The sequence below is a fragment of the Microcoleus sp. Pol7_A1 genome (genome assembly GCF_036701085.1).
In the GTDB taxonomy this organism is placed as follows: Bacteria; Cyanobacteriota; Cyanobacteriia; order Cyanobacteriales; family Microcoleaceae; genus Microcoleus; species Microcoleus asticus.
Genome location: NZ_JAUBQD010000006.1, coordinates 1 through 57,671, shown reverse-complemented (window position 1 = coordinate 57,671; position 57,671 = coordinate 1). Strand labels below are relative to the sequence as shown.

49 protein-coding genes (1 of these 49 running past the window's edge) are annotated in these 57,671 nt (G+C 46.3%); 17 read left to right on the top strand and 32 right to left on the bottom strand.

Annotation, left to right across the window (positions count from 1 at the left end):
* From QUA20_RS05995 to QUA20_RS05980, 4 genes are all read left to right on the top strand, one after another.
* On the top strand, nucleotides 1-1,411 hold the 3' portion of the coding sequence (locus QUA20_RS05995) for a GAF domain-containing protein (RefSeq protein ID WP_333186445.1). Its footprint begins 1,805 nt before the window's first position; 1,411 of the gene's 3,216 nt are visible here — the last part of the coding sequence; the start codon falls outside the window, past its left edge; it ends in the stop codon at nucleotides 1,409-1,411.
* A 457-nt stretch (nucleotides 1,412-1,868) separates the two neighbouring features.
* On the top strand, nucleotides 1,869-2,417 hold the full coding sequence (locus tag QUA20_RS05990) for an inorganic pyrophosphatase (protein ID WP_333186442.1): 549 nt from the start codon (nucleotides 1,869-1,871) through the stop codon (nucleotides 2,415-2,417).
* Between the two features lie 159 nt (nucleotides 2,418-2,576).
* Nucleotides 2,577-3,878, top strand: a complete 1,302-nt coding sequence (locus QUA20_RS05985) for a serine/threonine-protein kinase (RefSeq protein WP_333186441.1) — start codon at nucleotides 2,577-2,579, stop codon at nucleotides 3,876-3,878.
* A 104-nt stretch (nucleotides 3,879-3,982) separates the two neighbouring features.
* On the top strand, nucleotides 3,983-5,407 hold the full coding sequence (locus QUA20_RS05980; RefSeq protein ID WP_333186438.1) for a serine/threonine-protein kinase: 1,425 nt from the start codon (nucleotides 3,983-3,985) through the stop codon (nucleotides 5,405-5,407).
* A gap of 35 nt (nucleotides 5,408-5,442) precedes the next feature.
* On the opposite strand, the gene QUA20_RS05975 is transcribed toward QUA20_RS05980, so the two are convergent.
* The gene (locus tag QUA20_RS05975) at nucleotides 5,443-5,616 is read right to left on the bottom strand and encodes a hypothetical protein (RefSeq protein ID WP_333186435.1); all 174 of its coding nucleotides are present in this window, start codon (nucleotides 5,614-5,616) and stop codon (nucleotides 5,443-5,445) included.
* A gap of 42 nt (nucleotides 5,617-5,658) precedes the next feature.
* On the opposite strand from QUA20_RS05975, the gene QUA20_RS05970 reads away from it, so the two are divergent.
* From QUA20_RS05970 to QUA20_RS05960, 3 genes are all read left to right on the top strand, one after another.
* Nucleotides 5,659-6,171: an inorganic diphosphatase gene (locus tag QUA20_RS05970; protein WP_333186432.1), complete on the top strand. Its 513-nt coding sequence runs from the start codon at nucleotides 5,659-5,661 to the stop codon at nucleotides 6,169-6,171.
* Nucleotides 6,172-6,682: 511 nt separating this feature from the next.
* Nucleotides 6,683-7,591 carry an MBL fold metallo-hydrolase gene (locus QUA20_RS05965; protein WP_333186429.1) on the top strand — a complete coding sequence of 303 codons (909 nt, stop codon included), beginning with the start codon at nucleotides 6,683-6,685 and terminating at the stop codon, nucleotides 7,589-7,591.
* 73 nt (nucleotides 7,592-7,664) lie between these two features.
* Complete coding sequence (locus tag QUA20_RS05960; RefSeq protein ID WP_333186426.1) at nucleotides 7,665-8,234, top strand: diheme cytochrome C; 570 nt, start codon at nucleotides 7,665-7,667, stop codon at nucleotides 8,232-8,234.
* On the opposite strand, the gene QUA20_RS05955 is transcribed toward QUA20_RS05960, so the two are convergent.
* Nucleotides 8,206-8,367, bottom strand: a complete 162-nt coding sequence (locus QUA20_RS05955) for a hypothetical protein (RefSeq protein ID WP_333186423.1) — start codon at nucleotides 8,365-8,367, stop codon at nucleotides 8,206-8,208. The genes QUA20_RS05960 and QUA20_RS05955 overlap by 29 nt on opposite strands.
* Nucleotides 8,368-8,630: 263 nt before the next feature.
* Between QUA20_RS05955 and QUA20_RS05950 the strand changes: the two genes are divergently transcribed.
* Nucleotides 8,631-9,188, top strand: coding sequence for an HPP family protein (locus QUA20_RS05950; RefSeq protein WP_333186422.1), 558 nt, complete (start codon nucleotides 8,631-8,633; stop codon nucleotides 9,186-9,188).
* Between the two features lie 144 nt (nucleotides 9,189-9,332).
* Here the strand turns inward: QUA20_RS05950 and QUA20_RS05945 are convergent, their stop codons facing one another.
* The 3 genes from QUA20_RS05945 to QUA20_RS05935 all read right to left on the bottom strand — a co-directional run bounded on the left by QUA20_RS05945 (nucleotide 9,333) and on the right by QUA20_RS05935 (nucleotide 14,353).
* Nucleotides 9,333-10,469, bottom strand: a complete 1,137-nt coding sequence (locus QUA20_RS05945; RefSeq protein ID WP_333186420.1) for a phosphodiester glycosidase family protein — start codon at nucleotides 10,467-10,469, stop codon at nucleotides 9,333-9,335.
* A 134-nt stretch (nucleotides 10,470-10,603) separates the two neighbouring features.
* Complete coding sequence (ppc, locus tag QUA20_RS05940) at nucleotides 10,604-13,729, bottom strand: phosphoenolpyruvate carboxylase (RefSeq protein WP_333186418.1); 3,126 nt, start codon at nucleotides 13,727-13,729, stop codon at nucleotides 10,604-10,606.
* Between the two features lie 399 nt (nucleotides 13,730-14,128).
* On the bottom strand, nucleotides 14,129-14,353 hold the full coding sequence (locus tag QUA20_RS05935; protein ID WP_333053485.1) for a hypothetical protein: 225 nt from the start codon (nucleotides 14,351-14,353) through the stop codon (nucleotides 14,129-14,131).
* Nucleotides 14,354-14,913: 560 nt separating this feature from the next.
* Here QUA20_RS05935 and QUA20_RS05930 point away from each other — a divergent pair.
* On the top strand, nucleotides 14,914-18,429 hold the full coding sequence (locus tag QUA20_RS05930; RefSeq protein WP_333186415.1) for a hypothetical protein: 3,516 nt from the start codon (nucleotides 14,914-14,916) through the stop codon (nucleotides 18,427-18,429).
* 101 nt (nucleotides 18,430-18,530) lie between these two features.
* Nucleotides 18,531-21,404, top strand: a complete 2,874-nt coding sequence (locus QUA20_RS05925) for a zinc-dependent metalloprotease (RefSeq protein ID WP_333186412.1) — start codon at nucleotides 18,531-18,533, stop codon at nucleotides 21,402-21,404.
* A 57-nt stretch (nucleotides 21,405-21,461) separates the two neighbouring features.
* On the opposite strand, the gene QUA20_RS05920 is transcribed toward QUA20_RS05925, so the two are convergent.
* The 8 genes from QUA20_RS05920 to QUA20_RS05885 all read right to left on the bottom strand — a co-directional run bounded on the left by QUA20_RS05920 (nucleotide 21,462) and on the right by QUA20_RS05885 (nucleotide 28,434).
* On the bottom strand, nucleotides 21,462-21,812 hold the full coding sequence (locus QUA20_RS05920; protein WP_333186410.1) for a DUF5615 family PIN-like protein: 351 nt from the start codon (nucleotides 21,810-21,812) through the stop codon (nucleotides 21,462-21,464).
* Entirely contained in the window at nucleotides 21,809-22,138 is a 330-nt protein-coding gene (locus QUA20_RS05915; protein WP_333186407.1) for a DUF433 domain-containing protein, read from the bottom strand. Before QUA20_RS05915 ends, QUA20_RS05920 begins: the two co-directional genes overlap by 4 nt.
* Nucleotides 22,139-22,300: 162 nt before the next feature.
* A complete protein-coding gene (locus tag QUA20_RS05910; RefSeq protein ID WP_333186404.1) occupies nucleotides 22,301-24,160 on the bottom strand; it encodes a hypothetical protein in 1,860 nt (619 codons plus the stop codon).
* A complete protein-coding gene (locus QUA20_RS05905) occupies nucleotides 24,157-24,675 on the bottom strand; it encodes a hypothetical protein (protein WP_333186401.1) in 519 nt (172 codons plus the stop codon). Before QUA20_RS05905 ends, QUA20_RS05910 begins: the two co-directional genes overlap by 4 nt.
* Nucleotides 24,668-25,819 (bottom strand): dsDNA nuclease domain-containing protein, encoded by a 1,152-nt coding sequence (locus tag QUA20_RS05900; protein WP_333186398.1) that lies wholly within the window; start codon nucleotides 25,817-25,819, stop codon nucleotides 24,668-24,670. The genes QUA20_RS05905 and QUA20_RS05900 overlap by 8 nt, the downstream gene beginning before the upstream one ends.
* A gap of 187 nt (nucleotides 25,820-26,006) precedes the next feature.
* A complete protein-coding gene (locus QUA20_RS05895; protein WP_333186395.1) occupies nucleotides 26,007-26,246 on the bottom strand; it encodes a DUF4926 domain-containing protein in 240 nt (79 codons plus the stop codon).
* A 162-nt stretch (nucleotides 26,247-26,408) separates the two neighbouring features.
* Nucleotides 26,409-27,386 (bottom strand): heme o synthase, encoded by a 978-nt coding sequence (locus QUA20_RS05890; RefSeq protein ID WP_333186663.1) that lies wholly within the window; start codon nucleotides 27,384-27,386, stop codon nucleotides 26,409-26,411.
* 133 nt (nucleotides 27,387-27,519) lie between these two features.
* Nucleotides 27,520-28,434: a heme A synthase gene (locus QUA20_RS05885; RefSeq protein WP_333186393.1), complete on the bottom strand. Its 915-nt coding sequence runs from the start codon at nucleotides 28,432-28,434 to the stop codon at nucleotides 27,520-27,522.
* Nucleotides 28,435-28,979: 545 nt separating this feature from the next.
* Between QUA20_RS05885 and QUA20_RS05880 the strand changes: the two genes are divergently transcribed.
* From QUA20_RS05880 to QUA20_RS05870, 3 genes are all read left to right on the top strand, one after another.
* Nucleotides 28,980-30,413, top strand: a complete 1,434-nt coding sequence (locus QUA20_RS05880; protein WP_333186391.1) for an ABC transporter substrate-binding protein — start codon at nucleotides 28,980-28,982, stop codon at nucleotides 30,411-30,413.
* Nucleotides 30,414-30,522: 109 nt separating this feature from the next.
* Complete coding sequence (locus QUA20_RS05875) at nucleotides 30,523-30,933, top strand: XisH family protein (RefSeq protein WP_333186388.1); 411 nt, start codon at nucleotides 30,523-30,525, stop codon at nucleotides 30,931-30,933.
* Nucleotides 30,924-31,289, top strand: a complete 366-nt coding sequence (locus tag QUA20_RS05870; RefSeq protein ID WP_333186385.1) for a XisI protein — start codon at nucleotides 30,924-30,926, stop codon at nucleotides 31,287-31,289. The genes QUA20_RS05875 and QUA20_RS05870 overlap by 10 nt, the downstream gene beginning before the upstream one ends.
* A gap of 435 nt (nucleotides 31,290-31,724) precedes the next feature.
* On the opposite strand, the gene QUA20_RS05865 is transcribed toward QUA20_RS05870, so the two are convergent.
* From QUA20_RS05865 to hflX, 14 genes are all read right to left on the bottom strand, one after another.
* Nucleotides 31,725-37,070: an AAA family ATPase gene (locus QUA20_RS05865; RefSeq protein WP_333186382.1), complete on the bottom strand. Its 5,346-nt coding sequence runs from the start codon at nucleotides 37,068-37,070 to the stop codon at nucleotides 31,725-31,727.
* 86 nt (nucleotides 37,071-37,156) lie between these two features.
* The gene (locus tag QUA20_RS05860) at nucleotides 37,157-37,462 is read right to left on the bottom strand and encodes a hypothetical protein (protein ID WP_333186379.1); all 306 of its coding nucleotides are present in this window, start codon (nucleotides 37,460-37,462) and stop codon (nucleotides 37,157-37,159) included.
* Between the two features lie 97 nt (nucleotides 37,463-37,559).
* Entirely contained in the window at nucleotides 37,560-38,957 is a 1,398-nt protein-coding gene (locus tag QUA20_RS05855; RefSeq protein ID WP_333186376.1) for a hypothetical protein, read from the bottom strand.
* A 59-nt stretch (nucleotides 38,958-39,016) separates the two neighbouring features.
* Complete coding sequence (locus tag QUA20_RS05850; protein ID WP_333186661.1) at nucleotides 39,017-39,874, bottom strand: tetratricopeptide repeat protein; 858 nt, start codon at nucleotides 39,872-39,874, stop codon at nucleotides 39,017-39,019.
* 87 nt (nucleotides 39,875-39,961) lie between these two features.
* Nucleotides 39,962-40,750, bottom strand: a complete 789-nt coding sequence (locus QUA20_RS05845) for an SAM-dependent methyltransferase (protein WP_333186372.1) — start codon at nucleotides 40,748-40,750, stop codon at nucleotides 39,962-39,964.
* 140 nt (nucleotides 40,751-40,890) lie between these two features.
* Nucleotides 40,891-41,163 (bottom strand): AAA-like domain-containing protein, encoded by a 273-nt coding sequence (locus QUA20_RS31935; protein WP_445304646.1) that lies wholly within the window; start codon nucleotides 41,161-41,163, stop codon nucleotides 40,891-40,893.
* Between the two features lie 46 nt (nucleotides 41,164-41,209).
* Entirely contained in the window at nucleotides 41,210-43,714 is a 2,505-nt protein-coding gene (locus tag QUA20_RS05840) for a glycosyltransferase family 2 protein (RefSeq protein ID WP_333186369.1), read from the bottom strand.
* Between the two features lie 593 nt (nucleotides 43,715-44,307).
* On the bottom strand, nucleotides 44,308-44,889 hold the full coding sequence (locus tag QUA20_RS05835; RefSeq protein ID WP_333186366.1) for a hypothetical protein: 582 nt from the start codon (nucleotides 44,887-44,889) through the stop codon (nucleotides 44,308-44,310).
* 167 nt (nucleotides 44,890-45,056) lie between these two features.
* On the bottom strand, nucleotides 45,057-46,892 hold the full coding sequence (locus QUA20_RS05830) for a CHAT domain-containing protein (RefSeq protein WP_333186364.1): 1,836 nt from the start codon (nucleotides 46,890-46,892) through the stop codon (nucleotides 45,057-45,059).
* A gap of 108 nt (nucleotides 46,893-47,000) precedes the next feature.
* Nucleotides 47,001-48,140 carry a Gfo/Idh/MocA family oxidoreductase gene (locus QUA20_RS05825; RefSeq protein WP_333186361.1) on the bottom strand — a complete coding sequence of 380 codons (1,140 nt, stop codon included), beginning with the start codon at nucleotides 48,138-48,140 and terminating at the stop codon, nucleotides 47,001-47,003.
* A 166-nt stretch (nucleotides 48,141-48,306) separates the two neighbouring features.
* Entirely contained in the window at nucleotides 48,307-49,293 is a 987-nt protein-coding gene (gene gshB, locus QUA20_RS05820; RefSeq protein WP_333186358.1) for a glutathione synthase, read from the bottom strand.
* 67 nt (nucleotides 49,294-49,360) lie between these two features.
* Nucleotides 49,361-49,624, bottom strand: a complete 264-nt coding sequence (grxC, locus tag QUA20_RS05815; RefSeq protein WP_333186355.1) for a glutaredoxin 3 — start codon at nucleotides 49,622-49,624, stop codon at nucleotides 49,361-49,363.
* Nucleotides 49,625-49,818: 194 nt separating this feature from the next.
* Nucleotides 49,819-50,415 carry a hypothetical protein gene (locus QUA20_RS05810; RefSeq protein ID WP_333186351.1) on the bottom strand — a complete coding sequence of 199 codons (597 nt, stop codon included), beginning with the start codon at nucleotides 50,413-50,415 and terminating at the stop codon, nucleotides 49,819-49,821.
* A 481-nt stretch (nucleotides 50,416-50,896) separates the two neighbouring features.
* Entirely contained in the window at nucleotides 50,897-52,492 is a 1,596-nt protein-coding gene (hflX, locus tag QUA20_RS05805; RefSeq protein ID WP_333186348.1) for a GTPase HflX, read from the bottom strand.
* 49 nt (nucleotides 52,493-52,541) lie between these two features.
* Here hflX and QUA20_RS05800 point away from each other — a divergent pair, with 49 nt between their 5' ends.
* The 4 genes from QUA20_RS05800 to QUA20_RS05785 all read left to right on the top strand — a co-directional run bounded on the left by QUA20_RS05800 (nucleotide 52,542) and on the right by QUA20_RS05785 (nucleotide 54,413).
* A complete protein-coding gene (locus QUA20_RS05800) occupies nucleotides 52,542-52,667 on the top strand; it encodes a hypothetical protein (RefSeq protein WP_263053573.1) in 126 nt (41 codons plus the stop codon).
* A gap of 404 nt (nucleotides 52,668-53,071) precedes the next feature.
* Nucleotides 53,072-53,284 carry a chlorophyll a/b-binding protein gene (locus QUA20_RS05795; protein ID WP_006634547.1) on the top strand — a complete coding sequence of 71 codons (213 nt, stop codon included), beginning with the start codon at nucleotides 53,072-53,074 and terminating at the stop codon, nucleotides 53,282-53,284.
* A gap of 298 nt (nucleotides 53,285-53,582) precedes the next feature.
* Complete coding sequence (locus QUA20_RS05790) at nucleotides 53,583-53,861, top strand: photosystem I reaction center subunit PsaK (RefSeq protein ID WP_172184248.1); 279 nt, start codon at nucleotides 53,583-53,585, stop codon at nucleotides 53,859-53,861.
* A 429-nt stretch (nucleotides 53,862-54,290) separates the two neighbouring features.
* Nucleotides 54,291-54,413: a hypothetical protein gene (locus tag QUA20_RS05785; protein ID WP_281363504.1), complete on the top strand. Its 123-nt coding sequence runs from the start codon at nucleotides 54,291-54,293 to the stop codon at nucleotides 54,411-54,413.
* 32 nt (nucleotides 54,414-54,445) lie between these two features.
* Here QUA20_RS05785 and QUA20_RS05780 read toward each other — a convergent pair whose 3' ends face one another.
* From QUA20_RS05780 to QUA20_RS05760, 5 genes are all read right to left on the bottom strand, one after another.
* Nucleotides 54,446-55,027 (bottom strand): antibiotic biosynthesis monooxygenase, encoded by a 582-nt coding sequence (locus QUA20_RS05780; RefSeq protein WP_333186341.1) that lies wholly within the window; start codon nucleotides 55,025-55,027, stop codon nucleotides 54,446-54,448.
* A 522-nt stretch (nucleotides 55,028-55,549) separates the two neighbouring features.
* Nucleotides 55,550-56,191, bottom strand: a complete 642-nt coding sequence (gene ycaC, locus QUA20_RS05775) for an isochorismate family cysteine hydrolase YcaC (RefSeq protein WP_333186339.1) — start codon at nucleotides 56,189-56,191, stop codon at nucleotides 55,550-55,552.
* A gap of 249 nt (nucleotides 56,192-56,440) precedes the next feature.
* Nucleotides 56,441-56,578: a hypothetical protein gene (locus tag QUA20_RS05770; protein WP_333186337.1), complete on the bottom strand. Its 138-nt coding sequence runs from the start codon at nucleotides 56,576-56,578 to the stop codon at nucleotides 56,441-56,443.
* Nucleotides 56,579-56,599: 21 nt separating this feature from the next.
* Nucleotides 56,600-57,199 carry a class I SAM-dependent methyltransferase gene (locus QUA20_RS05765; RefSeq protein ID WP_333186333.1) on the bottom strand — a complete coding sequence of 200 codons (600 nt, stop codon included), beginning with the start codon at nucleotides 57,197-57,199 and terminating at the stop codon, nucleotides 56,600-56,602.
* Between the two features lie 170 nt (nucleotides 57,200-57,369).
* On the bottom strand, nucleotides 57,370-57,671 hold a 302-nt coding region (locus QUA20_RS05760), incomplete at its 5' end, for a hypothetical protein (RefSeq protein ID WP_333186330.1).

Below are 57,671 nucleotides of genomic sequence, written 5' to 3'. Positions count from 1 at the left end.
CGAAGCTTTGTTAGCTTCAGGGGATACTGGATTGGGCGGCAAGCGCAAAAACGTTTCCGTGCTGTTCTCAGACATTCGCAGCTATACCACACTTACGGAAAAATTGCAAGCCGAAGAAGTCATAGTGATGCTCAATAAATATTTTGAAGTGATGGTAGATGTCGTATTCGAGTACGGAGGGACTCTCGACAAATACATCGGCGACGCTCTGATGGCAGTTTTTGGCTCTCCAGCACCCCTAGAGGATCATGCTTGGTGCGCTATGCAAACAGCAGTGAAAATGCGGGCAAAACTGGCAGAGTTCAATCAAGATCGCGTGGCAAATGGCGAACTGCCGATCGGCATCGGTATGGGCGTAAATTCCGATGAAGTTGTCAGCGGCAACATCGGCAGTAGCAAACGCATGGAATTGACTTCGATCGGAGACGGCGTAAACCTTGCCTCTCGCTTAGAAGGCGCCAGCAAACAGTACGGCACCGACTTGATCATCAGCGACAATACTTACAGAGATTATGCCGATCGGCTCTACGTGCGAGAACTCGACTTTATTACTGTCAAGGGCAAAAGCGAACCCGTAATCGTTTACGAACTCGTCGGCATCCGCGAGGGATACTCGCCAGTGGGCAAGTCACTAACCGAAAAACAGCAAAAAATTATAGAACATTACACCAAGGGGCGCGAACATTACAAAACTCCAGTCACCCAAAGACTCTCAGAAAGTGAGGTGAAAAACATCTTAAATGAGGTCGCCTCCATGCCAGAGGCAGAGATTAAGAAACTGCCCAACAATTTTGTAGAGCAACAGTTGGAACACGAGCTCAAGAACCTGTTAAATCAACTGAAAAAGCTGTCAGAGTACGACCCCAAAAACCTGTCCGAAGCAGACAAACTCATCGTACTGTTGCAGACAGAAATCCAACTGCTGAAATTTGAAGGCATCAAAAACCTCTCGGAAGAGGAAGCCAAAATGCTGCTGCAAGCAAAAATCAACTCGCTATCAGCAGAGGAGATTAAAAACTTGCAAGAAGGCGAAGTCAAAAAGCTGTTGGAAGCAGACATCTTAGAACCATCAAATCCCAAAATCAAGAGGCTGAAAGCCGCAGAGATCAGGCGGCTATTGCAGGCTAAAATTAAAAGTCGGGCCTCGGAGACAGTTGCAGAAATGTTAGATGAGGAATTTGAAAATCTCGGACTCGATCAAGTTAAAAAAGTGCTGAGCGAGTTTAAGAAAGCCTTAGAACCAAAAGCCCAGCAAGCTTTTACAGACGCCGAACGCGAATTTAACGCCGTTCTGGATGTTGACCCGAAAAACAAGGCAGCTAAATTGCACGTCGATCGCTGTATGTTATTTAAGCATCGTTTTTCAGACGTACTCAACTGGGATGGGGTCTGGAATCTCACAGAAAAATAACAGTGGCCCACAGCAAATGCTGGCGGTGGCGCCAGGGTTCCGGGGGGGCGGGGGCAATCGCGATCGGGGTGCGCCTCCCATCCGACCACCCATTAACCTCAATATCCTATTGAGATTAATTATAAAGAAGCTCCAACAGGTATTATGGTTAGATAACCGGATTTGAACTCGCAAGCCAGATGCCTGTGTTTCGCCCTACCTGTTTCGTTCGCACTACCTACCGCAACAAACTTAGCACTTCTAGTATTTGAAGCGCTTAAAAATAGTTAAGACTTGCGGCAGCGTTAGCCGGTTTCTGAGAAAAATCTTGGAGAAAGGCGACGAAACATCCGATCGAAAACCGGGTTTCTCACCCGGTCCGCGTAAGTCTTAATAGCGTTAGCGGCTCCTAAAAAGAGCTTCCTTCGCAGATAGTCAATGTTCGAGTCTTAGATATAGAAAATCACTAGCGTCAGTTATGAATAATTGGAATTCGCAATCAGGAGATGTTGAGTGGGTAGATCATGTTTACCAACTATTGCTGGAGATTGCTCGGAGCTCCCTGTCAGATATCCCCAGAATCCCGGAAAATATCACTGTTAAGGCCATCCCTCTGATCCAGAAGGTACAAAGCATTCAACAAAGACCTGACGGGCAAGTGTTCAAATCAGGTTCCTTTTCAGTAAACGATCGCGAATGGGTCGATCGAGTCTGCCAACTATTGGTAGAACTAACCAGCGCGTCTTTGTCCGCACAGCCTAAAATGCCGGAAAACCTTGCAGGCAGAGCTTTAGCCCTCGCCGATCGAGCACAAAAAATTAAAGAAGACATCGAAGAAAATGCAGCCGAAACCCCAGCAGATGAAGATGAAAATTCCTTACAGTCTCCAGACGCGCTGCTTTCCCTATTGCACCACAGTTTGAAAACTCAGCGCGCCAAAAGCTACAACCCCGATGCCCCCGAATGGCAGCAAGTCTTGAGCCTGCTCGACGTAGTGCAGTCAATTTACAAGCAAATCGAAAATTAAATTCAAGCTTAAATCAGGCGCGTCTTTATTGTGCGAGATCGCTGGCTATTAAAGGCGGTTGCCCTTTGACATAAAAATTTTTTGCCGCAGCCCGAACATTTCCGATTATTGCACTTTTGTCAACTACACTAGGTTTAATCGGTTCTAGGGCAAGAGAACATGAGCGGACAAAACATCGGCGATTTGTCAAAAGAAATATTAGCCGATCGCTATCAGTGCGATCGGCGGCTCGGCAAGCAAGCAGGAAGGCAAACCTTACTCGCCCGCGACTTAAAAACGCAACAGCAAGTAGTCGTCAAACTCCTCTCATTCAGCAGCGACTTTAACTGGGAAGACTTAAAACTGTTCGAGCGAGAAGTCGAAACCTTAAAATCCCTATCCCATGTTGCAATTCCCCGATATTTAGACTCCTTTGAAATCGACACTCCCAACCGCAAAGGATTCGCCCTAGTTCAGAGTTACATCGAAGCCAAATCCCTACAAGAATATCTTTCAGACGGCCGCACCTTCAGCGAAAGCGAAGTCAAACAATTAGCAACAGCATTATTAGACATCCTCGCCTACCTGCACCAGCGACAGCCCCCGGTGATTCACCGCGACATTAAACCCAGCAATATCTTACTCAAGAATCGATCGGGCAACAGCGTCGGCGAAGTCTACCTAGTCGATTTTGGTGCAGTTCAAACTCTAGCAACCCAACAAGGGAAAACAGTCACCGTTGTCGGAACCTACGGCTATATGCCGCCAGAACAATTTGGCGGGAGGGCGGTTCCCGCTTCCGACTTGTACGGCTTGGGAGCAACATTAATCGCCTTAATTACCAAGCAGCATCCAGCCGATTTACCGCAGCAAGATTTGCAGATCGAATTCGAGCAATTCACCCAACTAAGTCCCGCTTTTACCAATTGGCTGAAGTGGATGACACATCCCAGTTTAGATCGCCGTCCCGCCTCAGTCCAGATCGCAAAAGAAGTTCTCGAAAAACCACAGCAAATACATAAATATTCCCTGCCATTGAGACAGGGAAAAACGGTAGATACCTCTAGTTTGTTCAATAATGCGATCGGGCGTAGCACTGCGGCAGGAACTATAGCTGTAGGAATTTGTACAGCAATTTACAGAGTCTTTCTGTATCGAGATGTGGAGACAATTATCGAAGGATTTTGTCTCGGTTTTAGTCTGGGTTTGGGGAATGGAATAATGATAGGAGTTGTGACGCGCTTGTGGTTTTTACCCTTAACTAATCCCAAACTTTACCGACAGGTTTTAACTGCAATTAGTATTGTACTCTGTACTTCAACAAGCATTTTTTTCTTTTTCTTTGACATGACACCGAAGATGAGGGCATATTATGGTTTCAATATTATGTTTGTGCTGGCGCCGTCACTAATTACAGGATTTTCAATGGGATCAATTACTGATTCTATTACCCGATGGTATCAAAAAGCAAGCAGACAGTAATCTCACATAGGTAATAATATCTAGACCCAGATATTCGGCTGCTTGGTAAAGTTGGGAATAAAAAAAAGAATGTTTAATGTCAAGCTAAAATTAAGGTCAAAAACATGACTGGCAAAATATTAGCAGAACGCTACGAAGTGCAGCGACAACTGGGAAAACAAACAGGTCGCCAAACGCTGCTAGCTCGTGATTTGCAAACTCAAGAATTAGTTGTCATCAAACAGCTATTCCTCGGTGGCGATTTTGAATGGCAAGACCTCAAACTATTTGAACGGGAAGCGGAAACTTTAAAATCGCTTTCTTACCCATCAATTCCCCGCTACCTCGACTACTTGGAAATTGACGAACCAGACAGTAAAGGATTTGCTTTAGTACAGACATATGTAGAGGGAAAAACTTTAGAAGAGCATTTGCGATCGGGGCGTACTTTTAGCGAAAGCGAGGTGAAACAATTAGCTAAATCGCTGTTAGAAATTTTGATTTATTTGCACGAGGAGCAAGAGCAGCCTGTTATTCACCGCGATATTAAACCCAGCAATATTTTACTGCATAGCAGATCTGCCCACACTGTCGGACAAGTTTATTTAGTTGATTTCGGATCGGTGCAGAACCAAGCTGCAAAATTTGGCGGTACAATTACAGTAGTAGGAACCTATGGATATATGGCACCTGAACAATTTGGCGGGCGATCCGTCCCGGCTTCTGATCTCTACGGTTTAGGTGCAACTTTAATTTATTTGGTAACGGGTTTGCATCCCACCGAACTGTCACAGCAGGATTTGAAAATTCAATTTGCCGATCGGGTTTCGCACCTCAATCCTAGTTTAATTGATTGGCTGGGGTGGATGACCGAACCGAGTTTGGAAAAACGGTTATCTTCGGCTGGAGAAGCATGGCTATCGCTCAAAAATCCCCGCCCTATCCACAAAAGTCCTATGGTGGTGCAGCAGCCACCAGGCAGCGATATTAAACTAACAAAAAATTCGGAGTTTATAGAAATTGTAATTCCGCCACAAGGAATCGGTTTTGGTTTAATTGCCCTGCTTTCTGCAGCAGTACCTGCGAGTATTTTCTTATTGCCTGGTGTTTTTTCCGCATATATTTCCACATATAATTCAGAGATAAATCACCAATTTATGCTAATATCAGGAAGTTTTTTTTTAGGTGCGGTAGGAGTCATCTTTCTGTTTGCAATATTCCGGAAATTGCGTCTCAGAATCGATCGCCAGCAAATCTCCTATAGCAGCCATCTGCTCGGATTGAGATGGAATAATTCCAAGGCAGCCCCCAGACCGGACATTTGCCAGTTGGAAATTGAAGAAATTAAATCTCTTATGCCCGATAAGCGACCAGAATTATACAAAGTTTCTCAGATGATTATTCAAACCGGCCACCAAAAATATCGATTAGGAGTGAAGCAGGGACTAAGTGAATCAGAAATCGAGTGGTTAGCGACAGAACTAAGCCAGTGGTTGGGATTGAAAATTCAAAGAACTTTGACAGACGGTAAAAAAAATAAATGGTTCTGAAAATATCTCCCTCGCCCAAACAAAGCATTCCCCTCTCAAACTGTGGGATGGGCGTCCCGCCCCTCCGGTGTATTTGCCACGCAGGCGGGACACCCCACAAGCCTCATCCTCAAATTGTCTAACCCCGATCGCACTCCCCCGCTTTCTCTCAATCTCATGCAACCGTCGGCCCCGATCGCCCGTAAAATGCTATCAAAGGGATTTGGCAAGTAGCACTCATCCCAATCATCTGTTAACTTGGAGATATTGTTGTGGACTTATCGCTAATTCCGGCACAGCCGAAACCAGGACTGCTCAACGTCCTCATCGAAATTACCGCCGGTAGCAAAAACAAGTACGAATTTGATAAAGACTTGCAAGCCTTTGCTCTCGATCGGGTGCTTTATTCCTCAGTCCAATATCCGTGCGACTACGGCTTCATACCCAATACCTTAGCCGATGATGGCGACCCCCTCGACGGCATGGTAATGATGGATGAGCCCACATTTCCAGGGTGCATCATCGCAGCCCGTCCGATCGGGATGCTGGAAATGATCGACGGAGGCGACAGGGACGAAAAACTGCTTTGCGTTCCCGACAAGGACCCCCGCTACGCTCACTATAAGTCCCTCAAAGACGTAGCCCCCCACCGCTTGGACGAAATAGCCGAATTTTTTAGAACCTATAAAAATTTGGAGAAAAAAGTCACAGAAATTCTGGGTTGGCAAGATGTAGATCAAGTAATGCCGTTAGTGGAAAAGTGCATCGCAGCCGATCGCAAATAAGCCCCTAGCCCGCACTCCTCGACTGCAACCCGACTAAAAACTCAGGGGGCCGAACTTAAGGCGATCGCTGCACGTCTAGGGATGCAGTCGAGGAACGGGTGGCTAGAATGTCAAATCAGTCGTGAATGCCGAGTCACCGGAACGGCATTCCTCAAAACCGCGGCCCGACTTCAATCTTGAAAAAAATACTACTCCTAGAGTAAGATCGAGCGAAAATTCTACCCATAGAGAATGCGTTCTACATTTGAGGAAATTTTACCCGAACAATCTTGTTCGGCGCTATCTTAATCTCAGAACACAGAACACGCCGGGCAGCCCGCACGGTGGAAAAAATAATCTCTCAAGCGTGACATCTCCTACACCAACCGGTACGGTTTAGGTTTTTAACAGCCCAAGTGTTCGGCACCCGGATGGTTTCCCCATAAAGCGCTTTATAGTACAGATTGCTAAAAACTAAACACTAAAAACTAAGATTTTAACTCCCAAGTTCCTGCCCCCAAAGCTAAAAAAGATGCCAGATTCCCCACCCTCTCTACCCAACCCACAGCCTTCAGATGGCAAAGCCACTATGGAAAATAGTCCTTTGACTGAGTTTGTCGTTCAGTTTTGGGGCGTGCGGGGCAGCATCGCCACCCCCGGCACCAAAACAATTCGCTACGGAGGCAACACCTCTTGCGTAGAAATGCGCTTGGGCAAAAAACGCCTGATTTTTGACGGCGGCACAGGTCTGCGAGTTCTAGGCCTCAACCTGCTGCGGCAAATGCCGGTGGAAGCCCATATGTTTTTCAGCCACACTCACTGGGATCACATTCAAGGGTTTCCCTTCTTTACTCCCGCCTTTATCCCGGGGAACTGCTTTCACATTTACGGTGCGATCGCCCCCAACGGCACTACAATCAAACACCGTCTTGCCGACCAAATGCTGCACCCCAATTTTCCCGTCCCCATCCAAGTAATGCAGTCAGACCTCAAATTCAACGATTTGACCCCTGGGGATATTCTCGAACTCGACGATGTGAAAATAGAAACGGCACTGCTGAACCATCCCAACACCGCGATCGGATATCGAGTCACCTGGGAGGGACACACAGCGGTCTACTGCACCGATACAGAACATTTTCCCGATCGGCTCGACGACAATGTGGTACACCTAGCTCGCGACGCCGACGTGCTGATTTACGACGCTAACTACACCAACGAAGAGTATTACGACTTCAATACCCCAAAAGTCGGCTGGGGACACTCGACTTGGCAAGCAGGAGTAGAAATAGCGAAAGCTGCTGGAGTCAAAAAAATCGTGATGTTTCACCACGATCCGGGTCACGACGACAATTTTCTCGATCGCGTCGAAGCAGACGTGCAGGCCGCGTTCGCCAATGGCTGCTTGGCCCGCGAAGGCATGAGCATACCAGTGATTTAGGCAACAAATCAATGCAGGCTCACAAAAACCGCCGACCGAAGGCAAAAATTAGCAGCGAGAAGGCAGAAACACCATGAACCACAAAACCCCCCCCAAGAAGCGTCGCTCTCGTGGCTTGCGGGGGCTTTACTCAACTTTGCTGGTGTTGATAATTGTCTGCTGTACCGGAGGCGGATGGGTAGCAGCCCAGACAGCCGGCTCCAACACTCCGGCGCGACTTGCTCAAGTCTCTGCAATTGAGGATAATGGCACTGTCGATCGCATCCCCGAACGCTACCAACTCGGACAGCAACTGTACCTAGAAAACTGCGCCACCTGTCACATCGGTTTACCGCCGCAAGTCTTACCTACAGAAACCTGGCGCCGATTGCTGCAAGATTCCCAACACTACGGGCAAACCATCAAACTGCTAGTAGACCCGCGCCGTCTGCTAGTCTGGAACTACCTGCAAACTTTTTCCCGTTCCCAAGCCAAAGACGAAGAGCTCGCCTATCGAGTCGCTAACTCTCGCTATTTCAAAGCTCTGCACCCCAAAGTCAAACTGCCACAACCCGCAAATATCAGCAGTTGCGTTACTTGTCACCCCGGCGCGTCTCAATACAATTTCCGCAAGCTTACCGCCGAGTGGCAAAACTCTCCGTAGCGAAGATTAAGTTCGTAATTATATCCGAGTGCGATCGTCTCGCTCGCACTAACCACAAAACGGCGATCGCATTCTGAACTAGAGACTTATCCAAAGTGTGGGTGCGTTCTTTCAATTCATGCTTACTGGGCATCGCACCTTACAAATAACCTCTGGCTTTACCCTCATCAATAACTCTGACGGCTAACAGTGAAGTTGTGCGACTGCCGATAACGTCTGTTGCAAAACCGACCAAACTTGCTAGTCCGTTCCAACCGAGTGGTTAGCAGCTTGAGTGGCATAGAAGTAAAAAATCTGTGCCTTTAACTACTTTTTGAGCAATTGTTATGATATCTTAACTTTACCGGAGGCTAGTTCAGACAATTTAAGAAGCCTGGTTATCAACTAACCTGATTTATGATTGACACTAAAAAAATTCAACTGAAATGGGAAAGTTATTGGTTTAAAACCTTTGGGAGATGGCGATCGTGTTCATTGACCTGCCCAGTAGACAGACCTCATCCTCGGCATATTTTTTGGAGTTGGATTGGCAGCTTTTTGGCAATTACTGCAACGTCCTATCTTGCTGTAAAAACTAATTCTCCTTTACTAATGGCTCCGTTTGGCGCTACAAGCGTTCTGATTTTTGGTGTCCCTGACAGCCCTTTGGCTCAACCCCGGAATGTCATTGGGGGCAATTTCTTAGCTGCTCTCACCAGTTTAATGATTCTGCAATTTCTCGGTTCTTCTCCCTGGGCGATGGGAATGGCTGTTTCTAGTGCGATCGGAATTATGCAGATTACCAGAACTCTACATCCGCCTTCGGGAGCAGTTGCCTTAGTCGTCATGATGACCAAACCAGACTGGAAATTTTTGCTAACACCTGCTTTTGAGGGATCAATAATCTTGGTCTTGTGCGCCGTCATCTTTAATAATTTAGCGGCAGACAGGACGTATCCCAACCACTGGTTATAGCATTGTCTCTAATTCTCTCATCCTTCCCTCGGGAGCACTACCCAAAATCGGGATGCTCCCTCGATTCCGACTTCCTTCTTCCTTCTTTCTTCCATCCATTACATCCCGATCGCGTGCTTCGTTGCCGAACTTCCTTCTGCTAAATTAATCAAAAAAAACGGACGGATCGGGGGAAGGTCGAGATCCCTTTTGAAAGCGTTCCCAGGACTGCTTTAACTGAGCCGGCGCCGGATATTCGCGATCGTAAACCACCAGGACATTCGTCAAATTCCGTCCCGGCGGCAATAAAATCTGCCCCTGATGAGCCAAACCCACCGAAGCGCCCCCGTCCAAATTCATCGCTTCAAAACAGCCGATCGCCTGCATAACCTTAGCTTCTGCTTCCAAAGACAAACTATCAAGAAAAGTTACCAAGAATAACTTATCTCTCGAAGCCGGAAAGCCGATCGCCGTTCTCGAACCCACGCCCAAAACATGAGAATCTTTAAAACCTTCCGACAAAGGAGACAGCCCAACTTTCCCCCCTTTAACCAATCTCGGCCCGCAAGTCAGAGAAAACCAATGTTGACTCCAATCCGGCTTACCTTCGATTCTAGCCGTCACCATTTCCAATTGATTTCCGGCTTTAATTCCCAAAGTCGTGCCGTAATTTTCCCATCGGCTGTATTTCAGAAACTTACCCGCCGCCACCATATTTCCCAGCACAGATTTCTGCTCATCTTTACCAAAAAAAGTCCCGTTAGCAACAACAGCAGCCCGGTAACGCGCCACCATATTTTCAAAAGGTTCATCGCCCCGCGTTACTTTAGAAGTATTGGCAAAATCTGCATTATTAGCTAACCCAATTGTGATATAAATTTCCGGGTCGGCGAGGTCAATAGTTGTTAGATAAAAACTGGCGCCAGCTACATTTTGGCTGCTGACTTGTACAGGTTTTGCTTGCTTAGCAGAACGTCTGATAATTTGAGGTTGAGCCGGCTGCACAGCAGGAGAACTTTCTGGCGATTTTACAATTGGATTACTCCGCAGAGGTTGATTGGTTTTTCCAGATTTTATAATGGGATTGTTAGGGAGAGGTTGAGGAGTTTGATTTGATTGTATACTTGATAAAAAAGCGAGTGACTTTTGCCACAGTTGACCCATGAGAGTCAAGAAGCTATCTCGGTTTTGGGCGATCGCAAAATAGTCAGCCACAACCCGCGCCAAAGCTAGGCCCGTTAAAAATAAAAAAGTGCGCCGCAGCATCGGGCGACAACCTTCAGACTGTTTGCGTTTAGACATAAAAAAATCTCAGCTAGCATAGCGAACAGTTTTCTATGGCTGTGACTACAAAAGGCGCGCGAATTCTGAAACTACCAGTAGCAGGGTGCGCTTCGGCGCACCTTACCACTAATTCAAAACTCAAAACAATTTCCCTAGCCCGTATTCCGCATCCCCGCAGCAATTCCATTAATCGTCAGCAGAGCTCCCCGCAACAATTCACCCTTGCTGTAACGCGAGTGAATCACCCCCGGAACCCCGCCACTACCGTGCTGCCGCAAGCGTTTCAGCAGCGAAACCTGCAACAAACCCAAAGGCACAATCGTCGCATTTCGCAACTGCACCGAACGCTGCAGGGATGGATCTCCGTCCAACAAACGCTGGTGTCCCGTAATAGTTAAAACCAAACCCCGAATCAAGTGAAATTCGGCAGCAATTTGCTCGAATAAAGTCTGAAAACGCTCCTTGTCAGCCGGCAAAGCTAACTCCTGCACGTAGTGTTCTGCAATCTGCAAATCTACCTTAGATAAAGTCATTTCCACCTTAGAAATTACCATTCTAAAAAACGGCCATTTCAAGTAGAAATACTGCAAAAGTTTCAAATGTTCTTCCGGTTCCTCCAGCAAAAATTCTTGCAAAGCCGTGCCGACACCGTACCAAGAAGGCAGCAAAAAGCGGCTTTGAGTCCAGCTAAACACCCAGGGAATTGCTCGCAAACCGCTGATGTCTTTTTTGCCACCGCGACGCGCGGGGCGAGAACTAATTTGCAACTGGCTGATTTCTTGAATTGGGGTAACTTGGTGGAAGAAATCGACTAAATCCGGCTGTTCGTAGATTAAATGGCGGTAGTGCGATCGCGATCTCACCGACAACTCCTCCATAATCTCATTCCAAGGGTCGATGCCATCAAAACCAGTGTGCAGCAAACTAGCTTGAATTACCGCCGCCGCCACAGTTTCCAAATTGTAAAGCGCCAACTCCGGCAAAGAATATTTAGAAGCCAAAACCTCGCCTTGTTCGGTAATCTTAATTCGCCCGCTAATACTCTTTCCAGGCTGAGCCAAAATAGCCTTGTAAGCAGGCCCGCCGCCGCGCCCTACAGAACCGCCTCGGCCGTGAAAAATCCGCAACTCTACATTGTATTTTTCCGCAACCATTTGCAAAGCCTTTTGAGCTTTGTGGATTTCCCAATTGCTGCTGAGGAAACCAGAATCTTTATTGCTGTCTGAATAGCCCAGCATCACCTCTTGCAATTTGAGAGTTTCGATTGGACATTGGATATTTTCTTCGCTTTTTTCTGCTAGTTCCTGTGCGTATCCTCCTGTTAGCAAAGCTCGATAAAGCGGCAGATCGAAGATTTGCTGCATTACTTCCGGCGCTTTTTTTAAATCTTCCACCGTTTCAAACAGAGGAACTACTTGAATGCTGCTAATTCCTGTAGCCGGATCGTAAAGTCCTGATTCTTTTGCTAACAACAAAACCGCCAGCAAATCGCTGACATCGTGGCTCATGCTGATGACGTAAGTTTGGCAAATTTCCGGGCCAAACTCCTGCTGCATTTGCCGCAATATTCGGAAGGTATTGACCGTCTCGCAAGTTTTGGGAGAAAAGGGCAATTCTGCGGGAATTAAAGGGCGGCGAGTTTGCAGTTCTGTTGCGAGCCAAATAATTCGATCGCATTCCGACATTTCATTGTAAGACTTGGGCAAAATTTGCAAGTATTCAGCAATTTCGCTCAAAGCGTCGGAGTGTACTGTTGACTCTTGGCGGATATCTAGGTAAGCCAAATTAAACCCGTAAATTTCTACTTGGCAGAGCAGATTTTCCAAGTCCCGACAGCTCAAACCAGTTTCCACTAAATTGTGCTCGATGAGCTGCAACTCAATCAAAAACTCAGCGCCCGATCGATAAAGGCCGGTCATTCCGGGATTTTCCGACAAAGCTTCGCGTTCCCGCTGCAACTCGTCTCCTTTGTAGAGTCGCCAATTGCGATCGCGCGTATTTTCCAGCCGCTGCAGCACGTAGGCCAGCTTCAACCGATAAGGTTCTTGGCGGTAGCGGATCGCCCACTGCTCGTAAACCTCGGGAAATTCCGATCTGTCGCGATCGAGAGATTCGAGCAATTCCGGCAGCACGTCGCTCCAGTGCAGCGACAAACTCAACAGTTCATTGAGGCGTTTCACGGCGTTGATGTACTTACACAGCACCAAATGGCGCTGATAACAAGCTGTTTGCCAAGTAACTTTCGGAGTCACAGAAGGGTTGCCGTCCCTGTCCGATCCCACCCAAGAACCGAACTTGCAAAAATTGTAACTCGGCGGTTTCAGATAAGGATAAGAAGCGTGGAGCGCTTGCTTTAAGCGGTGGTAGAGTTCGGGAATCGCATCAAACAGCACTTCATCGAAGTAGTGGAGAGTGTATTCCACCTCGTCAAGCACAGTCGGCTTGAATTGGTGCAGTTCGTCCGTGCGCCACCAGAGGCGAATTTCTTCCATCAGTTGCTCTTGGAGAGCTGCCGCTTCCCAGCAAGACACCGGGTAGGGGCTTTGAGAGCCGCCCCCGAACACCTGAAATTTCTCGTCAACTTGGTCTAGCTGTTGGAGAATCTTCGCCATTCGCCGCTGCTTGGTGCGGATCGTGTGGCGGACAATTTCCGTCGGGTGAGCGGTGAATACCAAGCGGATGTCCAACTGATCGATCAAGCGCTGGATTTGTTGGCTAGGCACGTTCAAGCGTTGCAGCATCGGGAACAGTTGGTGAAAAGTTCCGGCGTCTCGGGGGATCGTCTCGCTGCTGTCTGCATTGCTCAGAGCCGTTTGGGCGGGGCCGGGGCCTTCCCTGTGCCGCGGGCGATCGGGCGCATCCGTTGCTTGTCCGGGCAGTTTAGAAAACATCCGCCCACCAGCATCGTTGCTGCTAGCGTAGGCTAGCTGTTGGTCTCGCTGTTCGTAGTGCTGTTCGACAATGTTGATCAACTGGAAATACAGTGCAAAAGCCCGAGCGGCGCGGATGGCGGCGTTGAGGTCGAGCTTTTCGATTAGCTGTGCGACATTCGACTCGCGAAAGTTAGTGGCCTGTCCCTCGGCGGAATTGACCGATCGCATTTGTTGGAGCAAATCCACCAATTCCTGCCCGCACTCCTGTCGCAGCACCGATTCCCACAAGTCCTCTACTACTTTGAGGCGATTGCGCAGAAACAGGTCTGATTTTGAGTAAGCGGGAGAATGGGAAATAGATGTTGCATCAATAGCCTGTTCTGAAGACTGGAGGACTGAAGTCATCGGGCTGTTCCTCAATAGCTGCGGGTGTCAAGAAAATTGTATGGTTTAGTTTCGCCTAAAACACTTTTGTTTGCAGTCAAATTTGAGACAACTTATTGCAACGTAGAAAGTAGAAGGCATTTATGTACAAGGTATAAAGAAAGACCAATTTTAACAGCACGGATTTTACCGATTGTCAAGCTTTAAGATTGGTTAACCTGCAATTTGAGATTTTCGGCGCGAAAGGTTCGGCGAACACTGAGTCGAACAATTTTAGATTTACTCCAAAGATGAATCTGGGAGCTTGAACAAGAGTCTAAAATTTTGAACTTTCCACCAGAGGAGCCGGGGGCTGACATAAGTTTTTGGGCGGGGTGAAAAAAATTAGCTTCTAGTTGCAAGCATCCTTCCTTATGCCTTCTAGTCCTGTGATTGAGGAAAGTTGAGCACGGGGAGGCGCGAACCCCGAAAAACTTCTTCGCTTTCAACGCCGATCGACGCAACAAACTCAGCAGCAGCTTTAGCCACCACCAAGCCGCCCAGCATGGGTAAAGCGACCAAGCTCAATAAAATGTCTGAGGGAACTGGCAACTTTGGACTGTTAGGTGTTTGAGTTTTGAGCAAGTCTTGGTTTTCCGACGGCATAAATTCCTCCTGTGTCAATCCCTAATCCTCAGTTTACAGGGCAAATAATCATCTTGACTGCTGACGAATGACTAATGACTTTTGATATCAAATCCAGTGACATCCGAATCAGATCCTGCAAGCGATCGTCCCCGCGCAGCCAAGTCTATAAATATCTTCTCGCCAGATCTTAAGCTCGCACTCGGAAAAAAGGCTTTGTATAAAATCGGGATACTCTCCGAATATCGAGCGTGCGACTGTCTCCGCGCAGCTAAGCGAAACCACAGCACTACAATCCGAAAATGATTATTCCGATACAAACGGAAACGGTATCAGGAATAACGAATAACTTCTTGCTAGGCTTAATTTGGGTCTATCTGTGCCAAAATGTCGGGGTAGTATTATCAAAACACTATTCCCCAACGGCTCGAAGCCGAGGGGATACAAGGCAAGACAGTAAGCCCAGCAAGGCTTAAACCTGACAAAACGGTTAGGCTCGGCAAATAAAATAATTGTCTGTAAAATCTGTAACTGTGCTATTTCTAGAAAACAAAACCAGCTTTGGCAAAATTTAGAGTTTCATGTTGAATGCGAACGGGAGCATATTGGCAGATAATCGATCGATCGCGTCGCAGTGGGCGCAAGAAGCTTTAGGGCTTCCCGAAGTTCAAGTACAAGCGCGTTTGCGGGGAAATCACCTGCACATTTTGTGCGAAGCAGCGCAGTGTCCGTCTCAAGAATTGGTGACGGCGAGATTTACCAGCGCCCTCGAACAAACTGATTTAACGCGACTGCTGCCCGATCGACCTAAAATTTACCAGTTGTTTCTGTGCGGCCGCAAACTCGGTTCCCGACAAAATGACTGGACAGTCCGGCTCGATTGCAGCAGTCCGCAGCGACACCAACAGCCGCAGCAACCGGAACCAAAAGTTGCCGAAGTGCCGCCGCCAGAGAGTCCCGCCGACGGCGAACCGCCAGCAAGCCCTAAAAAAGGCGGATTTTTCGGCAAATTCAAGAATGACAACCGCAAACTCAAACAGACACCAAAACCGGTAGAAACAGCGGCCCACCCGCCGCAAGTACGGGAAGAACTTGATTTTGACGCCGAAAGTCTTCCCATCGCCTCGCGGATTCAATACCCAGAAGCTTTTGAAACTTCCCCCGTGACGATCGACACTTCGGCTGCTGCGACGCGGGAAGCTTTTAGTTCCGCCCCCCCGCAGCAGAAAGCGAACCGCGGCGCGGTGGCTTTGATTCAATCCCCCGAAGCCGACTCAGGCGAGGGCGATCGCGGTGGAACATTGACGGTTTCGCCGGAAACTTTGGCGCGCCGGGGCTATCCAGATGCGATCGCCAGCTATCTCAGCGAAATCCTCGGGCCGATGGGAGTTTCGGTAAAAGTAAGCATTCGCGAAAAAGAACTCAAAAGCAGCCGGGAAAACCTGCCGGCTCAGGCGCCGGAAAATATCAAGCCCAAGGAACGCCGGCTGCTGGTGCTGTGCGAGTCAGCTTACAGCCCCGACCCTTCGTTGCTGGCAGAACCCATCGCCGGCCGGCTGCGGAAACTGCAACTAGAGGATTTCCGGGAAGCACTGATCGGCAGCCAAGTGAGCGGCGAAGCGAAGCCGGACTGGGTGCTGCGGGTGGATTTGACTTCGCCGGACAAAATTCTCAAGGAATGGGCCAGGTGGGGAGACGTACCTGCGATCGCCAAATTGCTAAACCAAAACTTGGCAGCATCGAGAGTCGAAGTGCGGGCCACCCTCAAAGAAGCAACCCTCCACCTGTTTTGCAGCAAAACTGCCAAAAAAGGACAAAAGCCTAAACGGCAAGAATACCCCGACAAGCAGCAAACCACCGACACGATCGCCCCTTTGTTAGCTTCCTTCGCGCCCCAAGGCATCCGCGCAGCTACTATCTACGGCGTAGAACCAGCCAAGGACTCTCAGGCGGCGCCGGAGTCGCCAGTGTGGATAGACTGGGTGGACTTGCCAGCAGCCCACCACCCCGACTTGGCTGCAAGCGCCAGAACGCTGGCGGCCGAGGGCGACCAATTGGCTCTGACTTTTTTATTGAACAGGTTGCTCAACCCTAGTCTCAGGCGCAAGCTGGAAACAGGAGGGATTCGCGCTGTCGTGCTGCAAAAAGCCGACGTGCTGCACGTCATGACTGAAGCTCTGACTTGCCCTTCTCAGTCGAAGGTAGGGCCGCCGGTAGCTAAATTCTTGCGGCAGTTACAAATTCCGGGATTGGCAGGGGTGCGAGTCTACGGGCGTCGCGCCGGCCAGAAAGTGCCCCTGTGGCGCTACGCAATTGACCTCAGAACGGCGGTTGACGAGGAATCAGCCGCGACTTCGGCACCGGCTCCCTCGCAATTGGCTGTCTTGGCAAAGGAACCTGTGCCGGAGTTTGCGCCGGATGATGGGGCTTTTTCGGGTTTGGGCGAGAATTTGGTGTTCGATGCGCCCGGGCCCAACCCCTGGCGGCCCCGCTTCAAAATCAGACTCCCCGGATACAATCTGGGCGAGCAGTTAGTTCAAGCTGCGGTGCAACCGCTTGTGGCTTCGGGGTTTTTTGTCCCCAACGATGGTTTGTCAACAAATGCTGCTGCGCCGGGGGGCGTGAGAGCCGATCGCGCCGCCGGCATGGCTTTGATTTGGGCGATCGCCGGCTGTCTGCTGACTTTCAATACCGATTGGCTCCTCGGTTTATTTCTGCAATCTGCGACGGTCAGTCAAGCTCCTAGCACTTCCGAAGTTTGCAGCGGCCCAAATTGTCAAAAATCATCCCCCAAGGCTTTTGGCGACGTTACAGCCCGACTTCCGAACGAAACCGCGAACCCCGTTCCCCCTTCTGGGGAGGTAAATTTGCCTCGAATTCCGTTGCAGCCGTCGCCGGAAGCGAACCAGGAAGAGGCTTTCAATGGCTCTGGGTTTACGAAACCGGGAAATATTAGCGTTCCTGTAGCTGATGTTTCTGCTCCTCCGGTGTTCCCTACTTTGAGGAGCGAGCAGCTTGACGACCAGATAGCGCGCTATCAAGAGTACATCCACCTGCACAAGAAACCGCCGGATATTTTAATTGTCGGTAGTTCCAGGGCGCTGCGGGGCATCGACCCGGCGGTTTTGGAAACAGCTTTGGCAGCTTCGGGCTACCCGGGGCTGAGGGCTTACAATTTTGGGGTTAATGGAGCTACTCTCCAGGTTGTAGATTCGATCGTCCGCCGGATTTTGCCGCCGCAACAACTGCCAAAATTGCTGGTGTTGGCGGACGGGGCGAGGGCTCTCAACAGCGGGCGGCCGGATTTGACTTTTAGCGCGATCGCTTCTTCGGAAGGTTACAGGCAATTGTCCCGGGGTAGTTTTCTGATCCGCACCAATGAATTAGATGCCGAAGGATCGAAAGAGAGTGCCAACAATCCGGTGGCGACTGCCACTGAATTGGTGGACAATTTGGAACAAGCTCAAGCTAACGTTCAGCAATTGGTGAGTCAAAAGTTTGTGGAGGGTTCTGCAACTTACAAAAAGCGCGATCGGCTCAAAGGGTTTTTGCGATCGCTCGCCAATCCATCAGCCCCTGTTGCAACCGAGATCCCTCAAACCGCAGCCCTGGGCCCAGAAACAACGGAAAATGCCCAGCCCACTGCTGCGAGTAAACCAACCAGCGAGTTTCAACCAAACGGCTTTTTGCCGATCGATATACGCTTCAATCCTGATACTTACTTTCAGAGCCACCCGAAAGTATCTGGCTACTACGACTCCGACTATCAAGATTTTAAATTGATAGGCGAACAAGCTCTAGCACTCAAAAATCTGATCCAATTTACTAAGGTTCGCAACATCAATCTCGTGTTTGTGAATATGCCTCTGACCGAAGATTATTTAGACCCGGTGCGGACAGGTTACGAACAAGAATTCCGGCAATATATGCAACAATTAGCAGCTCAAAGCGGACTAATTTTCCTAGATAAGAGTTTATTGTGGCCCCAGGCGCGGGAATCTTTTTCCGACCCCAGCCACCTCAACCGTTACGGTGCTGTTGCAGTTTCTAAACGGTTGGCTCAAGATCCCATGATTCCCTGGCCGGCGAAACAATAGTTTTGACTTTTGAGTTTTGAGTTATTTTAGAAGTTAACGATCCCAACGTTGCGAGTGCGGCGCGACTATCTCAAAACTATTCTTTCCTGCGGCTACTGAAAATGAAAAGATTGATATTTCCTGAAGCTAGCAAAAATACACAGATAAAAAGTGCCAGAAAAAATCTGCCTTTGATATTTTTTATATTATCTTTAGCATTTTTCTGTTGGAGTTTGTATAAAGGTTTCTTTTTACCTTTAGCTTTATCCTCTCCGCCGCCCAGCCAGGAACAAAGTAGCGAACAGCAAACTCTGGAACCCTTTGAACAGGTTGTCAAAGAGGCACAAAAGTTAGAGGGACTATTTACCCTTTACCGCAATCAAGCAACTAATAAAGTTTATCTAGAAATTACGCAGCAACAACTAGACAAAAAATTCCTGTGTTTCGTGACATTGGCTTCGGGTTTGGGGGAAGGCGGCATTTTTAGCGGATTGCCGATCGGCGATTTCTTGTTTCAACTGCGCCGAGTTCAAAATAACGTGCAGTTTGTCATACCAAATATCAATTTTCGTACCAGTCCGGGCGACCCGCAAGCTGGTTCGGTGGAAAGGGCATTTAGCGAGTCGATTCTCTATTCTTTGCCGCTCAAAAGCATTCATCCGCAAAGACAAACTCTGCTGATCGATTTAGGCGATTTGCTGATGAGCGAAAAGCGCGATTTACCAGGGGTAAAAGCGATTTTGCCGATGATTTTGGGCGCTTCTTACTCGATCGATGAAGACAAGTCTTATTTTAAAGATGTTAAAGCGTTTCCGCTGAATGTAGAAATTGCTTCTATTTACGGTTTTTCTAGCGATAATGACAGTGCGGTTAACTATTTACCTTCGGTTCCTGACAGTCGGGCTTTTAACCTCCGCATTCACTACAGTTTCTCGGAAGTGCCGCTAAATAACGGCTACCGCCCCAGACTTGCGGACGAGCGAGTGGGCTATTTTCTGACAGCATATAAGGACTTTTCTGACAAGAGCAGCCGGGAGCCTTTTGTGCGCTATATCAATCGCTGGCATTTGCAAAAGCAAATCCCGACGGCGCCGATGTCGCCTCCGGTGCAGCCGATCGTCTTTTGGATTGAAAATAATGTGCCTGTGGAATACCGAAACGCAATCCGCGAGGGAGTTTTGGAGTGGAACAAAGCTTTTGAAAAGGCAGGTTTTACTGAGGCAATTCAGGTCAAACAAATGCCGGACAATGCTAAATGGGACCCGGCTGACGTTCGCTACAATACTATTCGCTGGTCGAGTTCTTTTGAGCCTGAGTTTGCCGGGATCGGCCCGTCTCGCACCAACCCGCTGACGGGGGAAATTTTGGATGCTGACATTCTTTTGGATGCTAATATTGTCCGGCAAATCAAACAGGGCTATCGGTCTTTGGTGGAACAAAATCGATCGGTATCTAAGAGTTTTCAAGGGCGAAACGGTTCTAATACCAATCCCTGTCAGTTCGGGATATATTCTCGCTATTTGCAGGTGCTAGAAAATGGGGATTTAGGAAAAAGCAGCGGGGAAAATGCTCGAGGTGGAATTGCTGATGATTTGCCGACTTTGGTAGAAAGATACCAAGAGCAAAAGCGATCGCCTGTGTCGCGGTTGATGTCGAGTTCGGATATGTGTTTTGGGTTGGAATCTAGCCGGCAGTTTGCGATCGGGGCAATGTCGATGGATCTGTTGGAAAATGCAGCGCCTAGCAGTGGGGCGATTGACAATTATGTTAATGAATATATCCGATTTTTGACTGCCCACGAAGTCGGTCACACTCTCGGTTTGAGGCACAATTTTCACGGGAGTACCATGCTGCAACCTGAAGATTTGAACAATACTCAGGTAACTCGCACGCAAGGTATGATTGCGTCGGTGATGGATTATGTGCCGATTAATTTGGCACCGCAGGGAACTGTGCAGGGCGACTATTATCCAACAATTGTAGGGCCTTACGACGATTGGGCGATCGAGTACGGTTACAAGGTGATTGGCGGCGTAAACCCGAACAGCGATTTACCAGCGCTGCAACAAGTTGCCAGCCGCGCTGCGGAACAGCAATTAGCTTACGCGCCGGATGAGGATTCTGTTGACATTCTCGATCCCGCTGCAAATACCTTCGATCTCAGCGCCAATATGCTGAGGTATTCGCAATGGCAATTGGATAATGCGAGGGCGATGTGGCAGCGTTTAGAAAAGCGAATTCCGGTTGGGGAAGACGGTTATAACGAACTGCGGGTGATGTTTGATTCGGTGTTCGGGTATTATCTTCAGCAGGTGATGAATGCGACTTTGTATGTGGGGGGACAGTCGTTTAATCGGATTCGCCCTGGAGATACTAATGCGAAGTTGCCGTTTGTGCCGATCGAACTTTCTCAGCAGCGAGAAGCTTTAGCAACTTTAGAGAAGTACGTTTTTGCGCCGGATGCGTTTAGTTTTGCGCCGGAATTGCTCAACAAATTGGCGCCTTCGCGCTGGGAGCACTGGGGAAGTCCGGCTTTGGTGTTTCCTCTAGATTACCCGATCGGCGATCGAATTACTTTTTTGCAGCGGTTTGTATTGCGGGTTTTGCTATCTCCGACGCGCTTGGCGAGACTGCGGGATGCGGAGTTAAAATCAGCGCCGGAAACTGCTTTGAGGTTGCCGGAAGTGTTGGATACTGTGCAAAAGGATATCTGGAAAGAGGTTTTGCAGGCGGAAAAGAAGATGCAAATTTCAACTTTTCGGCGTTCTTTGCAGCGGGAACATTTGGCGATTTTGATGGGAATGGTGCTGCGAAAAACCAGTGTTCCAGAGGATGCGCGGAGTTTGGCTTGGTACGAGTTGCGGCAGTTGCGGGAGGGTTTGAGCAAGAGTATTCGGAATTTGGATCGGAATGCGGATGCTTATACGCGGGCTCATTTGGAGGAAACGCGCGATCGGATTTCTAAGGTTTTGAATTCGCAGATTCAGTCGAATTAATTTTATAGCAACCGCAAAAGCGGTTGCTATAGTGTAAAAAATCTGTTTTACTTTGCATCAGAGGGGTAGCTTAGCAATACGATCGACCCATTCCTCTGCACTAGATGCAGCCCAAATCACCAGCAGTTCTTCGATGACAACTTCCATCGGTATTTTTCGGGAAACAATAATGACTCCAGCACTCTGATTCGTAGTGATGAACTCAGCAAATTCGGAGGGCATTGTTTTTCGATCGTGGCTGACGAGAACACGTCTTTGCTGTGCTGCAATTGCCAGCACGTCGGAATCTTTAACACCTTCTAACCCAGCAGCAAAAGCAGTTTGAAAGTCGATTGTAGATTCTCGTCGCAGTAATCCTGTGACGATTGCCTGATTTAAGTCAGCATCAGCTTGGTAGCGCACATTCACGATCGCACCTGCTGTCTTGCAGCCTTAGCTGCAATCAGTTTGTTGTACAAAGCTGGATCGCTGGTTTGTAGAGGTTGAGGCATGGCATCAAATGCAGCTTCTTCGGCGGCTAAGTAAGCGTCGATTTCAGCGCGGTTGGCTAGATAAAAAGCGATCGCGCCATAAACCTGTTCCAGTGTCAGTAGTGGGAAAGACTGAACAATAGTTTCGGGCGATAGTCCTTGTTGGAAAGCATAGGCGATCGAGTCAAGAGAAATCCGAGTTCCTTTAACCCAATAGGCATCATTCCGATACTCTATGTAAGTTTTAACTGCTACAACTGGCATAATTTTTTTTAAACTCTAACTACTTCTTATTGTAGACGGAAGAACCCGCAGGTAATTGAATTTTTTATGGTGAGACGAGGGCAAGCATGGTCTAAGCTGACTTTTGCAGCCATTGATTTTAATGATAGATCGTGAGGCATTGAGTGCTATCGAATTTGAGCCTTATAAAGGAATGAGCTTATTCTCGTCATTAAAGTTAGCAAATATATATTCACTAGCCCTTTCTGGAACAGTGTTATCAGACACAATAATTTGCAAACGATTCTGATGAGCCTGACTAACTCGGATAATATAACGATAAATAGCTTCTATACGTTCACGATCCAACCCCTCATAGCCTATATTTCCAGATAGACCATCAATTAACAAGATATTGGGAAGTTGCAGGTCAAAATGAATACAGGTTAGTTGGTGTGCTAAAGCATGGGCCGTATTAACCATCACCTTAAGACCTTGAGACTCTAATTCATCAAAACGCCTTCCCTCAAAGCGTGGTAAGTACGTTTTGCGATCAATAATTGATGGTCCCGGATCTGAGAAAGATGGCACTCGAATTTCCCGTAAGATAGTTTGATAAGTTTTGTCCAGAAAATTCATATACTCGCCAAATTTTGAAACTCGGCTATTAGCTATATCAATAGCTATATCTAACTCTCCCAGATGGGATTTTAGGTGTTCAATAGCACTGATAGCCTGATCTTGCCGATTATATAGTCCGAGATATTCTTCTAGACGCTGCTTCTTCTCTTGTAATTGGGTGCGATGGTGTTCCGCCTGTGCGATTTGCTCTGCTTGTTCGGAAACATAGCGGCGGGCCCGATGATTTATCTCGGAAGATAAGGTTTGGCGTTGTAGATTTTTTTGAGTGATTGCCTGTTCAATACCGACAATTGCAGTGCGATGTGCATCTACTAATTCAAAAGTTTCACTGATTTGTTGTTCTAATCGATCTTGTTCCTTGATCAAATCATCTTGGGTGATTTGAGGCTCTGGTGGTTGCAAGCACAGATAGCAAGTTTCTGGTTCGGTTCGGGATGGTTGAAGAGAAGAGCCACACCGTGGACAGGAAAGGAAATCGAAATCTAGCAAATAGTTTCCTGCCACAATCGACTTGGTAAGTCTAGAACTTTGGGTCTGTAGTTGGGCAATGAGACTTTGTTTCTGTTCGAGGCTATATTGCTCGTACTGATGATTTTGGTGAAGTTTATCCAATTGCTGCTGCAGCTCTAAGAGGTGTAGTCGTAACTCATCTGTATTTGTATAACCTCTAATTTCCTCCCCTAGAGTTTCTGAATCCGAATATGCTATTTCTAATTCTCTAATTACATTGTTTAGATTATAGACAATAGCTGCTCGATTCTCAAACGGTGTTCCCGTAAGAAATTCATCAATTGTTTTAGTGTAGTTCTGTAAACGTCCAATTTCACTGACTGTTTCACGGCGTTTTATCTGTAGCTGAGCTATTTCGACATCGTACTTCCCATAAATGACTTCAAAAACGTACTTACGTTTGTTATTTTTTGAAAAATGGTTATGTCCAAAAACGCTACTATCAATTTCATCTTGACGGAGATGGCAATACATTATGTAATCATTGATGGATAGAGGTGATGTATCACTATCATCTTGAGTTGGTGCTGTCGGGACTTTCAAGATTGGCAAGTTGAGTTTTTTCAGCAACCAAGTTCCATAGGTTTCTTCGTCGGCTTTACCACGCAAAGCTGGTAAACGTGTTGCCTCATTTTCACCAGCAATAGAAACCATTGCATCATTTGTTGTGACGAAAGGTCTGATAATCTCATAGGTCTGGTCACCAATAATGACCTCTCCTGCCAGATTAGTAATGTTGTCTTTTGCTTCTCTTGAAAAATCTTGTAGTACAGAACCTAACAATCCTCGAAAGCATTTAATCAGGGTTGTTTTGCCAGTTGTGATTGAGCCAGTAATGATGTTCAGTCCAGCTTGCAAGTGCAATTCGCGATCAGCACCTATCAAGTTAATTTTATTAATACATACTCTCATAATTTGTCCCCCAAATCAGCACCAGTAACTTCAGGAAAATGCTCGTAAATGAAATTCTTGAGAGAACTACCAGACAAGTCAAAATTTTGTCTCAAAATTTTAATCCGTGTACTGGTTTCTTGCCAAGAATCTTCCTTTGCAAGTTTTTTGGCAAGTTCTGAACCTAATGTTGTAGTACGATAGCTAATCCCTCGATTGCTGGAAGCGATTTCCACTAACCCTTTACCAATGAGCTTGCCAAGAATAGCATAATGTGACGGGTCCCAAGGTCCATATCGATAGCGAATCATCCTCCCTTCAATATTATCTTGTTCTTCAGGAAGCACATCCATAACTTGATTGGGTTGCCGAATAGCAAGAGCACGTTTCATAAAATTAGGGTAACGCAGAAAAAAATCTAGTTTGGCAAGTTTAGTTCTACCTTCTAGCGATTTTTTCTTTGCTGTGAAAGCATGAATGAGAAGCAGAATACGCGCCTCGCTTTCTATAGAAGGTTGAAATAATTCCTTACGCAATTTTTACCCCCCAATCGATGCGACATTCATCAGAGAGTCCGCAGGCGGCGCCAAGTAACAGATAAGGATCTTGCTTGTATATGAGATTGGGATCGACAGATTCCTTTTTTTGGGTTAGTTCATCGAGCACTGCTCGCCAGATAATCTTGGCTGGTTTTTCTGATTCATCATGATTCTCCACAATTGAATTCGTGAGTGTTTGGATTCGTATCTGCACATCCGTAATTTTGTCTTCTTGAGCCCAAAAACCAGATGCTAGGATCTCAGCTTCATGTATAGAAGCATTAGCTCGTAGGTTTTTCGCATCTATGATAATGCGTTCTGTGGCTCCACCTGCAATAAGTTTTTTTTCCAGGTTAGTGGGAGTAGGTGCATTGAGGTCAGTAATTCGAGACAGCAAGAGATAATCGCCACTTGTTAAAGAGCCAAGGATATCAGTGATATTCTTGGCAGTAAGACGTTTTGCATTGACTCTGGCTCTTATCTCATCTTCAAGCCCCTCTACCTTTGCGATGTAATAATACAAAATATTATCCAAGCGATCGCAGGACATTGCCCGAAGAATTTCATCCGTAATTTTTTCCTCTAGAGATTCAATTTCACGGATTGAGGTGCTTGCTGAGACTCGCCCCATCAGGTGAATATTTCTCGATGTAATATGCTCTCTAGAAGCCTGATTGGGAAGAACAGTGACAACTTCCAGAAAAGTGCTGCACTCAGAATCTTCAATCTCAAGTTTTTTAGCAACCTTCTGTACAAGATCGTCTGAAATATCGCGCTTAGAGTGAGTTAAGGCATTGAGCTCATCTCTGGGAGATATTGCTCCTTCAAGAAAGAGACTGTATTTGGCTTCTAAAACCGATGTTCTCTTAAAAGCCCGGTATAAACTTGTTAATCCCTTTATAGCATCGGTCAGTTTCCATCCCCCCAAGTCGGCATTCCGGGTTTTGACCTGAATAAAATGCCAATAATCGTCGTATTCAACGACTATATCTTCAAAGTGCTCCATAATGACAGAGCGTACTTTTTCCTTGCGAGCGCATGCCAGACAGAAAGGCAAAGCAAGTTGAGCTTGATAACGAAACCGTTTCAGCGTATCGGTGCCCGTATCATCGGGCGGTTCCTGATTGAGAGGATTTTTCATCGCGTGCTGCTATGGAAGCCTTGGATAAAGAGAAGTATCTTGATGAGGAACGGATGCTGGCAGGGATTTAGAATTGTCTGAAACCTTTGTCTATAGCTTACTTCATTTATTGCCCCAAACTCACACCGCGATATAACTCCTCGATCGCCACTTCCAGCTCAATACTCTGTAAAGTATTATTTGCAGCCTAGGCATAGGCAGGAAGTGGCTCATAAACGAGTTGCATGAGTTTTTCTGAGGGAATGGTTTCCATTGCATAGGTATTGCCTTGAGTATCGGCAAAATCTACTAGATAAGCGCGATCGTCAAAGCTCATCAGAATAGTGCCAACTTGTCCGGGCCGGAGCAAAATTGGCCCAGAGGTGTCTTTATGGATTGCCTGAATTTCTTCGGTCAAGGCAACAACATCATACTCGTGTAACGTCATCACAATATCCTCAGTTATTGACAGGATAGGTATTCGCTCTTTTTTAACCGCAGATTAACGCAGATTAACGCAGATAGGAGAATGGCGTTCGCTATTTTACCCTAAACAAACAAAACCCGCTAGATGCGGGTTTCATTTTAAGAATTTCAATTTAACTAATTACTACATCACAACTGCACTAATCAAAGTTTGCACATTTTGTACAACAGCAGTAGTCAAATTATGAGTCACAGGCAAACTGTCAACCACAATTCCAGCGCACAATAGCATCAGGTACAGAATAGAGTATTTAAAGAGCGATCGCGCAACAATCTTATCCTCTGGAGTCTGCAACAGCAACCAAGCTTTTTGGGCAAAAATAGCACCGAGGAAAATAGCTGTCCCCGCATACACAGCGCCCGCTAAATGCAGGGGATAAACTAGCAGCAAAGTTGCAGGAATCATCAATAGCGTGTAAATCCAAATTTGGCGGGCTGTCGCTTCGTCGCCCTCAATTACGGGTAACATCGGGACGCCTACTTCCTTGTATTCGTCGCGAATCATCATTGCTAATGCCCAAAAATGCGGCGGTGTCCACAGGAATATAATCCCAAACAGCAGCCACGCACCCCAACTCAAATCTCCCGTCACCGCAGCCCACCCAACTAGCGGGGGAATCGCCCCTGCTGCACCGCCGATGACGATGTTTTGCACGCTGTGGCGCTTCAGCCAGTGGGTGTAAATTAGGACGTAGAAAAGGATGCCTGACATTGCTAGCAATGCGGCTAATAAGTTGGCAACAACTGTCAGCAATGTAAAGGATATTGTAGCTAGGGCGATCGCAAATATCAAAGCATCCCGCTTCTTGACACGCCCGGAAGGAATCGGCCGCCACCGGGTGCGTTCCATAATATAATCGATGTCGCTGTCGTAGACACAATTAATCGTATTCGCCGACGCAGAAGCTAAAGCGCCTCCGGTAATAGTTGATAACAGCAATAGCGGGTCTACTTCTCCTTTGGCCGCCATCCACATTCCTGCTGAGGTAGTGATTAGCAGCAGTAAAATAATTCTGGGTTTTGTTAGTTGATAGTAACTTTTCACGACTTGCGAAAAGTTTTCGTGGAGGCGGGGCCTGTCGTTGGTAAGGATTTCTTGCATCGGTTGTAAGCTGTTAGTAATTATTTGCGAATTCGTCATTAGTCATTAGGTGGGAGTGGCGGGTTTTACGAAAAATATTTGCTGTAGCTACAAGGATTAATAAAACCGCCGCCTCTTACTTTAGTCTTATCTCTCAAGCTGATAAAACTCGATCGCGCCAAGCTAAAACACTAAAAGCTATCAGGGTTCCCAGCAAAGCAGCACCAACTGCTTGGTGGGCGACTGTCAGCGGTTCTACCTGAAGGTGCAGCCGGAAAGTTGCTAATCCCAGAACTAATTGAGCAATTAGGCAAACACTCGCCCAGTTAGCCAGTTTTCGCAAGTTGGGACTCAGTGCAGGCTGCCGCCAAGCCATGACTGATACTGCTAAAGTCGCTGCTGTAGCTGGTAAGATACCGGCGATGTGGCTGTTCATTACCGAGCACAATTCTGAGGAGCTCAAACATTGGTGCAGTGCCCATCTAGAGCCTACTAATGCTCCTAGCAAACTTTGCAGGTAAACTAACAAAGCTGCGATCGAACTTACCCAAGCTAATTTGCCCGTATTGCCTGTAGCTTCGTAGGGAGTCAGCATGAAACCGATGACTAGCAGGGCGCCAAAAAATAGTAAAGCTGTTCCCAAGTGAGCAGTAACGATGTCAAATCTCAGCAGTTGTGTTACTGTCAAGCCGCCCAATACGCCTTGAAAAACGATTAAAAATACTGCCCCAGCGCTCGCCCAAGGCAGCCATTTTGGCAGGCGGCTGCGGTAAAACAAAGATAGTCCTAAAAGTGCGATCGCGCTTAAGCCCATCGCTGCTGCGTCCAAACGGTGAAACCATTCCAGAAATACCTGCAAATTCATTTGCGCTGCGGGTATTAATTGACCGTAGCACAGCGGCCAGTCGGGGCAAGCGAGCCCCGCATTCATCACCCGCGTGGCGCTGCCTACAGCCATTAACAGCCAGGTTGCGATCGCAATTTTCCACACTAGGCTGCGGATAATATCTTGTGGCTGCCACTGCACTCCTGCTGCTGCGTTTGGCTGATTTACAACTGAGTTTGCCATGAAATTTACCTTAGCCTTTGTTGTCGATCGAACTTAATTAAATATCGAGGTTTTGCTGTGGCTGAGCTTAGCCGAGCTTAACACTCTTTTTCTCTGACAAACCGTCATGTATACTACCTTAGCGACATCGAAATCCAATTAGTTTGTCTTTAGAAAATTTTCAACTTTCCTTTTTACATTACAAAGTATTGCAGCTATTTTTATAAATTTCAACAAACTTTAATTATTTTACCGAAGTCCTTGCTGTTACAGGCTCCTTTGCTGTTGAACATCGAGCAAAACCTAAAGATATCATTAAGAAACAACTGTTTTTCCATCTTTATGATATGGAAAGTCAAGAAAATCTAAAATTGCGATCTCGCTCGTTAGTCTAAAATAACTTAATAAAAATGTCAAAATATAAGTAGAGTAGCTTTTCTGACTTCTGACTTCAACATCAGAAGGAACGCTCGATAATTAATCCGTATATCCGTGTAAAAATCTCTGAGAGAGCCTTCCTGATTGCTTCTAACTTCGTTATTTCTAAAATTTAAAATTGTACAGCCATGTCCCAAAAAAATGAAACCGCTGTTCTGGTATTATCGCTCCTAATTACGATCGGGCTAGCCGGCGCAGGTATTTGGTGGCTGACAAGCCGAGGCGGCATCAATCTCGGAGGTTTATCACCCCAAAATCCTACATTTTCCAAGTCTCCCACGGGAAATTCCCCGCAATCAGAGCAGGCAATTGGGCAGCGTCTGAGTGCCGGACAAAAACTGTTAATTCCAGAGCAAGCAACAACAACCAAACAAGCAGCAGTACAGGCGATCGCATCTGGCAACTATAACGCAGCTATTTCCGACTTACAAGCTTCGCTGAAAACCAATCGCAACGATCCCGAAGCACTAATTTACCTCAACAACGCCCGCATCGGCGATCGCAAATCCTACACAATTGCCGCCGCAGTTCCCATTGGCGGCGATATCAATGCTGCTCTAGAAATTATGCGGGGGGTAGCTCAAGCTCAAAATGAAATCAACCAAAGCGGCGGCATTAGCGGTACTCCCTTAAAAGTGTTAATTGCTAACGATGACGACAACCCAGAAATGGCGGCACAAATTGCCAGCGCGTTAGCAAATAACTCGGAAGTTTTAGGAGTAATCGGACATTTTGGTTCAGATACGACGCTAGCAGCCAGCAAGATTTACCAGCAAAAACAATTAGTAGCAATTTCTCCCACAAGTACGTCTGTGCAGCTCTCAGGATCTGCCAAAAATATATTTCGGACTGTGCCGAGCGATCGGTTTGCGGCTAATGCTCTTTCCCGCTATATGGTGGGAAAATTGCAAAAGCAAAAAGCTGCTGTAGTTTTCAATTCTGCCAGCAGTTACAGCAAATCTTTAAGAGATGAATTCACCACTGCTCTTTACGGAGATGGAGGACAAATCGTATCCGAATTTGACTTTGCTAAGGGCAATTTTAATGCAGCCGATAGCGTTAAAAGTGCGATCGCCCAAGGAGCAGAAGTGATTATGTTAGCATCCAATTCAGCCACGATCGACCAAGCTTTGCAAGTAGTGCAAGTAAACGCCAAACGGCTGCCGTTACTAGCAGGAGACGGTGCTTATACTGCTAAAACACTGCAAATCGGTGGCGCAGGAGCAACAGATATGGTGCTGGCTGTTCCTTGGCACATTCTTGCAGATCCGCAGTCAAACTTTCCCCAAACATCCAAACAACTTTGGAATGCTGAAGTAAGTTGGCGCACAGCTTTAGCCTACGATGCGGCGATCGCGTTAATTGCCGGTTTAGGGCGCAATCCGACTCGTACAGGCATTCAACAAGCTTTATCGGCGTCAGATTTTTCCGCAAATGGAGCATCCGGCCCGATTCGGTTTTTACCTTCGGGCGATCGCAATCGCGCAGTTCAGTTAGTAACTGTTAAACCCGGAAATCGCACGAGTTACGGTTACGATTTTGTGCCAATATCCGGTTTGTAAACTATTTGCGATCGCCAAATGTAGGTTATAATATTCATTGGTAAGTTCTAGGGCTGGTCAAGCAAAAATACTTACAATATGAGTAGTGATCTGCAACTAGAAAACTTTTATGGTAAAAGATCGGTTTCATGGTGTTGTTAAGACAGGTTTAGAAAAGCAAGGTTGGCAGATTACGGCAGATCCCTATGAAATTAATGTTGATGATGTAGATTTTGAGATTGATTTAGCGGCGGAACAACTGTTAGCCGCCCAGCGAGATCATCAGAAAATAGCTGTAGAAGTTAAAAGTTTCATTAGCCCATCCAATGTTTCAGATTTTCATACTGCATTGGGACAATTTCTCAATTATCGCGATGCGCTTGAAATGATTGAACCCGATCGCCGCCTCTATCTAGCGGTGCGAGTGCCAATTTATGAAAGTTTTTTTCAACGACGGTTTATTGTGGCTGCGGTTCAGCGATATCAACTACGATTGATGATTTATGATGTGCAACAGGAGGTTATTGTTCAATGGCTATAGAGCAATATCGGCAATACATTCGTCATCTTCTTTCAGAACGGCGAGATCGCATTTCGATACAACGCAACGCGCAAGAATACGAAGTGCAAACCCTTTTTGATACTGAGCAAGATCATTATCAACTTCTGTATGTTGGTTGGCGTGGAAATAGACGCGATTTTGGCTGTATTCTGCATCTTGATATCAAGGGTGGAAAAATTTGGATTCAGCATGACGGTACTGAAGTCGGAATTGCGAACCAACTCGTCGAACTGGGAGTGCCTAAAGAAGATATTGTTTTAGCATTCCATGAACCCGATGTACGCCAGTTTACTGATTTTGGCACTGGGGAAGCGATCGCCCTCAGTTTCGGGTAGCTAAATTAGGTGTAACCGATTCGGCGAAGGAGTTATTTCTGCTACATAAGATTGACATAAATATAACTTACGCAAAAAACCCGGTTAATCTGAAAAATCGTGGATCTCTCGCCTGAGAGATTGACGCAGAAACCGGGTTTTTGCCCCTGCATACGTCCAGGAATGATAAATCTCAAATTTTAAATTCATCTCCCCTAAAAATAAGGTATAATATCAAATCCGGTAGCATCGGAATTAATATAACCCGCAATCAGGACACCGCGCCTGGCCGTTTCCCTACAATAAATCTGGCGCGCAAGAAACGGCACTGCCGTGTCCTCTATATCATTCCGGCGCAGCCGGAATTGATATAAGTAGTCAAGCACAATTAATTATATATTTTTTGCCAAAGTCTCGAAAGATATTTGACACTGCAGCGACTAAATTTTCCCATACTTACTTCTGTTTGATTACTACCAAAGTAATGTCATCAAATACTTTTTGCTCGCCGATGTATCGCCGCAGGTCGTCAATAATAGCTTGCTTGATTTCTGCTGCTGACTGTTCCCTGTTAAAGACAACAATTTCAATCAATGGCTCGATACCGTATTCATCTTTATTCATATCAAAAGCTTCGGTAATTCCATCGGTGTAGAGTACGACAACATCCCCGGAATTTAGCTGTATTTCAGTAGTAGCAATGAAATCGGCAATATCTGGTTCCAAGGCGATCGGAAAGCCTAACTCCATGGTATCAATCTGCTCTACTTCGCCACTGGAACGCACGACAATCACCTCTTCGTGCTGTCCGCTCAAACGCAGGATGTTGTCGCCCCGATATTCCAGCAAAGAAAGGCTCATACTTTTACCGCAATTCATGCGTTCTACGTTGTCAAAAAGCGTTTGGTTGACTGTCTGCAATAATTTAACTGGGTCGGTTTCATTGTGAACCAACAAAGTGCGAATTGCTGTTTGCGCCATAATCATTAACACGCCGCTTTGTAAACCGTGTCCTGTCACGTCACCGATGCCAATTGTGGCTTTACCGTCATAATTTAGTACGTCGTAGTAGTCGCCACCAACTTCATCAGCAGGTTCCATGAATGCAGCAATTTCTAGCCCTTCAATTGACTCTAATTCCTGCTGTTGAGGCAAAATCATTTGTTGCAGGCGGCGGGTTACGTCTAGTTCGGCACTCATGCGAAGGTTTTCTACTTTTAGCCGTTCGTTCAAACTCAATATTTCTGCATTAGCTTGGGCTAATTGTGCGGTGCGATCTTTTACTTTTTGCTCTAAAGTTCGGTTGTAATCTTCTAATTTATCGTAGAGGCTTGCATTTTCAATCGAGATCGCAGCTTGAGCGGCAATGATTTTTAAAGTTTCGACTCTTTCCGAGGTAAATGCGCCGATCGCCAAATTATTTTCTAAGTAGAGAATTCCACCTAGTTTGCCTTGATTGAGTAGGGGAGTGCAGAGGATCGATTTGGGCTGAGTAGCGGTAATGTAAGAGTCGCGGGTAAATTGTCCTTCATCGGTGGCGTTATTTAATACTACATTTTCGTGGCTGCGAGCGACGTAGTTAACTATGGCGGTTGATAGCAGGGGAATTCCAGTTGCAGGATCTACAGAATCTACGGGAATGGATTGCATAATGGTAATGCGATCGCATTCTAATGCTGCTTCCGCTTCAATCGCCCAATTCCCGCCTTTATCCAGAATGAGAAAACCTTTTTGGGCGCCTGCGTTTTCGATCGCAGTTTGCATCACCTGGTTTAACAATTGTTCGAGAACGATTTCACCGGAAATAGCATGGGATGCTTTCATTACTGCGGCAAAGTCTAGCGCTTCGCCGGAATTGCTACCAGTTGTGGTGATTGGATTGATGATATTATTTTCAGTATCTGTTCGGGTTGAACTAAGCGACTGAAGGGCTAAAAATTGCGGGTATCGCGATTCCAAATCTTTGACTTTAGCTACAGCCCCCCAGCGCTGATAAGCATAGTGGGCATCTTGCAAGTAGTGACGGGCAACATGATTTTGGTTTCTAGCTAAATAAAACCTGCCTGCTAGTTCGTAAGCGAGGGCTTCTTCGTTGAGATACTCGTTTTCGCGGGCTAAGATGATGGCTTTATCGTAATATTCTCTGGCATCTTTATCGTTGCCCAATACGCGCTCGCGTTCCGCTTCGACTAGATAGAATTTGTGCAGGTAATTCATGGGAGCCTGCTTTGCCCATGTTTCCATTTTTTCTTGTTTAGCAGCAACCTTTGTCAGGATTTCTTCTCTTGCCGTTTCTGAGGAATTAGGATATAGCGCCAGTCGGGCTAACATATCATATAAATAGACAACAGGGAGAATAAAAAACGAAGTGGCATTAGCTGAGTATTCTTCAAAGTGGTCTGCATTCTCCACAGCTTTCTGAAATTCCTCGAAAAGATAACAGAGGATAACTTTATGGGAATAAGCGTGCATGAGCGCAGTTCGATCGCCACTTTCTAGATGAACTGGTATCATCTTTTGTTCATCGTATACTTCACCAATCAAATAGCACTGATTTTCTACTTGTTCCGCCAAGTTCAGGATCGCCTGCATATAGATTTTAGCCCAATGAATGTATGCTTCCTGTTTAGTTTGATAGGCAACTTCAAGGGCTTTCGCCGTCTCTTTCTTGGCATCGGTCAGATCCACACCGCTGAGGTACAAAGCGTAAGCATAGCCTTGCCTAACACTAGCAGCATATTCAAGATCTCCTGTTTCTATCGCACATTGATAAGCTTCCATGCAAAAAGAAGACGTGTCTCTGAGCGGTTCATTCCAATGCTTGATAAATCCCATATATATTACATAAATTCTTGCTTTGAATGTTTTATCTTTGAATCGTTCTAGTAAGTTCAAAGCAAGTTTTCCAAACTGATAGCCAGCGTCAAGCTCTCCTGACGAGCAGAGGATCAGCCCGTAACCCACGTATGGATAAGCAGAGCTAGCAGCATTACCATACTGAATCGATAAATTCACCTGTCGGCACCAAATTAACAAGCTCAGTTGATTAATTGCTATGAACGCAGGACTCATCAAGTAGTTCATCACCCGCATAGCTGCTAGTTTATACGGGTCGGTCATTTGCGTTAAGTCAATTAACTCCTGGGCTTGCCTGCCCGCTAAAGCAGATTTTATCTGCTCCATCTCTCGTGTCAGATCGGATTGGTTCGGTCGTTCCGGTAATTCGACCCCAAGTAATTTCAGAACTTCCAGCCCAATTTGGATCGCCTCTAGGAATTTCATTTGGGCGCAATAAGCTTGCATTTTGATTTCATAGACTTTTACTTTGTCTAACAGCGTTTTGGCTTTTTGCAAAACTACCCCAGCTAAGCGCTCCATTTCATCGTAGTTGGCAATTGTATAAGCTGTTTCTGCTGCTTCTAAATGCAAATCTAAGGTAAGGTTGTACTGCTGCGACCAACTCTTTTTATTTAACAAAGTTAAGCCGATCTGAAGGTAATTGAAAGCGGGTTGGCTAGCTGCTGAAGATTTGGCTTTTTTACCTGCCTGTAAATTTAATCGAGCTAACTCGTATCGCTCTATTTGTCGCTCGATCAGCGCACGACCTTTGTTCAAATGATTGACAATATCAAACAGCTTCTGTGCCAGTTCTTCAGATGGTGTATTTTGGAGTAACAACCTGCCCACGCGCAGATGTACTGACTGTCTATCTGCTTCGGAGATGAGAGAGTAAACTGCTTGTTGAATGCGATCGTGGGCAAATTTGTATTCTGCAACTAACCGATCGGACAAACCTGCTACATCAAGTTCCGCCAACTGATAGGCATGGCTGAGGGGTATAATTAGACCCGATTGGAGTGCTGACCGTAAATCTGTTGCTGTTTCTTGGAGAGATTTTTCGTAGATAATCGCCAGTGTTTTCAAGTCAAACTGATTTCCTACGCAAGCTGCTAATTTTAAGACTGCCTGAGTTGCTGTCGGGAGTTTTTTTACATTTTTGCTCGTTAGTTCTAAAACGTTATCTGTAAGCGGTTGCGCTTTGATTTGTTTTAAGTCCCACTGCCATTTCTGAGATTCGTAGTTAAAATACAACCATGCTTCAGAATGCAGTGATTTTAAGAATTCATTGATAAAAAACGGATTGCCACCAGTTTTTTGCTGGAGCAACTCGGCAAGTGGCTTAGCATTTTTTGATTCCGCAAAAAGCGTATCAACTAAAAGTTGCGTAATATCGGTTAACGCTAAAGGTGCCAGCAATATTTTATTAATGGTTGTTACTTTTGCTTTGGCAATACTTTCCAAAATTTGAGTTAGCGGATGCGCCTCGGTTACTTCATTATCGCGATAGGCGCCCATGAGAAATAGATATTTATTATCTGCTACTGTCATCAGCAGTTGAATTAATTCCAGCGAGGCTATATCTGCCCACTGTAAGTCGTCTAAGAAAATTACTAATGGATGTTCGGGCTGAGTAAATGTCTTAATAAATTTTTGAAAAACCAGATTAAAGCGATTCCTCTGTTCTGCTGGAGGCATATCTGGTAGGGGTGCTTGCGAACCAATAATTAGTTCTACTTCAGGAATAACTTCAATGATTACCCCTCCAGCTTCCCCTAATTCTGCTTGGAGTTTCTCTCGCCACTTGCTAATTTCTGCATCGCTTTCTGTTAGTAACTGCCGTACTAACGAACGAAATGCCTGAATTAAGGATGCGTAGGGAGTATCTCGTTGAAACTGGTCAAACTTACCAGAAATAAAATAACCGCGTTGGCGAGTCAGCGGCTTATATATCTCTTGTATTAATACTGTTTTTCCAATCCCAGAATATCCAGAAACCAGCATCATTTCACTGGTTCCTTGGCTAACTCGCTCGAAAGCAGCTAATAGGGCAGAAATTTCCCGCTCTCGTCCGTACAGTTTTTGGGGAATTTGAAATCGATCGGAAATATTCTGCCGATCGATTGGGAAAGGGTCAATTTGCTCTTTGCCCTGCCATTGTCTGAGACATTCTTGTAAATCTGCCTTTATTTTATATGCTGATAAGTAGCGTTCCTCAGCATTTTTGGCCATTAATTTCAACACGATCGCTGAAATAATTGGTGGAACTTCTCGTGTGAGTTCGTGCGGTGGGATAGGTTGTTTGGCAATATGAGAATGCACTAATTCCAAAACATCATTCGTGGGGAAAGGTAACTGTCCGGTTAGTAATTCATAAAAAGTTATCCCCAGCGAGTAAAAATCAGTGCGGTAATCGATTGTTCGATTCATGCGACCTGTTTGTTCTGGCGAGATATAAGCCAGCGTTCCTTCTAACACGTTCGGGTTAAGAAAGGTTGGGTTTTCTCGCGACAGGGTTGTGGAAATTCCAAAATCAATTAGCTTCAGCTTACCTGTCTGCTGATTTAAAACAATATTTGATGGGTTAATATCTTTGTGAATAATATACTGCTGGTGAATCTGACCGAGAATGTCAACAATCTCAATTGCCAGGTGGAGAAATTCAGCAATTGTAAATTGCTTCTTAGCGATTATCAGATTGAGGGATTCGCCGCCAAAATCTTCTAACTCAATTACCCACTGATTTTCTAGGTTTTGGAAGCTGTAAACATCTATTACGCCTGGTAAGTTAATGTTTTGGGTTATTTCATACTCTCGCTTAAACCAGGCAATTTTTTCAGGTGAAGGATAGGATTCTTTGAGCATTTTGAGGATAACAGGCCGATTGTCTGCTTGCCGATATCCGCGATAGACTAAGGAGTTACTGCTCTCATGCAGTTTTTCAGTAATTTGGTAATTTTGCATAGTTAGGTTTTTATGACAAAAAACCGCAACAAGTGCGGTTTGAGCTTATGAAATATCAATCCACTTTCTAAAAGTGTAGAAAATTATTAGTGATTTGACATCGATACCGCATCCTCATCAGAGTCAGGTTCGGGTTCTGACGGTGGAGAAGGAGGAAAAGGGTCTGGATCTGGCAACGGATCGGGGCCGGGATCGATTAAAGTTATAGCAAACCGAACTCGTTCCTCTGCAAAAAGTGCGGCAATTTTAGCGTTTTCACCACTCATCATTGCGGTTTGTTCTGCTTCAGATAAACCCACTTCGTCCATTAAGGGACTGGGGTTGTTGAGGAAAGCACTTTGTTTCTTCGTGTCAAGTGCTAAATCTGTTAATAAATCCAATAGGTTATTCATGGGGTATTCTCCTAAATCTCTAAGGTCGTGAACGGCAAAGAAGTAAGCTAATCGTCATTGATTTTTTCGGTTGATTTTCTGGCAACTAAGGATTTCATTAATTGGATCCATAAAATTTTAACACTCTTCCATCATCGTGCAACTCTTTAACTATCTCTATTTTCTCTTTATCTGAAAACACAGGAGTTTGATAAAGCCTTTCTGTAACGTAGTAAGGATTGATGAGGACTGCAAGCTCTAGATAAGGTTTTGCTTTACCAATATTACTTTTGTTTGCCAGAATATGGCTTACTTCACAAAGAAAGAAAAGAATATAACTGCACATCTCTTTCAGTTCAAAGTTTTTCCACAGCCATAATTGAGGGTCTTTTTCAACACCTGATTTAGAGTATTTTATCACATCTTCCAAAATAAGCTCCTTTAATTTATGTCCCTCCTCAGCATGACTATTTATCAATTTCAACTCCTCTATACTAACTGACGGGTCTGGAATATTAATTTGATGTCGCAATATGTTTTTACATTTTTGGCAAAACTCCACTTCTGTATCTTCAAAAAATTGCTCTAATTTTCTTTGAATATTTTTAATGTCATCTGGTTTTAATGAGCCCCCGTCTTCCTTCTTTTGGTTAGCCTCAATTATGGTGAGAATTAGCTTAGCCATCAAGTCACCTGGACTAAGTATCAAAGCTTGTTGGAGAAAAGCGATCGCCCTAACGTAATGCCTTTTTTTCTCATCGCCTGATTGATTCTTGGTCAAATAAAAAGACAGGAAAGCGTGTTCGTAAAGATTTACCCTGCCACTTTTTAAGAATGGAACGGGAGAAGAAGACTGTTGCATAATCTTCATACTCGGAGCTATTACAGCTTCAACTTCCACATCCCAGAATGAATTTTTGTAGTCTTGCTTCAATCTGTAAACTGTCGCTCGCATACCCCATGCCCAAGCGTATGTGGGCATGAGTTCAATCGCTCTGTTAAGGCATTTCAAAGCCTCTTCTGCTTGTTGTTCTATTTTTTCTTTTCCTAAATAATTTTCTAAATTAGGTGGCTGAGATATCGACTCATTAAGGAATTGGATGATACCCTCAGTTATATCCAGGCGATAGGTTGCTCCCAAGTGAGCTAATGCCCACGCATAGTTGCTGCTTTCTTGTTGAGGGTGAAGCGCTTTTCGGAAATGCTCGATCGCCTTTTCAACATATTCTGGCCTTCTGTTATTTTCCGTAATTGCTCGAAGACGATAGGTTTCACCTAGCTGTGCATGAGCCCAGAAATACCGATCGTTTTTGTCGATCGCTTTCTGTAAATAAAGTTCTGCTTTCCCATAATCCATCACATGGTAATAGCTTGCTCCTAAGTGAGCATTAACCCAAGCATTGTCAGGATACATTTGGAGTTGTTCAAAAATCTCGATCGCCTGTTCGTAAGCCCCTGACAAGCGAAGAGTTTCTGCTTGTTGAGCCATCATCATATCGCTGATATCCATCTGCATAAAATTATCCTGAAAAGACACTTGATGTTTAATTACTTGAAATTTGTTTTCTCAAACACTTAACTAGCGAGTAATGCCTGAGTTCTCGGGTCGTCCCGCCAATCCAACCAAGCTGGATCGTGACCGACTAACTCAATGGCTTCATCGTTGATCGGAATAGCTTCTCGCAGATATTCCCATGCTTGTTCGCAGTTACCTGTCAAGATTGCTAAACCGCAGAGTCGGTAGAGAATATCTCCCCGATCGCCCGTTTCCCATTGAGAAAGCAATGCTGTTCGCGAGCGCTCGATTTCGCTTGCTGCTTTGTCCAATCCCTGCCAACGCGCCTTAGATACTGCGATACAGTACAAAGCTGTAGTGTCATCAGCAACCTGTTGCAACCTCTCTTCGCAACAGGCGATCGCCTCAGAATATTGGCCGTCATAGCAAAGCAGTAACCCTTTCTCAATTTGCCAATTTTTCCCCCGCAATATGTTTTCGTCAAGGGCGATCGCTCGATCGAAGTCAATCAAGGATTGCTTGTAGCACTTCATCAACTCATAGATGCGGCTGCGATAAGCGATCGCCCAAACATAATCCGGCTGACGCTCAATTGCTCGATCCAAGTCAGCCAGCGCCTTTGGGTAATATGCTTCTCCCAGAAAGCGGTAGGTTACGCCTCGGTGAGCGATCGCCCAATTATAATCAGGGTTCAGTTCAATAGCGCGGTTAAAATCTGCTAGAGCCTCCTCATAGCGTTTCATCAAATAATAGGTTTCGCCCCGGTGTGCGATCGCCCAAGCATTGTTAGGTTCCAACTCGAGCGATCGGTTGAAATCGTCTAAAGCTGCTTCAAAATGTCCCGTCAGCCGATGAGTTTCACCCCGATGAGCCAGAGCCTTAGCATCGTCAGGGTTTTGTTCTATATAAAGCGACATTACCACATTTTTTCTCCTCTAACACATACACTTTTTATCTGCTGAACAAAAAGTGTAGTTTTTACTACATTCTCTTGGCGAAATACCTTAAGTTTCTTTAACAAAAGACATACCCAACCGCGCCATCATTTCACTGTCTACAGGTGCAGGCGCTTGAGGCGGAACATAAAGTGTCGAAACTAGAGTAACACGAGTCTGAGCCAGTTTTGACAGAGGAATATGCTGGATAACTGGCTCGCAAACCGGGTAATAAACCGCTGCTTCGTAAACAATTACTTCGTGGTCAGAACCATAGTATGTTTCTAACACTTCAGCTAACACAGTTAGACCGCGCAATTGAATCCCTTCTTGATAAAAACCCAGATTGCCGATCGTCGCAATTTGCCACAAAATTAAAGCACTGGTCGGGTCAAATTTCCGCCTCCGAATCAGAAAATCTGTGGCCTCAAAACTTTGACATCCGTGGCGTCCTGGGTCAAGACCCAAATCAGCAAATAAGCAATCTTCCGCTGAAATTCCTGGTAACATTTGCGCCCTAAAACCTTCACGACGCGCCTGTTTAATCGCTTCATGGGTGGGGTAAGCGAAAACACCGGGATGACCGTAAAAAACAGCACAAACATTCAACCCCTGACGAACTTCAGCCAAAATGCGATCGACCATTTCTCGATAAGTTTCTCTACGCCGCTGATTGTTGGTATTGTAAGGTAAGGCTTCTGCGGTGGGATTGAGTGTCTGTAGCCATTTAGCAGTAACAGGATCGGCTACGGCGAACAGAACTTTGTCAGCTTGCTCGATCCACGCCTTCGCTGCTAAGGTCAGATGACCAACTAATTGAATTCCCGTCCCGACAACAGTTAAAGATCCCGTTTTCAAATGTAACTTCCTCCAAGCGATCGCAAAATGTGTTTCAGTTATGGTAGTAACGCAAATTGCTAGTTATATAATTAAAGCTGCTAAGAGGTAAAAAGTCGATCGTCAAATTGCGATAGGCAAAACAAGCGATCGATATCGTCTCAAACTAACACTAAAAGTTTGGTTGTTGAGAGTAGCAAATACTGCTCGAAGTACATCTTGCAGCTAACCTGACTGCCAAATAACTCATCCCAATATTTTGCTATTTGATTGCCCAGTTGCAAACCCAAACCGACGTTGGCGCAGAACCACCGCAAGAATTTTTCCAAATCTTGAAAACTTTTTCTATTTGCTAACTGAAAATGTATAAATATTTTTGCAAGATTACTTAAAAGATATGAGGTAAGGTGATCTAAAAATCCATCAACCTTCATCTGCTGATATCTGCCGTGAAAAATTCCCAACTAGGAGAAATTTGCTCTAAAGTTGCGAAACTCCGATCGGCCTAACTGACCTCTTCCTCTCAAAAACAGCCCTTGGTTTCAAAGCAATTCTCAACAACAGCCACAGCGATCGCCATTCTCCGGGAGTTTCCTGCCGCTTCCACTGGCCCGGGCGACAGTACAGCATTTCGATCAAACAGCGGTGCTGGCTAATATTCAGGCGATCGAACGCAATTCGCACCGTGGGAAATTCCGCAAAATTGCACCCTGCTGCATCATTAAAACTCGAATCTAACTGAGATTTATCCCTCACCAGCTCAATCTTAGCCACAGGAATAAAACAGTTCTCTTCCATAATTTCCAGAGTCGCCGAATCGCAATCAATCAAACCTTTGGCCAAACGACCCTCAGTGCCGAACTCAACAACAGACGGCGCTAGCGATCTCCTTGCTTTGACTGCCGCACTGCAAGGGAGCGCGTTTATTTTACCCTGCGATAAAATTGTCTGAACGGCATATTTTGGCAAAATCTCTACTGGCGTCAAACTCTCTTTACTGCCCTTACCTTTCACCGCAAAGCTTGGCCACTGAGTCAGAGCAACTTCAGCGCCACTTTCCGAAATTACAGTGGTTATACCCCAAAAACTTTTACCGCCAATATTTAATTGTACAACCCTGCGTAAATTGAACCATTCGTAAATGTCCGGCTTAGGAATATCCACCAAAATTAGTAATGCAATCCCGATCATCAGCAGGTTGTAAGCGCTCCAAATCCATCCCAAACTCATTCCTTTTGACAAACAATGTGCACTTTCTGATATTGACTGTACGCTGCACAAATTTTTAACTAAATTAACGTTTAAATTGTGCCATAAACTGAAGGCTGTAGCTGCGAACAAGACAATCAAAGGCCATCCCAAATTCCAGTTAAAACTAAAGCGATCGCTCGCAATTCCTTTCGGCGTCACCTGAAACCCTTTCCCAAAGGGATTCAGCATGGAACTCACGACAGTCACCGCTAAAGGAATACACTGGACGAACGAATAAATATCGGAAAGCAAAGCCGATCCCGATCTGCGGTTCAGCCAAGAAAACACAGTAAGTTGTACCAAATAGTAAGGCACGAAAAAGTACAGCAATTCCCGCGCACTTGCCCGCAAAGGAATTATGCCGAAAAACGAATAAGCTAAAGGTATCAACAGATATAAAACCCTGGTTAAACTGGTAAACCAGTGCAGCAATCCTTCCAAATGAGACAGCCTTTGTACGAATCTGAGACCGCGAATTGTTAAAGGATTGGAATCAATAAAAAATGCCTGAAGCGTTCCTCTAGCCCAGCGTAGCCTTTGATTTAGATGAGCCTCTATATTTTCAGCCGCCAAACCAGCACTCAATTTTTCATCTAAATAAACTAAGCGATATCCGGTTGCTGACAGCCGAATTCCAGTAAAATAATCTTCGCAGATTGAATCTGTGACCAAGCCTCCCGCTGCTTCTAAAGCGCTCCGCCTAACTACAAAAGATGTACCGCAACAAACCACGCTGTCGGCGCTGTCTTTGATGATTTCAATTTGCCTGTAAAATATTTCTTCTTCCGGCGCGAGCACATTTTCTAAACCTAAATTGCGGGAGATTGGGTCGTGGTTGTAAAAGCTTTGCGGTGTTTGAACGAGGGCGATTTCGGGATTTTGAAAAAATCCCACTGTTCGAGTTAAAAAGTTTTTAGTGGGAATAAAATCTGCATCGAAAACTACAATTAGTTCTCCATTAGTTAGGGCTGTGGCATGATTGATGTTTCCAGCTTTGGCGTGAATATTATCGGGTCTGGTTATATACTCGCATCCCAGTTCTTTTGCCAGCAATTTGATTTCAGGGCGTTTGGTATCGTCGAGTAAATATACTTTTTTGTTGGCGTAATCTAAAGCTTGACAGCCGATTACAGTGCGCCGTAAAATAAAAGCCGGTTCGTTGTAAGTTGGAATAAAAATATCTACTGCCGGGGCGAAGTTTCCAGCTTCAACTGCAACTGCCATGCGATCGGCTTCTCGACGCCGGTCTTTCATTCTCAGCATTAAATACAGTTGAATACTGGTGTTAAAAACCATTACCATTTCTAGGAAAAACAGCCCCAAACTAAAGATACCGTTGAGGGGGTCGGTTAAATTTAGAGTAGCGAGCGATCGCCACAAAACGTAGCGAATGGTTAAAGCTAGAACTATTGCAACTACCACAGCGCGCGACCATTTCTGCGGTTGAGGCGAAATTTTAATTGCAGCTAAAGCGGCCGAAACCAGCACAAAAGTCGGCACTAACAAATACATCTTGCTCGTAGCAGGCACTTGCAGCAACACAGGCGGGTTTTGCTGCCAAGTGTTGATTGTGGCAAAAATACCGCTGACTGTACCTTCATTGGCAAACCAGGCTCCGGCGATCGCACCTGCGAAAGCAAGAGCACCCAACACGACTAGCGTTGCCGCCGGCACCCGCGAAATTCGCCAAAAGCGGGGTTTCAAGTCTTGAAGGTCAAATCTTGAATTTGTCATAAAATATATTTAAAATTCCCGATTGTACCTGCAACAGTCCGGGTTTCCTGCTGTCCACTTTTTAATCCTGTTAAAAATTCCGAGACACCCCAATGATTGTATTTACATTTTTTAACATTGCGATCCTTGTATGATAGTTGATTTTGCTTGCTAGTGGCAAACCGATCGGCGGGTTCAATCCGGGCAAAGTATAACAGATATTGAAGGAAGTTCGGCAACGGATTCGCTTTCTTCGGAGGTAACGGATGTCAGGAAGAAGTCCGAGAGAAAAAGCAAGAAGGCTTTAAAAAAGCGATCTAGGATAGAAGTCAGAAGCAATCGAACGCGCGGTGGCTATAACAGCAACATATCCTTGATATTATGTGCGATCGAACAACCGCAATAAAATTCGTTTGTAGTGAGGACAGAGAATCCTCATAAAACTACTAGGAGTGTCAACGTGTATACAAATCAAATAGGATCGCTATCAAAGTATAGCAATCCATATAGTTTAACAATTCGACTAATTTGACATCTAACTAAAGGTAGATAAATTTTATATTAATTTTAAAAAATTACCGCAATCCCAGCACAAAAACCCAGTCATCAAACAATTAATCAGAAACTGCTAATTCCGAGATTGCATAGCGGGCAACAGCCAAACTAACTCTCGCCTGTTCTATTTCCGACAATTGGGCCCAAGGTCTTTTAGTCGCCACGACCAATTCCACCCCTTCCGAATCAACATCTCGCATGGCATAAGCCAAAGGACGTGCCAACACCTGCAAATCTTCCTCACCCCACTGAGGCAAAATATCTAACACGCACTCTACCATTTGGTCAGCTAAAGATTGATACTTAACAGTTGCGTTTTGTACGCTTTGAGCGATGCTGGCCAGAAAAGCTTGAGGAACGCGAGTAAATTTTTCGCGCAAAGACTTTTGCAGAGCAGTCGTCAGCCAAACTTGTTCTAATTGCGAAAATAAAACTTGCGACTTCAGGGCAATATCGCTGTCGCTGAAGGAATCAGACAGCGCAAATTCCTGCTCTGCGGCACTCAAATAAGATTCTGATTCAAGCTGTGCAGGATTCCAGGGATAAGCAACATCAGCCTGAACTATTGTGGCGAGAAGTTCCATCTGGGCTTGAGTTTGTGAGTCGCGAAAATATTCAGAATCAGGAGATTGAGTAGCCATGATGTAATACCTCAGGGGGAAAAGGAAAATTATAGAAGGGGGACTGTGCCAAGAGCTAGTTGCGAGCTATCAGTGGTAAGTAACTCTTTTAAATTAAGACTGGAGATTCAACGCCCAGAACTTTGCTGTGCCGCTCGCCCCTCGCCTTCATTAGCTACACCCGCATCTTAATTCGTTCCGCAATCAGTCTCACTGTAGCCCGAAGTTTTTGGAACCTCAATAGTGAACTCAAAAATCTGACCTTGAGAACTGCCAAATTTTAGCTGAGTGCCGCTGCGCAGCAGCAATTCTTGGTGGTGAACTCTCTGCCATCCCTCAGGCCCCAAAACTAGAGTCCCGTAGCGAGAAAAATCCCGCAGGAAGTAGCTAGGTTCTTCCCGGCTATCTCCGATACTGTTTCTGCAGAAAATCTCGGCGTGTTTTTGAGAAACCCACTGTTCTCGAATCACTACGTCGTTTTCTTCCCAGCGTCCGACTCGAACCATACCCGCGCGAATCGGCCAAACCTGATTGGTCGATTCGGTGGATTTGGCATTTGGTCGATCGCGCCCCCGCAAATAAGCACAAGACGGCAACCGTCCCAGCCAAGTAGAAGAATTTAAAGGCAATTCAGTTTTTAGGTCATCAACCAGCTCAGTTAGCTGACCGTCAAACTCAGGGTGCATATACAGCACCGGCAGCGTCCAAGCCGGTTGATTGAACTTGTAGAGCGTCAGTAACTGCTGTCTGGCGACGGCGACTGCCCGATCGACCGACATCCGTCCGGCCAAAGCTTGGGCAAAAGTTTGGATAAAACTCAGGGCCTCGCGATCGGCGATCGAGTCCCGCATCCCCAACACCGCAGGCACCCCGTGATGGATCAGTACCTCAGCCAAACTGCTGCGGGCGATCGCCTGTTGCTGGCCGTTAGTTGAGTGCAGCATCTCCACCGCCGGCTGAGCTCCCCAGCAGGCATTAAAAACCGCCAGAGTCACGCGGCACCGAACTAAAACCTGAGCCAGTTCAGTACCGTTAATCGCGGTTTCCGGCCCCAAAAACAGCAAGCCGCCATCGGGGCCCGGTATCCCGTGGCCGGCGTAAAACAGAATATTGTAAGCTTGCGTTTCCAGCCGAGAAATGAGTTCCGCCGGAGTAGGTTCGATCAGAGTATCGACGCGAGTCGGAACGCTGATGTCAGAATATTTGCCGCTGTCGTCGGTTTGAAAAGCACTTTCCAGAACACCAGCTAGGGCGAGTGCTTCTTCTCCCAACTGCAAATGACCGTTATTGCTGGAAAATAGAGAATTAGCACCGCGGCCGGGTTCTGCTTGTCCCAAAACTAGCAAAATGTTGAGCGACTCCGCAGGCTGCAGGGGTGGCAAAGGTTCAACATTGCTGGTAGTGCGGCTGAACAGCAGTTGCTGCGACAGAGAAATTGCCGGTTGACCTGCTTGAGGCTGCATAATTTCCCAAGGCAAAGCAATTAAATACGGTTCGCGCAAATCTACGCGCACTCGCAGGGGTAGATTTTGCCCGATCGCGATACCTTTACTTTCCTGGAGACTACCTTGAATCGGCCCTTCAAACAGCCACTGCCAAAGATTAATCCCCAAATGCTGCATCAGGCGACTGCTGTAGCTGGCCGGTGGCGGCGGCGGATTCTGCTCCCCCCTGTCGCCCCACCCCGCTTGACCGAGGTGGATCGGCACAGAGGGCGCCGGTGGAGGTAGCTGTAGGGAGTGAGGGGTTCGTTGTTCAGTTTGTGCCAGTATATTCTGGCTGTTTTCCGGCGAGAATATACTGGCATCTGGATTTAGGGGCAATTCGTGAATTGTCCCGGAGGGCGAAAACATTTCCTGCCAAGCTTTCCATGATTGGGATAGGGTATCGGGCCACATACAGTCGTGGTGAACGTACCCGCTGGGATAAGGAGCTTGTAGAACCCAAGTGGCAAAATGGTTTGCCCCAGCGGTTCTCAGGCGAGCGATCGCTATACTGAGGCAAGGACTTTCAGGGCGCGCCATTCACAACTACCGACTCTGGATATAGGGTTGGATTGAGTTTCTCTATTAGTAGTTTATCGGGTTTGGGGTGTGATGGAGTGCGCGAGATTGCTTTGGGAGTTATTACTTTTACTTAGTGCCCAAAAATTTATCTAAATTCGGTACATCTACCCAAGTTCCCGTAGCGTTCGACTCCTGGGTCAAATCCATCAACAACTGCGAGTAAACCCCTTCTCTGAGCGAGGGTATCAACGATTTACCTGCATCTATTGCTTCTACCCACCTATCTACTACTCGAATAAACGGTGCAATTCTCCCGTCTGGATAAACTTGAGGAAACTCCAATCTTTGAGGAATTTTGATTTCAGCTAAAGGTTCTCCACCTTGGGAACCCCACAAGCGAAATCCGTGTACGTAATCTTGCTGGTTGTCGCTTCCCAACACCAACGTACCCTTACTCCCGTATATTTCCACCCAGTGTCCCCGCCCTTGATAAGTAACAGAACTCAAACAAACCTGACAAGGCGTTCCCCCGGCTACTTCCAACATCAACGTGCAAGAATCATCTGCATCAACTAATTTTAAATTTCCCGAATCATTCGGATCGGGCCGCGCCGAAATGCCTGTAATCAAGTGCGCCGAAAGCCTCTGCGGCGAGCCGAACAGCCAGCTAATATAATCAAAAACGTGAGAACCCGTCGCGCCCAAAACTCCGCCGCCACGCTCTTTTTGCGCGTACCAATTCCAGGGGCGAGTCGCATCAGCACGGCTCGACACCAGCCAATCAACCTTAATTAAACGCTTTTCTCCCACATATCCTGCTGCCAATAATTCTGCTAGCATTTGCCATGCGGGGATGAATCGAAATTCAAAGTCCATTGTGGCAATTGCTCTGGCACCACCATTTTTTAAATCGGTTTGAGATTCGCTGTTTGCCAATCGGTAAAGTTCCCTGGCTTCATTCGCTGTCAGGGCTGTGGGTTTTTCTAATAATAAATGCTTGCCTGCTTCCAATACGGTTTTTGCCATTTCATAATGCAAAAATGGCGGCGTGGAAATGCTGGCACCCGCTACTTCTGGGATGGCTACTATATCGGCGATCGAGTCGCAAGCGTAGGGGATATTGTGGCTAGAGGCGATCGCCTTTGCTTTGTCTAAATTCCGGTGGTAAACAGCCACAACCTCTGTCCGGTGATGTGCCTGGAATCCGGGAAGGTGCACTTTTTGACCGAAACCTGTACCGACTACTGCCACGCCAATTTTTGACATAATTTTCTAATTGGGAATTGGGAATTGGGAATTGGGAATTGGGAATTGGGCATCGGGCATTGGTAGCAACTAACAAATAACTAATGAATTCAACATCGGCATGACGCTCGATGATAATTAATCCGTGTATCCGTGTCCAAATCTTTGTCGTGCTTTCCTTCTTCCCTCATCCTTCTTCCTTCTTCCTTCTTCCTTCTTCCTTCTCCACCCATTCAATTACTTGTTTGCCCAAACTAACCCCGTCAAATAAGTCAATTTCTCTGATCCCTGTAGGGCTGGTGACATTAACTTCTGTGAGATAACCGCCAATGATATCAATGCCGACAAAGTACAGTCCGTCCCGTTGCAGCACGGGTTCTAACTGAGTGCAAATTTGCAGTTCGCGATCGGTAATTTCTGTTTTTGCGACTCGGCCGCCGACGGCCATATTGCCGCGAAATTCATTGCCAGTGGGAATACGGTTGATAGCACCGATCGGCTTGCCATCCAACAGTATAATCCGCTTGTCTCCCTCTTTTGCTTCCGGCAGATAAGTCTGAATCATCACTGGAATTTGCCCTTGTTGAGTGCTAATTTCGACCAGGGAGTTGAGATTGCGATCGTCTGCTTCCAAAAATAAAATTCCCTCGCCAGCTTTGCCGCCCAAGGGTTTAAGAACTGCCGCTCCTTTTTTCTCAACAAATTGCCGAATTACTTGCTTGTTTTGAGAAACAATTGTCTCGGGGATCGCTCCCTCAAAATGCAAAGCATACATTTTTTCATTCGCCGCCCGCAATCCTTTGGGACTGTTAACTACCAAAGTTTTAGCAGAATTAATGCCATCTAGAAGGTAAGTAGCGTAGAGGTAAGGAATGTTGACTGGGGGGTCTGTTCGCATAAATACTGCGTCCATTGCTTCGAGAGGCTGCAAAGTAGGCTGTTCCACCTCGTACCAAGCCTCAGCAGCCTCCCAGCGTCCATCTACGACTTTTACAGGGGTGAGTGCTACCCGACTGAGCATTGCCCAGGTTTTGCCGCCGATGACGCTTAGTTCATTGGCTTGAGTCGCCCAGACTTCGTGACCCAACTCTTGAGCTGCCTCCATCAGCGCTACGCTGGTATCGTGTCCTGGAATTAGTCGCGCGAGGGGATCGATGATGAATGCAAATTTCATTGTCAATTAAAATTAAGAATTGGTCGCAGGAAAATTTGGGCTGACTGAAAATTCGACAGGGAATGCCTCATTTGGCTGCTAGCAGCGGGTCTAGCTGGCCTAGAGCATCAAGTTTGTGCATTTCGTCGCAGCCACCTATGTGTTGGTCGTTAATGAATATTTGTGGCAGGCTGCGGCCTCCGTTGGCTCGATCGGTCATTTGAGCTCGTGCTGCTTCATCTCCGTCGATCGCGTACTCTGTAAAATCCACCCCTTTTCGCTTCAGCAGTGCTTTTGCACGAATGCAAAACGGGCAGGTTCTCCAAGTGTAAATTTCTATTTTAGGGGTCATCGGACGAGCAAATAATAACTATATTTTTTAATTGTAATCTTAACCAATCTTATTTTAATTTTTTAATAGTTGCAGCAAGCAAGCTGTAAAGTTATTATTTATACAATTTCTTTAATTTTAGCCTAAAAATAAAAAAAACACCCGCGCTTGAAAAAACGGAGAGAGTTTGAAAACAAGCAGCAGGTTGGGCCTGCCTACCGTTGCTGACCAACCTGCTTGTTTCGTCTTCTGCCGGAACAGATGATTCCTGCGCCTGTCACCATGAGTCCTACCACCATACCGGGTTCAGGGATAGTAGCTCTTGGCGGCTTGGACGTGGAGGTGGTGTATATGTTTCCCAAGTCCCCCGCGGCGGGCGCCGTTAGTGGTGGTTCGGTTTCGGGTACTTCCTGTACCGGGTCTGCTGGTGGTGATTCAACTACCTGCTCTTGCGGTACCGGGTCTGCTATGACTACTGGTGGTGATTCAACTACCTGCTCTTGCGGTACCGGGTCTGCTATGACTGCTGGTGGTGATTCAACTACCTGCTCTTGCTGCACCGGGTCTGCTATGACTGCTGGTGGTGATTCAACTACCTGCTCTTGCTGCACCGGGTCTCGCAGGGATCCTGGTGATGATGAGGTTGTTGCTGATTGCTCGCTGCTTGCCTCGGCTTTGGCGCACTCACTTGAAAAGTTTCCGGGCCCGCACACATCTACTGCTGAAGCCGGAGGGGCAGCAGCTAGATAGTAAAACGCTGTTGCCATTGTGGCAGAGAGTCCAATTCCTAGTTTTGCCAGTGGCGTAAACATAACTATTTAGTTAAACAGTGGTAAAATCTGAAAATAGAAATAGTCCTAGAGATTAGCGCTGCACGACGGGCAAGGATTTTACAGTTCTTACAATAAATGGATGTTTTCTTTCGCGAGCGCCTGTAAAAGATAGTATAGCGCTTGAGGTGACCGCCCAAACACTTTAAGAATATTATTCTCTTTCACCTTGACCTCGCGTACCGTGGTTTGCACTAGGAAGTGGTTTGCACAGAGTGAAGCAACATCTTTTTGCAACCTCTCAACCAACAGCCGTTACAGCCATTAACAAAGAGTGTTTTTACCTTGACCGCCGCCTCCTGAAATTAATAATTTAACCGAGCGCAAACGAGAGCTGCTGTATTGTACTTTGCAATGCACAATCTGGCTACTCTTCTATAATCTCATGGTTCGACGATATCTGTCCTCAGTATATGTACGTGTATTCCTGACTGTCAACCAGTTAAAAGGAATATTTAAGTATTTACCGAGGGTAGAGGGCGTATTGAATGAGCTGAGCTAGTCGATCGCGGAGACTTTCCATCCCGAGACCTTTGGCGGCAGAAATAAATACGGCTTGAGGAAACTCTTCTCGGGCGAGGGCGAGAGTCTCTCCATCTACAGCATCGATTTTGTTAAAAACTACAAGGGCTGGCCCGGGAGTTACGGGCATATCTGTCAAAATATTCATGACCGATCGAATTTGGCTCTGCCACGCGGGATGCGATAGATCGACAAGGTGCAGCAAAGCATCGGCGTCAGTGACTTCTTCGAGGGTAGCTCGAAAAGCGTCGATCAAGGCGGGGGGCAGTTCCCGAATAAAGCCCACTGTATCTGTGAGGACGATCGACAGCGGTTCCCGAGTGACAGTGCCAGGAATGGTCAACCGTCGCGTTGTGGGGTCGAGAGTGGCAAATAACTGGTCGGCGGCATAAACCTCGGAATTGGTGAGCAGGTTGAGCAGAGTCGATTTACCGGCGTTGGTGTAGCCGACGATCGCCACTGAGGGTACTTCGTGGTGGTGGCGGTTCTGCCGCAGCCGGAAGCGGTGGGCCAGCAGTTGATTTACTTCTTGCTGCAATCGAGAAATGCGTTTGGCGATTGTCCGCCGTTCGGTTTCTAGTTTGGTTTCCCCGGGGCCTCTGGTACCGATGCCGCCGCCCTGTCTCGACATTGCCTGACCGCGACCTCTGAGCCGGGGCAGGGCGTACTCTAGCTGAGCGAGTTCGACTTGCAATTTACCCTCGCTCGATCGAGCTCTTTGGGCAAAGATGTCGAGAATTACCTCTGTTCGATCGACCACGCGAATACCTATCTGAGTTTCCAAGTTCCGTATTTGTGCGGGGGCCAGGTCGCGATCGAATACCACGAGGTTAGCGCTAATCGTCTGAGCGGTGAGGGAAATTTCCTGAACTTTGCCTTCGCCGACGACTGTCTGCGGATTGGGGCGCGATCGTTTTTGGCGCACTGTTTGCAGCACTTGACCCCCAGCGCTTTCAACCAGCCGCGTGATTTCTGCGAGTCCGTCCTCAAAATCCAACTGAGTCATGTGCTGAGTCATTACACCTACCAACAGCACTTTGTCTTGGTCTGCATCGACCTGCTTAGCGACAAACTCTGCTTCAAACTCTGCTTCGAGTCCTTCCACCAAATCCAGAAAGTCTTGGTCGGCGAGTTCGTCCAAATTTAGCGGTTCTGAGATTTTCCAGGGAAAGTTTTGAGTTTTGATTGGTGACTTTTGAATTGAAGGCTCTTCTATTTCATCAGTTGAATCTGGTTCTAACTGAGCGCTCAAGACAGAGAACTCAAAATTTGGCTGGTCTCCCTGGGGTATCAAGTGAGCGAGATAAGTTTCTTGGATGTACCCAGTCGCACCGCCGCCGCGGCGCTGAAATCCTCCGCCGGTCAGTGTCAGCCAAACCAGGGCATCCAAGCGCTGAATTGCCATTGCTGTGAGGGCTGCTTCGCTTGGGGTTTCTGGCTTTAGGTGGGTGGCGATGCAGCGAATGCCGCTGAGGCGACCTCCCCCGTAGCGGGGCAATTCTAAGGGCGCAATCTGCGTTTGGCGGGGTGTACCCACGCCGACGCGAATTACTTGTCCGCGGCGGTTGATGTAGGTGCAGATTGGTTTGTCTATTTCCGTGCTGATGGCCGCGACGCGCTGGGCGAATTCTGCCGTGGTGATGCGATCGCCCGGTAGTCGCTGGTGGTACAGCTTTTCGAGTTGCTTGAGCTGGCTGGACTTTAAACCTTGAAGATTGCCGTAGATGGTTTCGATAACTGTTTCTCCCGATCGATCTGTTTATCTCCTATTTTAATTAACTCAGGGGCGATCGTGTTCGGGTTTTAAGTTGAAATTTACTAAATTTTCTTGCCTCTAGCAGAGGGCGGATTCAGTCTTGTCGAGTCACCAGCGCCGTTGTTTGTCGCTACGGGGCGATCGGGCATTTCACTGCTGCCTTCTAAACTTGCGGTTGTATTCAGTATCTACAGATACAGGAGCTCGCTGAAAAAATTATCGCAACAAAAGTTAACACTTTTTTTCTTGTTTCAAAATCCTCCTTTAGACTTGTGTGTAGCTTGAGCCTACAGGCAGATAGCCAAGCAGAAATTAGGTCGCTACCATGAGAAGCGAAACATTGTTAAGGAATGTAAAAACATGGAAACTCGTCCTACTAACTTGCCTCCTACGGCTAATGCTTACAACGGCAAAGATCGGAATGCCTTTCTGTTTGGCTTCAACCCGCAAGCAGAACTTTGGAACGGTCGCTTAGCGATGATCGGTTTCTTAGCTTATTTGCTTTGGGACGCCGCTGGATATAGCGTTCTGCGCGACATTCTTCACTTTCTGCCTACCTACATTGCTCACTAATGAGTAGCTGTATTTCCTGTCTGGCAGCGTGAGTAAATGCCGCCCTTGCCAGACAGGCTCAAAGTTACAAATGGCAGGGAGTATGGTTTTGTCCCTTTGTATCTTTCGTTACTTTTGAATGGCATTAAAAGACTTCTTGATGTGATTCGATGATTACGGGTGGGGGCGCTGTCGCTGGCGCGGTGAATATTAACACCAACAGATATTTATTGCGTAAAGGCGATCGCCCCTGCTGTATTTTTGGTAAAAAATCTCATCGACCATTTCTGATAGTTTATGAAAAATAGGAGCATCAACCATGATTAACTCAAATTTACTGGCAGTAGTAGAATCCGCTCTGACTGACACAGCATCAGGAACTTGGCAAAAGCCTCTGGTGATGTTTGTCTGCAATATCTTAGCATTGCTAGTTCTCAGCCGCAGAATTTGGTATCCCCACGTCGGGCCGAAAATGCCTTTGCCCTTTCCCTCTCTGTTTAACAATGTTAGCGTACCGGCATTTTTGGCTTGCATGAGCGCCGGTCATTTGCTGGGAGTATTCGCGATTTTGGCGCTGAGTATCGACAAGGCTATCTAGTAGCAATTGCGCGGCTGTTTTGACGATTTCTTGCTGAAATTGGTTGGTTAAATGGCTGACAAAAAATGGCAGGGGTAAGTGAAAAGCACTCACCCCTAATTTTAATTTTATCTAGGGACTGACGCAGAAATCGGTTTTTTTACCATGCACTTACAACTAACGGGGCTTAAATAAATTTCAAGCCCAAACTAGCTTGCTCGACAGCAAATACCTCACCGCTGGCTTATAGCGCACCCACAAATCTATAAGATATAGCTGTTGTCAAAGCTTCTAAGACCTCCGTAAAAGTAGTTAAAAATTGTGATCCCTTAGCAACGACGCCATTCACCCTTCAACTGAATGCCGCTTGAGGATGAAGATTCGTGCAATCCCACAGGAGTCGGAGTGGATTAGCCTTGTGGGCATTGCGGGTTTGAATATGATGCTGACATGAATGTGGCTCTTAATATTGCTGCTTTGGGGGTGTCTGTAAGCCATCCCGAAAGTCCGGGGATGAGTTGTCAACTAGAGGGACAATTGTCTCTATTTCCGATCGCCCAAATCAGAGGCTAAAGCTCCGTGCTTTAGGTCGGAGTAAGCTTACTTTAGGGAATGGGATATAGCCATTTGCGAAATAATTGTGTTAAGCGCGGCATGACCAAATAGGTGAGCAGGATAACAGTCAGACCAGAGATCATCAGAGATATGAGCAAGGCAGGAAGCCCTGATAGTAGCGGTACCAACAAACGATTGAGAATAGAAATGGTAAAAAACACTCCCAACCATGTAACTAACGCCATTTTGTAGCGTGGGGGTGGAGCCTTCATCGATTTATTGGGCAGCGTAAACCAGGTTTCCAATCCGCTCAGAGTTTGGATATCTTCTGGGTTTTCAATCAAAGGCTGCAATCGCTCAATCCACTCTCGCCGAACATCAGATTCCAGCCAGGCCTTGAGATTGTCGTAGCAATCGAACTTGAGAATGACCACGTACTCAGGATGAGCGTGATGCTGGGGTCGAATAGTGTTCACACCCAGATGTCCCTTGAACTTTCGTGCATCTGCGGCGATGCCATGAAACCATGCTTCGTAACCTTGCTCGCGCCCCGGTTTCACGACATGAGAGATCACAGCGGTGACTAGATAGTTTTCTTCACTGGTATTGCTCGCCAACGGTTCTTCCAACATAAAATTTAGAGAATTAACTGAGAGAAAGTTTAATTAAGAAAAACGACCCTAGAGACACCAAATTGCTCGGCAATTTTCGGCAGCACGTCTTGAAACAGAAGGGAGATTAACGAATGCGATCGCGCAGTTTTGGCATGAGAGGAAATGACTAGCGAGATTCAGCAGCTTGTAAGGCAGTTTGGGCATGGGCGAGATCCTGCGTTCGAGCCTCCTCTCCACCCATGAGATTATCAGCAGGGATGACTTCAATATCTGTGATGCCCATAAACCCAAAAATGAGCCGCAGATAGGGTTATTGGAGTTCGTAGGCAGAGTAAGGCGTATCTTTTAATTAGGCTGAAATGGTGAAATAGTTCGGCCCAGACAAAGACTTGCAATCATTGACAAGAGCTATTAAAAACACCCTCTACGTGACTTACAACCAAGTAGTTGTCACCGCTAAGTTCCACGTAAAATTGATAACCTAGCGATGACCATATTAACTCAGTTACACAGGATCTAAATAAACTAGGCGCTTTCTCACTACTTACTGGGAGATCCAGGATTTGCCGTTGCTGCATAGCTGGTCATCAGGTTTTTGTAGTCAGGAATAAACCCTGCTAACAGACTACCCAGTCCTTCAATATCGTTGCGCCAGTCACGATGCAATTCACACACAACGCTAAACCAATTGAGCAACTGAACTCCAGCACGAGACATTCGATCCCAAGCTGCATAACGACAGGCTTCATCGAAGGTTCCAGAGGCATCGGTGACAACAAAAACCTCATAACCTGCCTCTAATGCCGAAAGCGCACAAAAAGTAACACATACATCAGTGACAATTCCGGCAATAATCAATTGCTTCTTGCCTGTTGCTTCTACTGCTTTAACAAAGTCCTCGTTGTCCCAAGCGTTGATTTGTCCGGGACGCGGAATAAAGGGAGCATCTGGAAACTTCTCCTTCAGTTCAGGGATGATGACTCCATTGGGGCCTTGCTCAAAGCTAGTTGTCAAAATTGTAGGCAGGTTGAAAAATTTGGCTGCACTTGCCAGCGCCAGCACATTATTTTTGAAGTCGGCGGCACCAATATCACGCACAAGTGAGAACAGTCCAGTTTGATGATCGACCAGCAAAACCGCAGCATTATTCTTGTCTAGACGGTTGTATTTGAATGTAGACATGAAGTATTTCTCCTATTTTGGTTATGGGTGAATGAGGAATTGCAGGATGGAGTCAAGAATCAGAAAGCCTGGAGTTGTACAACTTAAATGTACTTTTTTATTAAAAGCGAAACGTCTATTTCCTCTAAATGGCTTATGGCGTAACCTGTTGCGGCATGAACTCTGTTTGCAAAATCTTACCAAATTTCACCACTCAAGATCCGCAAGTTAAGCGCTGAGTTAACGCGATCGCCCTAATCTCGACACACGTTACACCAACGCCCCTAACGCTTTCCAGGTCGCTTTTTGAGGATTCGTCAATCCCGCCGGGCCTCGAATATTCATGCCTTCATACAGCCGATCGCCCATCAGCGTTCGGTTACAGCGTCCCGTTGCGACATCCCACACTTTAATGGTGCGAATGATAGGTTAGGTCTTTTGGGCAATGATATAAACATGATTTTGAGGATACTGGTCATATTCGAGATGGCGGCAGGTGCAATGATGGTCAACCAGAATTTGCAGGAAAGTATCTACACCCAAAGTGCTGTAATCAAAGTCTTGACCTTGAAATGCTCCCGAAACCTCGCTGCTTGTATGTCCGCCGCCACAAGTGAACAGGATCACTCCATTGGGTTCAAGCGCATCGCATAGCTTTTGTATCACAGGCGCTTGCTTGTTGATTGGCAGATGAAACGTGCTATCCCACGCTGCAATCAGGCTGTAAAGTTTCGGCGGCAGCCAATCACAAATGTCTTCGCGGTAAAACGTGATTTCTGGATGTAGCCGCTGGGCTAAATCGATCATTTCGCTAGAAATATCAAGTCCTTCAGGCTGAAATCCATGTTTGGATAAACTGTTAATAAAACGTCCGCTGCTTCCACACCCGACATCAAGTGCTGCGTGCTGCTTAGAAGTAAATTCGATCGCCCGTTCTAATTGGGCAATCCCGTAGGTTGAATCTTGATGCTGAGTTTGCCACCATTGGGCAATTTGGTCGTAGCGGGCGGATGTATCATTTGGCTCCATAGAGTGACCTCATAAGTGTCGATCGAGATTTTCAGCGAAATTAAAATCTTTGTCCGCGCTACACGCAGGCTATCCTAATGCCCCTAATGCTGTCAATGAGGTTGCCAGCACCATCCTTGTGACTCCGCGCTTGGCTTTGCCTCCGCAGCTCATCGAGATCAAATTCATCGCTAAGGTTTAGCTACTTCTAAAAACCGGCGTTGCATATTGGCGGGATGATTTTGAATTTTATCAAGGCTGAAAACCCTTATTTTTCTAGCGGGATCTTCAGCCCACCGCACAAGATTTATCCCAAAATTATGCAAAGCCGAAAAGACAAGTGCGATCGTGTCTAGTCGGGCAAATCGAGACAGGCAAGGTTTTGGAGTTGCCAGCCGAAAGGGTCTATTTGGTTGCAGGGTAAACGCATCTAAATTAAGTTGACAAAAAATCATATTTGTGCCTGAGCTAGTATCTGAGAAAACCATTCTTA

Excerpts from the sequence above, each read along its gene's own strand:
- QUA20_RS05885 (WP_333186393.1), bottom strand. The coding sequence starts at position 28,434 with ATGGCAAACTCAGTTGTAAATCAGCCAAACGCAGCAGCAGGAGTGCAG.
- QUA20_RS05990 (WP_333186442.1), top strand. The coding sequence starts at position 1,869 with ATGAATAATTGGAATTCGCAATCAGGAGATGTTGAGTGGGTAGATCAT.
- QUA20_RS05900 (WP_333186398.1), bottom strand. The coding sequence starts at position 25,819 with ATGAAAAATCCTCTCAATCAGGAACCGCCCGATGATACGGGCACCGAT.
- QUA20_RS05880 (WP_333186391.1), top strand. The coding sequence starts at position 28,980 with ATGTCCCAAAAAAATGAAACCGCTGTTCTGGTATTATCGCTCCTAATT.
- ycaC (WP_333186339.1), bottom strand. The coding sequence starts at position 56,191 with ATGTCTACATTCAAATACAACCGTCTAGACAAGAATAATGCTGCGGTT.
- QUA20_RS05955 (WP_333186423.1), bottom strand. The coding sequence starts at position 8,367 with ATGCCCAGTAAGCATGAATTGAAAGAACGCACCCACACTTTGGATAAG.
- QUA20_RS05810 (WP_333186351.1), bottom strand. The coding sequence starts at position 50,415 with ATGTTTACGCCACTGGCAAAACTAGGAATTGGACTCTCTGCCACAATG.
- QUA20_RS05965 (WP_333186429.1), top strand. The coding sequence starts at position 6,683 with ATGCCAGATTCCCCACCCTCTCTACCCAACCCACAGCCTTCAGATGGC.
- QUA20_RS05925 (WP_333186412.1), top strand. The coding sequence starts at position 18,531 with ATGAAAAGATTGATATTTCCTGAAGCTAGCAAAAATACACAGATAAAA.
- QUA20_RS05860 (WP_333186379.1), bottom strand. The coding sequence starts at position 37,462 with ATGAATAACCTATTGGATTTATTAACAGATTTAGCACTTGACACGAAG.
- QUA20_RS05825 (WP_333186361.1), bottom strand. The coding sequence starts at position 48,140 with ATGTCAAAAATTGGCGTGGCAGTAGTCGGTACAGGTTTCGGTCAAAAA.
- QUA20_RS05840 (WP_333186369.1), bottom strand. The coding sequence starts at position 43,714 with ATGACAAATTCAAGATTTGACCTTCAAGACTTGAAACCCCGCTTTTGG.
- ppc (WP_333186418.1), bottom strand. The coding sequence starts at position 13,729 with ATGACTTCAGTCCTCCAGTCTTCAGAACAGGCTATTGATGCAACATCT.
- QUA20_RS05865 (WP_333186382.1), bottom strand. The coding sequence starts at position 37,070 with ATGCAAAATTACCAAATTACTGAAAAACTGCATGAGAGCAGTAACTCC.
- QUA20_RS05870 (WP_333186385.1), top strand. The coding sequence starts at position 30,924 with ATGGCTATAGAGCAATATCGGCAATACATTCGTCATCTTCTTTCAGAA.
- QUA20_RS05985 (WP_333186441.1), top strand. The coding sequence starts at position 2,577 with ATGAGCGGACAAAACATCGGCGATTTGTCAAAAGAAATATTAGCCGAT.
- QUA20_RS05765 (WP_333186333.1), bottom strand. The coding sequence starts at position 57,199 with ATGGAGCCAAATGATACATCCGCCCGCTACGACCAAATTGCCCAATGG.
- QUA20_RS05890 (WP_333186663.1), bottom strand. The coding sequence starts at position 27,386 with ATGCAAGAAATCCTTACCAACGACAGGCCCCGCCTCCACGAAAACTTT.
- QUA20_RS05835 (WP_333186366.1), bottom strand. The coding sequence starts at position 44,889 with ATGGCTACTCAATCTCCTGATTCTGAATATTTTCGCGACTCACAAACT.
- QUA20_RS05935 (WP_333053485.1), bottom strand. The coding sequence starts at position 14,353 with ATGCCGTCGGAAAACCAAGACTTGCTCAAAACTCAAACACCTAACAGT.
- gshB (WP_333186358.1), bottom strand. The coding sequence starts at position 49,293 with ATGAAATTTGCATTCATCATCGATCCCCTCGCGCGACTAATTCCAGGA.
- QUA20_RS05950 (WP_333186422.1), top strand. The coding sequence starts at position 8,631 with ATGATTGACACTAAAAAAATTCAACTGAAATGGGAAAGTTATTGGTTT.
- QUA20_RS05780 (WP_333186341.1), bottom strand. The coding sequence starts at position 55,027 with ATGTTGGAAGAACCGTTGGCGAGCAATACCAGTGAAGAAAACTATCTA.
- QUA20_RS05785 (WP_281363504.1), top strand. The coding sequence starts at position 54,291 with ATGAATGTGGCTCTTAATATTGCTGCTTTGGGGGTGTCTGTAAGCCAT.
- QUA20_RS05945 (WP_333186420.1), bottom strand. The coding sequence starts at position 10,469 with ATGTCTAAACGCAAACAGTCTGAAGGTTGTCGCCCGATGCTGCGGCGC.
- QUA20_RS31935 (WP_445304646.1), bottom strand. The coding sequence starts at position 41,163 with ATGAAGGTTGATGGATTTTTAGATCACCTTACCTCATATCTTTTAAGT.
- QUA20_RS05830 (WP_333186364.1), bottom strand. The coding sequence starts at position 46,892 with ATGGCGCGCCCTGAAAGTCCTTGCCTCAGTATAGCGATCGCTCGCCTG.
- QUA20_RS05960 (WP_333186426.1), top strand. The coding sequence starts at position 7,665 with ATGAACCACAAAACCCCCCCCAAGAAGCGTCGCTCTCGTGGCTTGCGG.
- QUA20_RS05910 (WP_333186404.1), bottom strand. The coding sequence starts at position 24,160 with ATGAGAGTATGTATTAATAAAATTAACTTGATAGGTGCTGATCGCGAA.
- QUA20_RS05915 (WP_333186407.1), bottom strand. The coding sequence starts at position 22,138 with ATGCCAGTTGTAGCAGTTAAAACTTACATAGAGTATCGGAATGATGCC.
- QUA20_RS05895 (WP_333186395.1), bottom strand. The coding sequence starts at position 26,246 with ATGACGTTACACGAGTATGATGTTGTTGCCTTGACCGAAGAAATTCAG.
- QUA20_RS05875 (WP_333186388.1), top strand. The coding sequence starts at position 30,523 with ATGGTAAAAGATCGGTTTCATGGTGTTGTTAAGACAGGTTTAGAAAAG.
- QUA20_RS05855 (WP_333186376.1), bottom strand. The coding sequence starts at position 38,957 with ATGCAGATGGATATCAGCGATATGATGATGGCTCAACAAGCAGAAACT.
- QUA20_RS05980 (WP_333186438.1), top strand. The coding sequence starts at position 3,983 with ATGACTGGCAAAATATTAGCAGAACGCTACGAAGTGCAGCGACAACTG.
- QUA20_RS05795 (WP_006634547.1), top strand. The coding sequence starts at position 53,072 with ATGGAAACTCGTCCTACTAACTTGCCTCCTACGGCTAATGCTTACAAC.
- QUA20_RS05930 (WP_333186415.1), top strand. The coding sequence starts at position 14,914 with ATGTTGAATGCGAACGGGAGCATATTGGCAGATAATCGATCGATCGCG.
- QUA20_RS05790 (WP_172184248.1), top strand. The coding sequence starts at position 53,583 with ATGATTAACTCAAATTTACTGGCAGTAGTAGAATCCGCTCTGACTGAC.
- QUA20_RS05850 (WP_333186661.1), bottom strand. The coding sequence starts at position 39,874 with ATGTCGCTTTATATAGAACAAAACCCTGACGATGCTAAGGCTCTGGCT.
- grxC (WP_333186355.1), bottom strand. The coding sequence starts at position 49,624 with ATGACCCCTAAAATAGAAATTTACACTTGGAGAACCTGCCCGTTTTGC.